Source organism: Listeria sp. ILCC796, assembly GCF_900186175.1.
GTDB classification, from domain to species: domain Bacteria; phylum Bacillota; class Bacilli; order Lactobacillales; family Listeriaceae; genus Listeria; species Listeria goaensis.
This window is the reverse complement of record NZ_FYBV01000003.1, coordinates 1-57,671: the sequence shown is the minus strand read 5'-3', so window position 1 is coordinate 57,671 and position 57,671 is coordinate 1. Positions and strand designations below refer to the sequence as shown.

Below are 57,671 nucleotides of genomic sequence, written 5' to 3'. Positions count from 1 at the left end.
GGGTTGACATCGAATGATTTTTATCATCAATATAAATTTTAACATGTTTTGGTTTCGGCGAGTCGCCGTCGCCGCCTGAACCTGCATCACCATACGGAATTTGAATCGTTTTTGTCACGCTTTTTACTGCTTTTTCTTTCGGTCCTTTGGAAATCACAACATTCACCGTTGATCCGGCGTTTATCGTCGTACCTGCGGCAGGTGACTGCGAAATCACTTGTCCTTTTTCAACCGTATCGCTGTTTTGTTCTGTTGTTTGGATCGTAATTCCGACCGAGGAAGCATAGTCATCGAGTGCTGTTTGATTATAGCCGCGTAAATCTTTTAATGTAATTGGTGCTTTACCGCGACTCACCGTTAGCTCAACATCTGTATCTTTCGCCACAACATCCGTTCCAGCAGCAGGACTTTGCGAGATTATCATCCCTGCTTCTACGGTATCGCTATATTCTTCTTTTTTCGAAACGGATTTAAAGCCCTGTTCTTTTAAAACTGTTTCCGTATCCTCATAGCTCCTACCAGAATAATCTTCCATCGTGACTTTTTTAGAGCCGATACTAACATAAAGTGTTATTTTAGCACCTTTTTCTTTCATTTCCCCAGCTTCAGGGTCGGTATTGATAACATCTCCATCTTTAACAGAATCGCTATTCTTTTCAATGGTTCTTCCAATCGTAAACCCTTCTTTTTGTAGCAAAGAAATGGCTTGTGATTCGGTTTTACCACTAACATCTGGCACTTCAAATTCTGTTGGATTTTTTCCGAGCAACCAAAGCGTTAAAATGATTCCTGCAAATAGCAAAATGACGCCAAAAACAATCCAGAAAATTTTCTTTTTCTTGCTCATTTTTTTCTTCGGCTTTTTCCCATCCGCGTCGCCTTCTTTGATTGCCTCTTCTTCTGCAAGCGGCGTTTGTGTGACGGTATCATCTAAGTTGCGCATCGCGTTTTTCGTCGCAATAATGGGAATCGTTTTTGTATCCCCGTCGTCCGTGTTCGGAATAAATTTAGGCTCGTTCAGGCGGTCTTCATTTAAACAAGTTTCTAAATCTTCTTCCATTTCTTCAGCAGACTGGTAGCGGGCAGCAGGATCTTTTGCCGTTGCTTTAATAATAATATTTTCCAAGCTTTGCGGGATAGCAGGATTCGTCTCTCGAACAGACGGAATGCTTCCCTGTAAATGTTTAATCGCAATGGATACAGCGGATTCCCCGTCATAAGGAACTTGTCCGCTTAGAAGCTCATAAAGCACAATTCCGAGCGAATAAATATCTGATTTTTGAGTCGCCATGCCGCCGCGCGCTTGCTCGGGAGATAAATAGTGCACAGAGCCGACAAGCGAATTGGTTTGCGTAATTGAGGTTTCCGAAAGCGCCATCGCAATTCCGAAATCCGTAATTTTCACAACTCCATCATGGTCGATTAAAATATTTTGCGGTTTAATATCACGGTGAATGATATGATATTTATGCGCTGCCGAAATGGCTGAAACAATTTGCTTCATAATTTCAACGGCTTCATCAAATGGAATCGGGTGTTTTTCTTGAATGTATTGTTTTAAATCCATGCCTTCCACGTATTCCATAACAATGTAGTGCAAATCATTTTCTTCACCGACATCATAGATGCCAACAATATTGGGGTGCACTAAACTTGTTGCTGACTGCGCCTCACGCTGGAAGCGACGAATCAAATTGCTTTCATCAGCTAAATCAATTCGCAAGATTTTCACTGCCACATCGCGGTCTAAAATCATATCGTGTGCTAAAAATACATTAGCCATTCCGCCGCCGCCAATTGGGCTTAAAATTTTATATCGTCCGCTTAGTCGTTTTCCAATCATCATGATGAGTCACCCCCTTTTCTTACGTTATCCCGTTTAAGTAGTAACACGGTAATATTATCTTCTCCGCCGTTTGCGTTTGCTTTCGTAATAAGCGAATCAGCTTTTTCAGCAAGTGTTCTTTTGCTGGTTAAAACTTGTCGCATTTCTGCCTCCGAAATCATGTTGCTTAGCCCATCTGAACAGAGTAGCAAAATATCTTCTGTTTGAAATGGTGTAATAAACGTATCCGTGTCAACAAAACCTTCCACGCCTAATGCGCGAAGTAAAATATTTTTGCGTGGATGATTTTCCGCGTCTTCTTTCGAAATTTCACCTTTGCGAAGAAGCTCGTTCACAAGTGAATGGTCTTCCGTAATTTGCACAAATTTCTCGCCTTGAAGCAAGTAACCGCGGCTGTCACCAACATTGGCAATGATGGCTTGACTTCGCGTGAAAATCGCAGCGACTAGCGTCGTGCCCATTCCTTTTAGCTCAGGTTCCTTTTCTGCTTCTGCGGTAATGACGCGATTGATTTTTTGAATCACAATGCGAAACCAGTCTTCCACATCATTCGCGTGTAAAAATTCTTCTGTTTCCTGCCAAGCTTCACTAAGAAGTTTAACGGCCATTTCTGAGGCAACATCACCGGCGCGATGACCGCCCATTCCATCTGCAACTATGACAATTGGATTCCCAGTTTTATTTTCAAAAACACCACCGTTATCTTCATTATGGTGTCTGATTCTTCCTCTGTCCGTTCTAAATTCAACTTGCATAGTTTCTCTCTCCAATCTTAAGGGCGCCGTTTGAAACTCGCAACATAAAATCCGTCGCTTCCAAAATCCGTCGGTAAAATTTGTAAGTCATTGCCCGTCTTTAAATGTTCTAACGATTTCGGGACAGTAACCGATTTCGCCTCAAACTCTGGATGCTTCTCCAGAAATTTCTGCACAACTTCGGCATTTTCTTCCCTGTCAATCGTACAAGTACTATACACTAATATACCATTTTCTTTAACAAGTTGGCTAACTTCATCTAAAATTGCGAGCTGAATTTCGCTAAGTCGCACAATATCATCAGGCTTTTTACTGTATTTAATATCTGGTTTTCGTTTTAGCACGCCAAACCCAGAACAAGGTGCGTCCACTAAAACGCGGTCAAAACTTTTTGTTTCGAATTCGCTTGTTGCACTTCTCGCATCTAAAGCGAGCGTTCGCACGTTTAATAAATTCAACCGACTAGCCGCACTCGCTACGAGTTTCGTTTTATGAGCGTGGATATCAAGCGCCATCACACTGCCAGTCCCGTTCATCTTCTCCGCAATATGCGTGGTTTTTCCCCCAGGAGCCGAACACGCATCTAAAACGTCCAAGTCGTCCGTAAGCTCGAGCGCATAGGCCACAATCATCGAACTTTCGTCTTGAATGGTACATTTTCCGGTTTTAAAAGCGTTCGTATTTGCGATGCTTCCTTTTTCAATCTCCAGGGCCTCTGGTATAATCTCCGACACTTTTGCAGAAATTCCTTGGTCCGCAAACTCTTTTACGAGTGACTTCGGATTGGTTTCAGTTACATTCACACGTACCGTTTGATTTGGCGGAACTAAAAAGGCCTCTCCAAGTTCAAGTGCGCGCTCGTACCCAAATTGTTTGATAAAACGTGCTGCAAGCCATTCTGGCAGGCTAACTTGAACGCTAAGTCGCGTCACGTCGTCTGAAATCGCATCAATGGCTGGTACGCCTCGGCGAATGATGTTGCGCAAAACGCCGTTCACAAATTTCGTTACGCCATCATGACCGCGCTTCCGCGCAATTTCACCAGCTTCGTGTAAAATCGCATGTTCGGGAATTTTATCCAAAAATTGCATTTGATAAACTGACAACCGCAGCAAATTTTGCACCCAATCTTCTGGCGTCTTTTTCAAAAACGGCTCAAGGAAAAAATCAAGCGTAATTTTCCGTTGAATTGTCCCGTAAACTAGTTCTGTCAAAAGCCCTCTATCCGCTACATTTAAATCTTGTTTTTTTAAAGCATCATTAATAAGTAAATGGCTATAAGAACCTTGATTTTCTACTTTTTCAATTAGTTCAAGCGCAATTTCACGAACTTCTTTTTTCATTTAATCACCAAACCTAACTTCCTTTGAAATATTTCGGAGCGTTCCTTGAATAAACGCATTCGCGTCCATTTTCGGCTTCCCAAAAGGTTGAACAATTTCTGGCACGACAAGATTGCCATCACCGCACACAATGCCAAATGTTGATTTTGTGAGCAGCACAAAACTTCCCGGCGAAAGATCAGTTTGCTCGCTAGATAGATGCGCCCGCCAAATTTTAAACGGCTTCCCTTCAAACGTCGTGTACGCAACTGGAAACGGCGAAAGCCCGCGAATATGGTTCCACACAACCCGCGCTTCTTTAGAAAAATCGAGTTTTTCCTGTTCGCGTGACACATTGCGTGCAAACGTAACCTTTTCCGGATTTTGCGGCACCGCGTTTATCTTCCCTGCCAAAAAGTCTGGTAACGTATCCATTAAAAGTGCCGCGCCAAGCACTGCTAATTTTTCAAACATCGTGCCCGTATCATCTTCGTCCGTAATTGGCATACTGCGCTGCGCAATCATATCGCCGGCGTCTAGTTTTTCCACCATGTACATAATCGTCACGCCCGTTTCCGCCTTCCCGTCCATGACCGCATAATGAATCGGCGCGCCGCCGCGGTACTCTGGAAGCAGTGAAGCATGCACATTAATCGCGCCCTTTTTAGGTAGCGCAAGCAAATTGTTCGGCAAAATCTGTCCATAAGCCGCTGTCACGAGCAAATCCACATCAAGCGCGAGTAAGGCGTCTAATTCTTCTGATGCACGCAATTTTTCAGGCTGGTAAACAGGAATGCCGAGTTCGTTTGCCGCAACCTTAACCGGTGGTGCCGTTAAAACGCGTTTTCGTCCGAGCACTCGGTCTGGCTGAGTTACGACGGCAACCACGTCATATTTTTCAGCTAAATTTTTCAAAACGGGCACCGCAAAATCTGGCGTCCCCATAAAAATAATTTTTTCCATTTTTTCACTCCTTACATCAGAACGTACGGCTCCACATCAATTGAAATCGCAAGTCCTTTCGCTTGTTCTTTTTGGTAGTGTTCAAGTAGCATCTTAAGCTCCTCTTTCAAAGCTGGTTCTTGTTTATATTTAATCATGCACTGGTAGCGATACTTATTTTTAATACGACTGATGGTACTTGGAACTGGCCCTAAAATAATCGAATCCCGCCCAAGCTTAGAGCGCAAGTAGCTCGCCATGTCTTGAATCGTTTTTATCACTTTCCGCTCGTCTTCGTGACTCACGTTAATAAGCGTCAGGAAGTAGAACGGCGGGTATTCTCCGCGGCGGCGCATCAACATTTCGTGACCGTAAAAGCCGTGGTAGTCATGCGTTTTCGCGTACTGAATGCTGTAATGTTCAGGGCTATAACTTTGCACAACCACTTCTCCGGGTAAAACATGCCGCCCAGCGCGTCCACTCACTTGCGTGAGCAACTGAAATGTTCTTTCGGCTGATCTAAAATCGGGTAAGAACAACATCGTGTCAGCATTTAAAACGCCGACAAGGGTAATGTTCGGAAAATCAAGCCCTTTGGCAATCATTTGCGTGCCAAGCAGAATATCAGCTTCGCCGTTTTGAAAGCGCGAGAGAAGCTTTTCGTGTGCCCCTTTTTTGCGCGTCGTATCCACGTCCATTCGAATGACGCGCGCCTCGGGAATTAATTTCGCAAGGCTTTCCTCCACTTTTTGCGTGCCCGTCCCGAAGTAACGAATGTGCTCGCTCTCGCATGATGGGCATTTCATTGGGACGCGCTCTTCGTGGCCGCAGTAGTGGCATTTCATTTTATGTGTCGCTTGATGGTAGGTAAGTGAAATATCACAATTGGGGCACTCCACCACATATCCACAGTCGCGACACATGACGAATGAGGCATATCCCCTTTTATTCAAAAGCAGGACGGTTTGCTCTTTTCGTTCGATTCGTTCTTTGATTTTTTCGAGCAGTGTGCGTGAAAATTCCGTGCGGTTTTCGCTACGTAGTTCTTCGCGCATGTCTACTACGTGCACTTCTGGCATTTCTTGTTTGTTGATTCGCGTTGGCAGCTCTAGCAAGCTGTAGACGTTTTTCGTTGCGCGCGCATAGGATTCGAGCGACGGCGTGGCGCTACCGAGTACAACTGGGCAGCCGTGACGTTTAGCCCGCCAAATGGCAACATCGCGCGCGTGGTAACGCGGATTATCTTCTTGCTTGTACGTCGCCTCGTGCTCCTCATCGATAATAATGAGTCCCAAATTTTCAAAGGGTGCAAACACGGCCGAACGCGCGCCAACAACGACTTTCGCTTCTTTCCGCTCAATTTTTCGCCATTCATCATATTTTTCACCGTGCGAAAGGGCGCTGTGCAAAACCGCCACCGCGTCGCCAAATCGACTTTTAAACCGCTCGACCATTTGCGGCGTCAAGGAAATTTCTGGAACGAGCACAATGGCTTCTTTTCCTTTTTGTAAAACTTCCGCAATGGATTGCAAATAAATTTCCGTCTTCCCGCTTCCTGTTACGCCGTGCAGCAAAAAAGTTTCTGGGCGTGCTTCATTTGCCGAAAGCAGAATCCGGTCGCAAGCCGTCTGTTGTTCCTCAGAAAGCGAGAGCGGCGTTGTCCGTTCAAACTCGCGACTCTCATAAGGGTCCCGGCTCACAATTTTGTCTGCAAGACTAAGCGCGCCCTGTTCAACTAGCTTATTAATGGCCTGTTGGCTCACACCAAGCTCTTCCTTCAGCTGCTTGACGGGCACAAATTCCGCATCGCTAGTTTCAAAAAACGCGAGCAATTTGGCCTGCGCTTTCGCATTTTTCGGCAAATCAGAACGCGCATCATGCAACTGACTTAGCGACAATTCACATTTAGCAACACGCATTTTTTTATTCGTCACTTTGTTTTTCACAGCATGCGCGAGTTCAATTTGGCCACTGCGCAAATATTTCTGTACGCTTTTTAAAATGCCACGCGCCTCTAGTTCTTTAAACGGCAACGTTTCATATCCTTCAAAAAGCCGTTCTAATTCGTCGTCTTCCGTATCAAGTCGTACCACGTATTTCTCATATTTAGCCCGAAGAGCAGCCGGCAACATCGCCTGATACACCGAAACGCGGAACGCGAGCGTTTCTTTCGCGAGCCAGTCGCCCAGTTCAAGCAGCTCCTCATTTAAAACTGGCAGCACGTCCATCACCGAGTCAATCGTTTTAAGTTTCGCAACATCTGCCGCCTCGCCTAGCTCAACAACAAAGCCTTGCACCTTCCGATTTCCAAATGGCACAGAAACCCGCGTCCCGACCATCACAAGGTCAACCAAATTTTCCGGCAAAACGTAATCAAACGGCCTGTCGACTTGCATCGCCGGAACATCTACAATCACTTTCGCAATTTGAATCATTCGTTCGGCTCCAATCGGTCCGCAATTCGCTTCACAATTTCTTTCGCCACTTCACTTTTGTCTAAAAGGGGGTAACTTTCTTCGCCGCCATTTGCCCCGTAAATCGTCACAATATTCGTATCGGTGCCAAACCCCGCACCCGCGTCTGTTATATCATTCGCCACAATAAAGTCAGCGTTTTTAGATTTTAATTTCTTAAGCGCATTTTCGCGCACATTTTCAGTCTCCGCCGCAAACCCAATAACCACTTGCGCGTCTGATTTCGTTTCACCAACGTCAGCCAAAATATCCTTCGTCCGCTTCATCTCAACCGTGAAGTCGCCCGGTTGCTTTTTAATTTTCTGCTCGCTCACCCGCTGCGGCGTATAGTCCGCAACTGCAGCCGTCATCACAAATGCATCTTGTTTCGCCTGGTTTTCCTTCACCGCCGCATACATCTCCTCAGCCGATTCCACGTATAAAACGTTCACGCCAGGTGGGACTAAACGCTCACGTGCACTCGTTACAAGTGTTACATTCGCTCCGGCGCGTTTTGCCGCCTCTGCGACAGCAAAGCCCATCTTCCCTGTTGAATGGTTCGTAAAGTAGCGGACGGGATCTAGTTTTTCGCGTGTCGCACCGGCTGTTACGAGCACGTTTTTCCCTAAAAGTATCGTTTCATCTTCTAAAAAAAACTCACGAATGCGCAGAACGATTTTTTCAGGCTCCTCAAGCCGCCCGCGGCCAACATAGCCACAAGCAAGGTACCCTTCTTCTGGCTCGATAAAGCGCACGCCGTCTGCATAAAGCTGGTTAATGTTTCGCACGACCGCCTTGTGCTGAATCATATGCACATTCATCGCTGGTGCCACCCAAACCGGAGCTTCTGTCGCAAGAAGCGTTGTCGTCACCATATCATCTGCTTGCCCGTTCGCCATTTTTGCAATAATATTCGCGGTTGCAGGCGCGACAATGACAAGGTCAGCCCAGTCCGCAAGATCAATATGCGCCACCACTTTCGAATTTTTTTCATCAAAAGTGTTTGTATAAACATCATTTCTGGATAAAACTTGAAAAGAAAGCGGAGGGACAAATTCCATCGCATGCTCCGTCATCATCACTTTCACATTCGCGCCTGCCTGCGTCAATTTACTTGTAAGGGCAACCGCCTTATAAACCGCAATGCCGCCTGATACCGCTAGTAAAATATTTTTTCCATTCACTTTGATTCACCTCAAGTCCACATAATCCTTTTTATTATAACATGTTTTGGCAAGGAAGATTACGCTTGCGTTTTTGAAAATAAAAGAGCGCCCCGCAATTACTTTTGGGCACTCTTTTGTCACGGGTGAATAGCTCATCTGGATACGATTATTTTTCATGTATAAAAAAATACACTTATCTAGTACACAAAAAAAAGCCCAAGTTTCTAGTCTCTTTTAATAGTTTCTCGTACAAAAAAAGCGAATGACTTCTCATTCGCTTTTCGTTTTATTCAGCGTCTTTCGCAATTACTAGTTTGCCAGCGTGAACTTCTTCCAGTGCTTTTCCAACATATTTATGAGATTCGTAAGTGGGTAACGAGCCTGGGTCGTTTTCTGCTTGCATCGCTCTAGCACGAGCAGCCGCAACAGTTACTAAAGAGTATTTTGAATCAATTTTTAAAAGTAAATTATCAATCGATGGGTATAACATCATAATTAAATCTCCTCCAACATATTTTGATAGCGGTGAATCACACGCTCCGTTTTTAAATGTTCTGTTTCGACAATGCCTTTAATTTTGCGGACAGCGTCAAGGACGACGTCATTTACGACCGCATAATCATAGGAAGCCATCATTTCAATTTCTTCTTTAGCGGTTTTCATTCGCGCTTCGACGACTTCGAGTGTTTCTGTGCCGCGACCGATTAGGCGGTTTTTGAGTTCGCCGAGATCTGGCGGTGTTAGGAAAATGAAAACACCTTCTGGCATTCTTTTTTTCACTTGCATCGCGCCTTGAATCTCAATTTCTAAAAAAATATCGATGCCGTTAGCAAGCTTTTCCTCGACATAATCGAGCGGCGTCCCGTAGTAGTTGCCGACATATTCGGCGTATTCGAGCATTTTGCCGTCAGCGATAGCTTGCTCAAACTCCTCGCGGCTTCTGAAATAGTAGTCAACCGCCTCTTGTTCGCCTTCGCGCGGCTTTCTCGTTGTCATCGAAATCGAGTATTCGAATTTCGTTTCCGGGTCCCGAAAGACCGCTTCCCTTACCGTTCCTTTGCCAACCCCACTCGGTCCTGAAAGAACAATTAAAAGGCCTCTTTCCGTCATTCCCTTACCTCATTTCTAAAGTCATTCCACATTTTGGACTTGTTCACGAATTTTTTCAAGCGTCGTTTTCATTTCCACGACATTCTCAGTAATCGTTATCGACATCGCTTTCGACCCAATCGTATTCACTTCCCGGTTCATCTCTTGAATTAGGAAATCCAGCTTTCGTCCCACTGCGCCTTCTTGCGTAAGTATACTATAAAACTGTTTCAAATGGCTATCCAGCCGTTCGGTTTCTTCGTTAATGTCGGCTTTTTCTAGGAATAAACCGAGTTCCGTGAGCATCATGCGCTCGTCAAATTCGGCTTCCGCGAGTTTTGCTAGCCGTTCCTGAAGACGCGCTTTATATGCGGCTTCCATCTCTGGAATCGCCTGACGCACCGCAAGCATGCACGACTCGAATGCCTCTAAGTGCGATTTAAAATAGAGCGCTATTTCAGCGCCTTCTAAACTGCGCATCTCATCAAGCCTTTTTGTTGCCCCGTGAACTGTTTCTAAAACAAGGGCTTCAAGCGCCGAGTCAGCCTCGCTACTTTCACGAACTTCAAGAAAAACAGGATCCGCTAAAAAGTCACGCATCGTCAAGCTTTCCGAGAACTCATAACGCGCTTCCGCTTGTTTCAAGAACCGGTAATACTCGTCGGCCAGTTCAAAGTCCACCGCCAAGTGATGCTTCGCAATTTGTGCCCCTTCAAACGAAATAAAGCACTCCACTCGCCCGCGCTTTAAAACCCCCGAAAGCGTCTTTTTAAGCTTTGTTTCGAGATAAGCGAATTGCCTAGGCATGCGAAAAACTGCCTCAAAATATCGATGATTGACTGCCTTTAATTCAACCGTCACCTTACAATCATCATTTTCTTTCGTTTTTCGTCCGAAACCTGTCATGCTTTTCACCATAAGATTCGCCACCTCTTATACTAGTTTCATCTAATTATTATAGCAAAGCTCGTGCTACTTGCATAGTTAAACTTAAAATTGTGATACAATAGTACGTAACAAACAAGTAAAGGAAGAATAAAAATGGCATTTGATGCAATGTTTTTAAAAGCTATGACCGAAGAAATTAAAGAAGGCGCGGAAAGTGGACGCATTATGAAGATTCATCAGCCGTTTCCGCACGAACTTTTGCTTTATATCCGAAAAAACCGCGAAAATAAACGCCTGCTCATTTCAGCGCACCCAAGTTATGCGCGTGTGCAGTGGACGACAGATGTGCCCGAAAATCCACCGAATCCGCCGATGTTTTGTATGCTTTTGCGCAAACATTTGGAAGGCGCCATCATCGAGGAAGTTAGGCAGGAGCCGAATGAGCGGATTCTCGTGCTTGGGTTCCGCGGAAAAGACGATATTGGAGAAAATCGGTTTTTAGATTTGTATATTGAAATTATGGGGCGTCACAGCAATTTAACGCTTGTGGATCGTCAAAAAGGAACGATTATTGATTGCATAAAACATATTAGTCCTGCGCAAAATAGTTACCGGACACTACTTCCGGGCGCCGAGTATATTTTACCGCCTAAGGCAAACAAAATCGACCCGTTCACGATTTCTGCGGCTGATTTGGAGACATTCATTTCGCCAGAGGAAGATTCGGCCAAAGCTCTCGTGAAACATTTCGCGGGTTTCAGCCCACTTCTCGCTCTGGAAATTGTCCACCGGGCGGGTGACGCTAGTCCAAATTCGCTACAGTCTGCCTTCTTTTCTGTTTTGCAGGAAATTCCAACCTTTTTAGGCCAAAAAGCTGTGCCGCATACTTTCGTGCGTAACGAGAAGGAAGATTATTATTTTATGCCGCTAGCGCTTGAGGCTCATGCGAAGCGTTTTGATTCTTTGAGTGAATTGCTCGATGCGTTTTATAGCGGAAAAGCGCGGCGTGACCGCGTCCATCAAATGGGGCATGATTTGGAGCGTCTTTTGGCGAATGAACGGGCGCGCAACGTTTTAAAGATTGAAAAACTGGAAAATACGCTTGTTGAAACGGAAAAGGCTGATGAGTTCCGTATTCAAGGCGAACTGCTTACGGCGAGTTTATACAAAATGGAAAAAGGTATGGCAAACGTGACGGTGCAAAATTTTTATGATGAGGCCTTGCCAGATGTGACAATCCCGCTTGATACACGCCTAACGCCTTCACAAAACGCCCAGCGCTATTTTACGCGCTACCAGAAACTGCGTAATGCTGTGGCGTACGTCGAGGAACAAATCGCACTGACGCAGGAAGAAATCGCCTACTTGGATAATGTTCTTGCACAACTGGAAACGGCCGGCCCGAGCGACGTAGAAGAAATCCGGCAGGAACTCGCCGAACAAGGTTACCTTCGTTACAAGAAACCAAAAAACAGCCGTCAAAAAAACGCTGCGCCCAAACTCGAAAAATACACCTCAACAAGTGGCCTACCGATTTTAGTCGGAAAAAACAACAAACAAAACGAATATTTGACGAATAAACTCGCAAAAAACAACGAACTGTGGTTCCACGTCAAGGATTTGCCTGGTTCGCATGTTGTGATCCAAGACCCGAATCCCGATGAAACAGCCATCGAAGAGGCCGCCATGATTGCCGCTTATTTCTCAAAAGCACGTCTATCAAGCACCGTCCCTGTTGACGCAACGCTCGTCAAGCACGTGAAAAAACCAAACGGCGCCAAACCCGGCTATGTCATTTACGATAATCAAACGACCTATTTCGTAACGCCTGACGAAGAAAAAGCCCAAGCATTAAAAAATAAATGAGCCATTGCCCCGGTATGATGTGTATCGGGGTTTTCTGTCGATGTTCGGTAACGTAAAATTGCTGGGGGAACGACAGAAAGTTGGGAATCATTGGGAGAGTAGGAGAACGAGGAGATAATGGAACAATCAATTCGTTTTTCCATCCCATTTTCCACCCAAAAATCTAGGGTCGACAGAAAACCACTTTTGAGCTATGATGAGAGTAGAGCTCGAGAGGGTACCAGTTTTAATCTATGTATTGTGAAATGTAAATGAAAAAACACTTCAACAACAGCAACTTGATCGGACGTTTTAATCTATGTATTGTGAAATGTAAATTCAATCGTTCCTGTTTCTAACCAGTAATACTCACGTTTTAATCTATGTATTGTGAAATGTAAATGAGAGCGCGGAGGTTTATGATTTCCCTCCAAACTAGTTTTAATCTAAGTATTATGAAATGTAGATTCTGTCGTGACCTTACTTTCAAACTCATTCGCCGCTGTTTCAATTTATGTACCATAAATCCTAATCCCATTAAAATCCCCCGCCAAAATAAAAACTCTGGTGGGGGATTTTTTATGTTTGGTTTAAACAAACGACCGGAGCTCCTTGTTTTTTGCGAATTTGTAGCTGGCAATGCTGAAAAATAGGAGGGTGTAGCCGAGTAAAATGATGATGTTTAAACTTAAATCGGCAAGTGTTCCGTTTTGTTGGAGTTTTGAGACGGCGTCCATCACCCAGTATTGCGGCATGAAAGCGGCGATTTTTTGCATGATTTCTGGCATGATAGCAATCGGAATTAGCGCGCCAGAAAGTAGCGTTGAAATCGTGAAAATCGTCGTTTGCATCGCTGAAATACTCCTTCTGCTTCCTGCGACAAAGCCGAATGCGAGTGACAGCACGACCGCCATCAGTGAGAACACTGCAAGGATTGCAAATAAATCAACGTATGCAACACCCGGATTAATCCGGAAGGCAAAACGCATCGCAAAGAGACAAATCAGCACCTCAACAAGCACAATCACATAGGCGAAAAGCGCATTGCCAAGCAAATACTTTTTGCTGGAGAGCGGCGTGGACATTAAGCGGTAAAACGTCCCTTCCTCCTTTTCTTTTAAAATGAGCTCCCCGAGACTGCCAGCTGCATAAAGCAGCATCATGCATAGAAAGCCAAGAATTTGGGCCGACATCATCTTTTCAATGTCCGATTGATCCTTTAGGTCGGTGTTTTCAATCGGTAATTTTGAAGCGTCATACGTTTTGACCGTCTGCTCAAAATTTGCTTGCCCGCCTAGTTTCTCCAACTTCAAAAGTTTATTAATCTCATTTGAAAGTAGCATTTTGGTCGTGTTTATCGTATTTTCGCCTTGAATCGACTCAATTTTAAAGTCGCTCGCCGTTTGGTTCGCTAAACTATCATTAGCACCTTTTTGAATTAAAATGAGCGCATCCAGCTGGCCGCCAATTAGTTCGGCTTTGCCTTTTTCATAGGAAACCTCTTTCATGCCGGCGTTATCTTCTTTTAAAAATGTCACCAATTGATTCGTATACACACCCGAGTCCTGATTCACTACACCCAGTTTTAAAACTGTCGTGTCATTCATCTGTGTGCCGTAGGAAAAAAAGTAAATTAAAATACTCAAAATTGGAAGACCTATAATCATAATCATACGGACTTTTGATTTCTTTAACACGTCCCAATTATGTTTGAAAATCCAACCCATTTGTGCCATCTTAATACACTTCCTTTCGCTTTTGCGTTATAGCAATGAGGCCAATAAAGAGAATGGCAAAGCCGACATTAATTACAATCGGCATGATAGCCGCGGAAAGTTGTCCGTTGTAAAGAATATCGCGAATACTAATGTTCGCCCAACCAATTGGGGAGAGCTTTTGAATTGTCGGACTTATCATCGGGAAGTAAGCCCCGCCTAGGAAAGCAAAAATTTGGACAATAATGCTCGAAACGGCAGCCCCTGCTGCATTACCGTTAGATAGAACGTCAATCGCCATGCCAAATGATACGGAGAACAAGGCGAGGCTGAAATAAACGGCCGCGATGATGAGGACCGCACTCCCCCAGTTCACGTCAAAGAACAATTGGGAAACCGTCATAAGCAAAACTAAAGAAATCGCTTGAACGACCAGTTCACCAATGAAATTCCCCGTAATCGCCACTTCTTTTCTAAGCGGCGCAATGAGCAAGCGAATATCCGTATGTTTCAATTTCTCAATTCGAAACGCGTTCACACCAGACATCATACCAAACATCATCGTCATGCCGATGAGCGCAATCGCATAGTACTGGAAAGACGACACATTATCGCTCGTTTTCAGTTTTTGGACCGAAATCGCGTCTTTAGGTACGTCGTTTAAAGCCATGACGCCATTCATTTGTGTAGGATTCACTTTTGCCGTCGTCACAGCGAGTTGATATTGCGACGCGAAAGCATTGATATAGCCGTCCAGTCGCGCTTTTTCAACCGTCCCGGGGCTGTTTGTCACAACGCGCAAATCATTTTCCTTCACCTGAATGAACGCTGTCGCATCACCGTTTTTCACCTTCGCCTCACCAGCTTTAACCCCATCGACTTGTTTAAAAGTAACGCTCTTCGTACTTGCTTCATTCGCAAAAGTTGCAAAGGCTGTATTCATGTTGGCGTCTGCCTGAAGGGCGTAGACGATGTTCATCTTGCCTAAATCGCTGTCGTCAGTAAACGCGTTTTGAAGGACGCTGCCGAGTACGAAAATAAGCGCGATTGGAAAAATGAGCATGAAAATGAAGAAGCTTTTATCGCGCAGTGAAAGTTTCACTTGCTTTTTGATGATGTGAAATAACATTTTGACAGCCCCCTTCTAATCACGCAATTTTCGCCCAGTTAAGTTTAAAAATACAGTTTCCAAGTTGAGCGTTTCTTGATTAATTTCCAAAATATCGATTTTATGTTGCAGTAAAATGGCCAAAATCGAGTTTAGCGTGTTCACTTCGCTACTTGATGTGATGTGAAGCGAATTTGTTCCGTTCCACGTCACCGCCTGAACGCCCGAAACCCCTTCGATGTCTTTTGTCGTAACACTTGCGTCTTGATCCACGATAATTTCCATTTCTTTGACGTCCGTCACCAAACTAATGAGCTGTTCTTCCGTGCCTTCTGCAATGACTTTCCCGTGGTCAATAATCGCAATATAGTCGCAGATTTCCTCGACTTCTTCCATATAATGACTCGTATAAATAATGGTTGCCCCATTTTCATTCAGCTTTTTAATCGAGCGTAAAATATAATTACGAGACTGCGGGTCAATACCAACTGTCGGTTCGTCCATAATGATAAGTTCCGGACGATGCGCAATAGCACAGGCAATGTTCAAACGACGTTTCATACCGCCTGAGAATGCTTCTGGACGTCCTTTCGCTTTATCCGTTAAGCCAACAAAACTAAGCGCCTCATTTGCCGCTTTGTCAAGTTCCGCGCCGCGCAAACCGTATAGCCCAGCAAAAAATTTAACGTTTTCAAGCGCCGAAAGTTCATTATAAAGCGAAATTTCTTGCGGCACGAGGCCAATCTTACTTTTAATCCTCAAGCCGTCTTGCCCTTGCTGCTCTCCGAAAATCGTAATATTACCGCTCGTTTTTTTAATTAAGCCACATAAAATGCTAATCGCCGTACTTTTCCCAGCGCCGTTAGGACCGAGCAAACCAAAAATTTGCCCCTTCTCAATCGAAAGCGTGAGCCGGTCAACCGCAATCGTTTTATCAAATTTTTTCGTTACTTCATTTATTTCAACGATTTTCATAATGTACCTCCTCGTTTTCTCTATTATAAAAAAGAAGCGAGGACTTTGCCTAGTGCAATTCCTCACTTCTTCGCATGAGATTTTCACGAAATTGGGATTAAAGTAATGATAGAGAAGCCGTCCTCACCTTGAAAAATCACGTTACCGCCTAGTTTCGCCGTTCTTTCTTCCATACCTAGTAAACCTAAATGTTTAGAAATAACTTCTGCGCCGACCCCGTTATCACGTATTTCAAAACGAGCAACTTTATTCAATACAACAAGATTCGCTTCAATGCGCGTCGCGTCGCTGTACTTTAACGAATTTGTTAATGCCTCCGTCAAGTTTTGTAAAAATACATACCACATCGGTTGGGTAATTTTAGCCAATGAACCTTTCGCATAAAAAAGCGTTTGACATTTATACTTACTTTCAAATTGGGACAGCTCATTTTTAAGCCGCGTAACCCCTAAACTTTCCTGCGCAGGCTTTGTTTCCTTCAAAGTCTTCCGAATTTCCTCGATGCCCGCTTGGCTAATTTGAATCGCATTGTTCAAAAGGAGCGCCGCCTGGTCAACATCTTTGTAAAGAATCGCCTTGCAAGCCTCAAGCTGAATGAGTCCGCCAGAAAGCGAATGCCCCAGCTCATCATGAATACGGTGCGAAAGCGCGTTTCGCTCCTCTAATTTGGCAAGGCTCGTCTCTTTCATCATTCGCGTTTCAAGTTGATCCATTTTCCCCCGCACATTTTCCAGTTGAATCCTAAGCGCTTCATTCGTCTCCTCTTTCCGTAGCAACATGTAGGACTGCTTATTTAAAATCATATAAAAAATGAATGCAAAAGCCGCAATCCATAAATAAAGCGCACTCATCTGGAAATCACGCAAAAAAAAGAGCGGCAACATCGCGATAACCGCGTATAATGCGTAGACCGAAAAACTCCATTTTTCCCCCTGTAAAAAAAGCGAAAAAACAGCAAACGGGAATAAATAGAGCAAATACGGCATGATGAGAAAGCCAAAAACCAAAATACTGCCGCAAAGTAACACAATGAGAAAAATTCGCGCACGCCGCAGAGTAAAACTTAGTAAAGTCAGCGATAAATACAATAATATCGCCAGCAAATAACAAGCGTTTAAAAAAGCCGACAACTCTTGTATAAACACAAATAACAGCAAGAAAAGCGAAAAAACCACATCAATTTGGATTTTATAGGCATTCATTCCGCATCCCCATTTCCGCTACCCGTGAAATACAAAATCGCAATCTGCGTCCGGTGTGAAAGCCCCAGTTTCCCAAGCAAAGCCGAAATATTGTTCGCAACCGTCCCCTCTGAAATAAAAAGAAGTTTCGCAATTTCCCGATTCGACAGCCCTTTCGCTACCGCTTTCACAATATCCTTCTCACGTTCAGACAGCCCCATCGCATCAAGATCCGCATACGCCGTCTGCTTCGCCTGATTCACCGCGCGCAACTTATCCCAAATTTCCGCCTGAATAATACTCTGCTCCTGCATCACACTACAGATAGCATTCACAATTTTTTTCGGATCATTATTTTTAAGCAAATAGCCCTTCGCCCCGTTTTGAATCGCCTCCAAAATAAACGCGTCATCATCAAAAGTCGTTAAAATAATCACCTTCGTGTCCGTCTCATGCGCAATTTTTTTCGTCGCAAGAACACCGTCCATAACAGGCATCCGAATATCAACAAGCGCCACATCAACCGCATGCTCCAAGCAAAATCGGTACGCCTCTTCCCCGTTCTGGACCGTGCCCACAACCTCCAAATTTTCCTCCGTATTCAAAATAATCTCTAAACCGCCCGTAATAAACGAATTATCGTCCGCTAAAAGGACACGAATCATATGCAAAACCCCTTATTTTTCAGATAAAAACTTCGTTAAAACAGAAATCGCAAACGGAATCGCATCTTCTTGTGGATTTAATTTAGCGTGGTGCAAACCGTACGGTGAGTCCACCCCGAGCCAAAACATACAACCCGGAATTTCCTCCAAGAAATACCCGAAGTCTTCGCCCGTCATTGCAGCCGGCGCCTCAATAAACGCCCCTTCAAACTCGCGATTTAAAAAGGCAATAAACTGTTCCGTTTCCTCCGCATGATTGTAAACTTGGCAGTAATCCGATCCCGGTGTAAACGTAATTTCGCACTGAAAAGCTTCTTCCATGCCGCGTGCAAGTTGTCTTAAACGCGTCCAAATCACGTCCATCGTTTCCTTCTTCGCCGTCCGAATCGTCCCGTCTAGGTGCGCCACCTCCGCAATAATGTTTTGCGCATCGCCGCCTGAAATTTTCCCAACCGTTATAACAGCTGCGTCCATCGGGTCGATATTCCGACTGACAATCGTCTGCATTTGCGTCACAAAATGACTCGCACAAACGACCATATCATTCGCAAGATGCGGGTACGCCGCATGCCCAGCGCGCCCTTTAAACGAAATAAAAAGTTCCGATGTGTTCGCAAAAAGAAGACCAACTTTTGTCGCAATTTGCCCCACTTTATACTCTGGCGCAATATGTAAGGCGTAAATTTCGTCGGGCCAAAATGCTTTAAATTCTTCGCTTTCTAAAATGGGCAAAGCCCCGCCAGGACCTTCCTCCGCAGGTTGAAAAATAAAAACAAGATTTTGTTCAGGCTGACTCGTCGCAAAGTGCGTCAAACACCCTAGCGCAATGCTCATATGAACATCGTGGCCGCATGCATGCATCGCTCCAGCGTGCGTAGACGCAAACGGCAGACCCGTTTTTTCAGCTAGCGGCAACGCATCCATGTCCGTCCGGTACCCAATTGTTTTCGCACCAACTCGCCCCGTGACGCGAACAAAAATCCCCGTGCGCCAAGTTTGTACCTCAAGGAACTCTTGATTCAGTCCCGCAATATAATCGAGCAAGTATTTCTGCGTTTTATGCTCCTCAAAACCAATTTCCGGAATCTGGTGTAAATCCCGTCTAATCTCAATAAAACGATTCACGAAAAACCCTCCTTTTCTAAAAGAAAGAGACGTGCCAAATGAACACGCCCCTCTTTTCATTTGATTTAAAGTTGTCGCAAGCCTTGCATAATTTCGGTTTTCGATGCCGTTTTCGCATCAAGTTCTTTTAAGACACGTGCTGGAATGCCGGCTACAACTGTTCCCGGTGCAACGTCCTTCGTCACAATCGCGCCAGCCGCAACGACTGCGCCTTTACCAATTCGTACGCCTTCAAGGACAACGACATTTGCCCCGATGACAACATCGTCCTCCACGATAACTGGTGTCGCAGAAGGTGGTTCAACAACACCCGCAAGTACTGATCCCGCCCCGATGTGACAGTTTTTGCCCACTGTTGCGCGTCCACCAAGCACGACGTTCATATCAATCATCGTACCGTCTCCAATGACAGAGCCAATATTAATGCTAGCCCCCATCATGATAACCGCATTATCTCCAATTGTCACTTGGTCACGAATGACTGCGCCTGGTTCAATACGCGCATTAATATTTTTTAAATCAAGCATTGGAATAGCTGAATTGCGGCGATCGTTTTCCACTACATAGTCCGCAATATGCGCCTCGTTTTTAGCAAGAAGAGGCTCAATGTCAGCCCATTCACCAAAAATTGTTCCCGCATTACCCGTAATAAACGTTTTAACTTCATCGGGGAAAGCAATTTTGTCTAAATCACCTTTCAAATAAACTTTGACCGGTGTTGATTTTTTACTGTTTTGAATAAAAGAAATAATTTGATGTGCATCCATTTGTTCCATATTTAAACGCCCCTTTTTTATTTTTTAGTTTGCCATAGCTAGCGGCTTGTTTCAAGAAATTGATTTGTCACTTCTAGGAAAGCAGCAACTTGCGGTAATTCAAGCGACTGTTCATACGTCAGCAAATTGGTATCCCGCCCGAGTTCTGTCCCGTCCTTTTCAGTTAGCGGAATACGATTTACGACCGCATCGATTTCTTGACTCATTGTCACCTCAGGTAAAATCGCAAAACCAATTCCGTTTATCGCCATTTGCCTCGATGTTTCAATTTGATCCATCAACATGACTTGTTTCGGCAACTTCGAAAAGTTTCGCTGCCAGTAATCCTGAATCACTTGATAATAGTTAGAATCGCTCCGGAATTGAATAAATGGCCGATTCGTTTCAAAAACATCTTCAATTCGTTCAATCTCCTGATCCACTAAAATAAGCCGGTCCGTAAATAAATGCCGCTTCACACTTTTCCACGGCGTACTGCCACGCACAATCCCTAAATGTACTGAACCAGAAGCAAGCAATTCATGGACATCGCTACTCCAACCCGTTTGCAGTGAAATCGTCACATCGGGATATTTCTCTGTGAACATTTTTAATACCCGCGGCAGCCACATCTGCGCCACAACACTTGCACAAGCAATTCGAAGCGTACCGCGCACGACACCTTCCATCGCCTCTAGCCGCTCCTGAATTTCATGCTCTCTAGCAATGACACTCGCCGCATGTTTGACAATCGCTTCCCCTTCTGGCGTTAAAAGCAAGCCTTTTTGTGTGCGAATAAAAATCTTCGTATTCCATCTGCTTTCAATCGTCTGTAAACGTTGCGATAAAGCCGGTTGACTCAAAAAAAGTTTTTCCGCACTACGACGCATATTCAGTTCATCAGCTAGACAAACAAGCAATTCATATTCTGTAACAATCATTTTTCGTCCTCCAACGGTGCATGAATAAAGCGATTCACCTGTTTTAAAATAATTCTTCGCGTAATAATCCCTTGAAACTCATTTTCCTCATTGACCACACATAAAAATGGATTATCTACAAGCAAGCTTACGACACGTTCCGGATTAATTGCCCCTTTAATAACAGGAAATTCCGTTTGCATCGCATCTTCAACTTTTAACGTTTCAAGCTTTTCATATTCAATTCGCTCAAGGCCTAAAATCGAATCTGTAATACGTGCAGCACTAATCAGTCCGTGCAGTTTAAATTCGAAATCAAGCACTGGAATAGCTGAATAGCCACATTTCGTAAGCACTAAAAGCGCATGTTCCAAATTATTCCCTACCTGTACATGGGCAACCTTCTCAGCAGAAATCATACTTTCTTCGAGCTTATCTTTGAAAAAATAACCTAATCTATTTGAAATCACGTGGAACCCTCTTCTCAATTAAATTCACGTTTTATCTCTCTAAAGTAAGTGTCTCATCACTCTTATTCTAGCATAGAAAAACAAGAATTTCCTCTATTGTTGCGCAAAAAAAATAACTAGAACAGATTCCCCGTTCTAGCTACACCTTACAAATTAATTTTCTTGTAACGCTTCAAAAATCTCAATTGCTGTCATATCAATATCATCAAATTGATATTTACTGTTTAATTCATAAATTTCGACTTCAAACGAATTAGACGCTCGAAAGTATTTCACTTCACAGATTACCTTACCGTCTTTTTCAAAACGACGTGCTTGCGTTTCAGAAGCTTCATCCTCCTGCATCGCGTTTAAACGTTGAATAATTCCTAATAACTGAGACATCGCTTATTCTCCTCTCAAAAATCCACCTATACGAAACAAACTCGCAAGACCACTAAATTAATACTATCAAATTTTAGCGCATATAGCACCTATTAAGCAAGTCATCTGTAAAAATTCAGAAAAAGCAATTTTCTTTGAATAAAATTTGCCACAACGAGCTTTTTAGTTTTTGTGCGCGCTACAGCGTTTTAATCAAAATAAAAACCTAGTGCGAAAAGCAACCAGGTTTATAAATCGTTGTTTTGATTTTCCGTAATATCCAGCTTCGTTTTAACAGCGCGCATGATTGTCTTGTGGCGATTAAAGCCCTTCACACAAATCGTTTCGCCATTTAAAGTCGCGTAAACTTCCCCCCACGAACCAGTCGGGTTAAAACCGTAAGCATGTATTTTCAAAAGGCCATCTTTTGTTGGAAAAAAGAACGCCTCGTATTTACCAGCTTTTGTCATGTGTGCTTCCCCTCTCAAACCACTTCCAATTGAAAATGATTATCATTATTAAAACTATTTTACGGTAAAAAAGCAAAATATGCAATAACAAAATGTAAATATTATCAGATTTTTTCAACTTTTGATTTGTGTTATCAAATTGTTTCGTTATAATTAAATTATTATACTCAATTGAAATTTTCTGATTACATGCAAAAAGGGGGTTTTCATTTGAACCAGACGAAACAAATTGCCGAAGCCATTTTTATCGTTAACCGTCATAGTAAAGTCGCCACCAACCCGGCTTACTTGTACAAGCTAAAACAAGCCGCCATCACCAAATTGCTCTCAGATGGCCATGCCGAAAAAGTCGGCTTGCAATATTCAAAAAATCCAAAAAACTGCCGCCAACACTCGCTCGTGCTGGTCAAATGTGGCGATTTCCTTTTCCATATCCCGCCCACAAAAAACGATTTAAAAGAGCTGCATCACCTCGGCGAGCAGGTTCGTTTACAATATAAGACCAAAACATCGTTGTCATTAAAGCGCGCCAAATATTGCCTCGAAGCCTATACAAATATAAAGCCAGACACAGCAACTCAACCTACTATTTTTGAAAACAGTAGCCCCTATTTCCGCTAAAATATGATATGATGAAGCAGAAAAAGAAAGAAAGAAAGGGTGAAGCTTATGCCTAAAAATATACGCCCCGAACTGGCTGCCATTCAAATTAGCGGAATTCGCCGTTTTAACAATGAAATTGCGAATATTGAAGGCATTATGAAATTAACACTTGGCGAACCAGATTTCGATACTCCAGAACATGTCAAACAAGCCGCAATAAACGCTATTCAAGATAACTTTACAAACTACACAAACAATGCCGGCATGCCTGAACTTGTTTCCGCCGCCGCTGATTATTTTAACAAAAAATACGCGCTAGGTTTCACAAAAGAAGAAATCATCGTCACAATTGGCGCAACCGAAGCCATTGCTGTGGCACTCGAAACGATTTTAGAACCAGGCGATGAAGTCATTTTGCCTGATCCCATCTACCCTGGCTATGAACCGCTCATCAAATTGATGGACGCCGTTCCGGTCAAAGTCGACACGACGGAGTCAGCGTTCAAATTAACCCCGTCGCAATTAAAACGAGTCCTTTCTGACAAAACAAAAGCACTTATCTTGCCCTACCCGTCGAATCCAACTGGCGTAACACTAACGGAAAGCGAGCTGAGAGAGCTTGCAAACGTCCTAGAAGGCACGGGAATTTACGTCGTCGCCGATGAAATTTACAGCGAGCTAACTTACGATAAACCGCATACGTCCATGCGTCCGATGCTACCAGAGCAAACGATTGTCATCAACGGACTATCGAAATCGCACGCGATGATTGGCTTTCGCATCGGCTTCCTCATGGCACCCAAACCACTGCTTACAGAAATGCTGAAAATCCACCAGTACACCGTAACTTGCGCTTCTTCGATTAGTCAAAAAGCTGCGCTTCAAGCGGTGACAAAAGGTGAAAACGATGCTTTGCTGATGCGCTCAGAATACAAAGTCCGCGCCAAGTTCGTGCAGGATCGCCTTGTGAAAATGGGCTTTCAGGTCATCCCCCCAGACGGCGCATTTTATTTTTTCGTCAAGCTACCCGATTTCGTCACTGAAAACGCGTATGATTTCGCTTTGAAACTAGCTAAAGAAGCCAAAGTAGCAGTCGTGCCCGGCAATGCCTTTTCCGAAAAAGGCGACCGCTACTTCCGTTTATCTTATGCCGCTTCACTTAATAAACTCGCGCTTGCAACGGAAAATATGGCTAAATTTATGGAAAAAAATTATTCTATTTAAAATCGAGATTGTTACATAAAAACAAGCATAAATTCAGTAAAAACCATGTCTCCAGATGATATTATTACTGAATTTATGCTTATATTTTGTTACCTAATAAAACGATTATTTAAAGGCGATGACAATCTTATTAATAAAAACGCAAACTAATAAAAATTTTGCATCAATAAGCAATATTTATTGAATTGTATTTTAAAAGTGGTTATAATTTGCTTGTATTCTTAATATTTGGAAAGAATACACATTTTTTGAGGGGGGGAAGGCATATTACTTAGGTAAAATAGTCACAAAAATATACTATATAGACCCTTTCTTTAGTTATCCCCTTGGAAACAAGGAATCAAAAGGAGGAAGAAAGATGAAGAAAAAAGTACAATTTGTGACCGCATTAGCTACAGCAGGAGTGTTCGTTTTAGCACCCGTATCTACTAATTTTGAGAACGCTGTCCCAACAATTCAGACAGGGGACCAAAAAGCTAGTGCTGCAACTATTGATTTACTTAAAGATGCCCATTTACAACCAACTTATCAAAACGGGAAACTACAATTAACACTTACAGGACAACAGCTGGCGAATATTGGCTTAATTTCCGAGTACTACACATACTTTACTTTGCCTACCGAACTTACGTCATTACTAGATTCACCTGAAGTTCGCGCAAATACTACACTTTCATACTCTATACCAATTCTTTCTATAGGACCAGTCGGATTGCCACCTCATCAAGGAACGGTCACTGGCGATCAATTAATCATTGATAAAGAACATCAGTCTATTGGGGCAAAAATCAATCATGGTCTAGCCTCAGTTGGAATTGCGGCAACAAATAACTTCACGCTAACTATCGATTTAGCAAGTTTAGGTATTTCTCAATTGCCTTCATCTCCAGATAGTCAATTGGAATTTGCTGCACTAAGTAGCGACACCCTTTTAAACTTGAACCTACTTGGAAATCCAAATGCGGCACAAGCCTCATTAGAAACTACACTTCCTGATCAAGTAAAACCGACTATTAGTGCCACAGATAAAACGATATCCGTCGGAGATAATTTTGATCCAAAAGCAGGTGTAACAGCTTCCGATGACCGAGATGGAGATATTACCAATAAAATCGAAGTCGTTTCAAACAATGTTGATACAACTAAAGCAGGTACGTATGACGTCACATATAGCGTAACAGATTCTTCGGGTAACACTGAAACCAAAACGATTATCGTTACCGTGCAGGACGATTGGGAAAATTTCCAAATTGGGAAAATAACATCAGTCAATCCTATTAATACAGCATCTACTAGCATTTCTGGTTATACCACTTATGATGACACTTCTCAAATTCCTAGTGGGACAAAAATTTATGCTAATGCCGTCTTCGATACTCAAAATGGCTATACAAACACAATTATTACTGAAATTGAATATAAAAATGGTTACTTCAAGATTCCCGTACCAGACAATGTTAAATGGCAAGAAGGAGACACTGTTCCCGTTTATCTTACAGCGGTGAATGCTAACCGCACTAAGAAAAGCGAACCATTTCTTGCTCCTGTTTTAGCAGAGCCATTTTAAAAACGTATACTGAATAAAAAGACATCCCGTAATGAACCTGAAATAGGTTTTACGGGATGTTTTTTAATTATAATATTTAATTAGCGCCTGCGTTCCCGCTTCGCTAAGACCACGTTCAGCGAGTGTTTGATACATTTGTTCAGCTAAAGTTAAACCAGGTAAGTCAATCCCCATTTTTTTTGCTTCATCAATTGCGATTCGCATATCTTTGATAAAATGTTTAATGAAAAAGCCCGGTGAGAAATCATCTTTTAGAACGCGTGGGATTAAATTGCTGAGCGACCAACTGCCTGCCGCCCCACCGGCGATGGATTTCAAGACGCGTTCAGGATCAAGTCCTGCCTTTTCTGCATAAAAAATCGCCTCTGTGACGCCTAACATATTCGAGGCAATCGCAATTTGATTCACCATTTTCGTATGCTGGCCAGAACCAGCACCGCCTTGTAAAATGACGCTTTCGCCAAGCGCCTCAAAAATCGGTTTGGCGCGCTGGAACGCCGACTCGTCCCCGCCGACCATAATACTAAGCGTACCGTTTTTCGCGCCAATATCCCCACCTGAAACAGGGGCATCTAAAACTGCAATGCCTGCCTCTATACCTTCCGCAGCAATTTGTGCAGCTAGTTCTGGTGAGGAGGTCGTCATATCAATCGCGAGTGTGTCAGGTTGCATCGTTTCTAAAAAGCCGCCCTCGGATAGGTACAATTCTTCGACGTCGCTCGGATAGCCAACCATAGTAATTAAAACGTCCACCGTAGCCGCTAATTCAGCTGGGTTGTCATGCCAAGTCGCCCCTTCATTTAGAAGCTCCTCTGCTTTGGATTTTGTTCGCGTATAAATATGTAAGTCAAAACCCGCTTTCAGCAAATTTCGAACCATGCTTTTTCCCATCACACCAATACCAATAAAACCAATTTTTTTCATCAAAACTCCTCCTCTATAAAAATGAAATAAGAAATAGCACTAGGAACATAAGCAAAATCAAGCCGACAATCATTAAATTTAATTTTTTATGCATCATCACAACCGCAATAAATTCGCGCATTAAAGCGCTTGGCATGTAATAGAAGGCCGTCTTTGAACCAATTCCTTGGCTCTTTAAACCCGCTTTCTTCGCATAAAGACCTGCTCGAAACAAGTGAAAATTGTTCGTCGTGAAAATGCTGTTATACTTCGGCAAAATCGCGTCCATTTTCGCCTTCGAAAAGCGCATATTTTGCAGCGTATTCACTGATTTGTCCTCCATCATGATGTAGTCCTCGGGAATCCCTTTTTCAAGCAAATAAAGCCGCATCGCGTTCGCCTCAGACGTCAGTTCGTCCTCACCTTGCCCACCAGATACGATCATCGTCGCTTGTTTCCCCTTTTTTTCAAGCTGTTTTTTGTAAAAAGAAATCGCTTTGTCTAGCCTGCTCGCAAGTAATGGTGGGACCTTATCACCAATTAAGCCGCTTCCGAGCACAATGATAAAATCTTGGTTGTAGCGCGGGAAATTGTATTGATAGACGAAACAAGAAATTAAAAACGTCACAAAGAAAAACGTGAAATACGTTAAAATTGTAATAATCGCTGCGTAAAGGACCGCAAGTTGCGGAATCGAAATTACTGACCCTTGTGCGATGCCCCAAATAAACAAAGCTAACAACCCTAGACCAGCGAACATCGGCAACAAGTTAGCAAGCCGCTTCCCTTCTTTTTTCATCATCGTACGCCCATTCATTATAAGCCCGAAAATAAGACCGAAGAAAAAGAACGGAATAAGCAAAAAGAGAATAATCGCAACCCCCGTCACTATAACCCGAACGAGATCAACTCGGTCTGAAACCGTCAAAACGACATAAAGAATTGACAACAACAAGAAAAACAAACCAATTGTCAAAAATATCCCGTTACTAATTCTACGCCTATCCCACACGTAAAGCACAGCAAAAACCATTAAAAAAACGGCCGCAAAGAAAGCAAAAAACATCGTTTCATCCCCTTTTTATTGTTCCCATTCATTATAACTTTTCATGCTTTATTTCGCTACACTCAGCTTCTTTTTTGTGAAGCCCAGCTAGCTTTTCCAAAAAACCTTCGTTATACTGAGGATAAACGCTATAAAAAGGAGGAACAACATGAATCTTGAGTCGGTTATGAACGAGCTCGCGGCGCTAGGGAGTGAGCAGACGAAGAAGACTTTGCTACGTCATGATGTGAACGAGCCATTGTTCGGTGTGAAAATTGGAGATATGAAAAAACAACTTGTGAAAAAAGTAAAAGCTGCGAATTTGGCACACGCCCTTTTCGAAACCGGAAATTATGATGCACAGTATTTAGCGGGCTTAACGTGTGACCCAAAGCAACTTACAAAAGAAGATTTGCTTCACTGGGCAGAAATTGCCAATTCGAAAAGCATTCGTGAAGCAATTGTCGCAAGCCTTGCAGCAGAAACTCCGTACGCTACTGCCCTCGCCAATTATTGGCTTCACGAGGCACCAAAAGAACTTGAAAGCACTGGCTGGAGCTGCTACGCAAATTACCTTTCCATCGCGAAAGACGAAGAAATCAATAAAACCGAAGTGCTTCATTTGTTAGAAAAAGTCGAAAAAACAATCCACGACGCAAGAAACAACGTCAAATACACCATGAACAATTTTGTTATCTGCACCGGAACCTATTACCCACCCCTTCTTTCGCAAGCAGAATCTGTTGCCAAGAACATCGGCACAGTCTATGTGGATATGGGCAACACCGCGTGTAAAGTCCCCGTGGCATCTACGTACATTCAAAAAGTCATCGAAATGGACCGCATTGGCAAAAAACGCAAACGCGCCATTTGCTGAGCATAAAAAAAAGAGTGCTTTTAGGCACTCAAGTAAGGTTAATTCCAACTAAAAACAAAAAGACCCTAGCCAAGATAAGATGGCTAGGTCAAAAGGTTGAACAGCTCGTTTTGTAATTAAAGGAATACTTATGATGAGGCATACAGTGTTTTCCTCATCACAAGTAATATCTTACCAGACTTCACCGCCATTTTCTGTAGACATTTTTTGAACAATCGCGCAAAAATAATCCCCTTTTTTGTTCATTTTGAAGAAAGCTAGTGCGGATTATTACAAAAACAGCGGGTTTTACCCATTTTATCCCCGCAAACAAATTGCATATGCAATCACTATACAAACACACATAAAAGCAAAAATCATTTCCGCAGATGCACTGCGCTTCTAATGATTTTTGCTTTTTTAGAATGTGTAGTTTTGTAGTTAAAAAAACTAGTTTCCCAATGCTAAATTGCAGCCATATTTCATAATATGTAGACTAGAATACCACAAAAATGCAGAAACTGTAGTTTTTATGCACGGATTAAAACTTTATGTATGGAACACCCTAAAAATACGCCTCCTGTATTTCCATCTCACAATGCATAGATTAAAACACTGCCGAATTGGGCCAGATACGTTCTGATGTGGATTTACATTTCATAATACATAGATTAAAACAAATAGAAGCTTTAAAAGAAATTGTAGAAGAAGCGCATTTACATTTCATAATACATAGATTAAAACGTGTCTTTCTCGGCGTATCCCCAACCGTCAACTTTTGTATTTACATTTCATAATACATAGATTAAAACAATTCAAAGTTTTAAATCAAAATACGATCCAAATTACATTTACATTTCATAATACATAGATTAAAACATGTTCGCGCGCGTCGTTCGCTTGGTCTAAATCCCTCATTTACATTTCATAATACATAGATTAAAACACAACAGGGACAAGCTTATGCCGACAAACAAATCAATTTACATTTCATAATACATAGATTAAAACTGAAACATGGCAAGTTATAAAATATTAAAAAGATTTAATTTACATTTCATAATACATAGATTAAAACAGGTACCCTCGCGAGCCCTACTCCCATCTTACCTCAAAAAGGCTTTTCTGTCGACCTCTGATTTTCGGGAGTTATTTTTCAAGTTTTCCTTAGTTTCACAAACAAAAAAACTTGTTATCCATTCTGCCAGAACGGATAACAAGTTTTTGTCGACCCCCAGGTGTTTTTACGCTATCTAGCATCGACAGATTAGAAAAAATTAGATGTCTTACTATCTTCAAGACCTAAAAACTCTTTTTCTAGCCACTTTTGATTGCGACTATTAAAAATAATGACAGAGTCCCTCTCTTTTCGAATATGTTGATTAAGTTCAAGCTTTAGTTGCATGAGAAGCGCTGGTGTAACCTCCCCTTCAAAAACGGACTTTTGAATGTGTGTTAAATATTTTTTACAAGTTTTAAAAATCTTACGCGCAACTTTCGCACTGCCCTCGCCATTTGGAATATCATAGATTAAGATAATATACATAAAATCACCACCACATCTTAAAACCTTGATAAGGCTCATCTTCCATTAAAGTTTTAACAATTTTATAACATTCCAAACGAATTAAGCGACGGTAGGAAACATTTCGCTTTAAATCCCGATGACGAAGTGTTTCTTTTAACCTTTCATCATACGCTTGTAGCACTTTCTTTTGACCACTCGGTTTTATATAATAGAAATTGGCTTTTTCCTCAAAGTCGCCCTCCGTAATCGTATTTTTATTCAACAAAGAAAAAATTAATCGATCACCTATTATATGTTCCAGAGTAAAACCGTAGTAATTAAAAATATGTACGGGAATCTTTTTCTCTGCTAAATAATTTAAACACTTCGTATTCGTCGTAACCTCACCAAACAAATAAATATCCCGTGTCAGCTCAATCTTCTAATTCGCATTATGCCACCTTAGAAAAACTGAGTTTCTTTCTCCCTTTCTTTTCGTGTCACGCCAATTTCTTTATCATACAAGCACTCCATAATATTAAGCCGTTTATATTCTGACAGTTTAAAGGTATCGCTCTCCGATTTATCATACCAATACGCCGGAACATCCACTTGCAAATCCTTTATTTCTTCCCATAATTTCTGCCTTTCAAGTTTGCCAAAAGCATTTTGATATTTTTCCATAAGCATATTATTTTCCTCAAAAATCTTTCTCGGAATAACCGACACCGATTGAATATTGCGGAATAACTCTCTTGCCTTTTGCTTATCTAGTTCATACGCGCACATATCCTTCAAGTATTTAATATTATTTTCAAGCTCTTCATTATACATCGTCCCAGCTAACTTCTCATACGAATAAACCTCATCAATCAGCCGCATCTTCTCGCACTCCAACAATTTCCCATCAAGCCCAGAAATCGCTTCTTTAGAAAACTTAAAAATGTCCTTATCAACAACATAACCAACACCACTACACCATTTCTCACCACCATCATACACAAAAATATTGTTTTCAGCCGGATTTTCGCGTTTTCTATAACAACGTCCCATTCTTTGAAACAAACCATTTATGTCAGAAAGCTCCGTAAACAACAAATCGAAGTCAATATCTAACGAGGCTTCCACGACTTGTGTCGCGACCCAAACACCCGTAAAATCCGCTTCTAGCTCTCCGTCACTTAAAATAGCTTCCTCTTTTTGACGGCGATCTCCGCGAATAAATTGGCTATGGAACAAATGGGTATTAATGCCAGCATTTCGTATGGCAGTAAATATTTCTTTCGCTTTTTGCACCGTATTGCAAATGACTAAAACTCGTTTTCCAAAAGAGTGCTCTAAAATATCTTGAATATCTATTTCGCGGTGCAACACACGTATTGAATGGCGAAATACGTCAGTAATAAACGGTTTTTCTGGCATAGTAAACTCAAGATTCTCCTGTTTCATGTAATGCGTAACAATTCCAGGCAAAGTCGCTGTTAAAATCGCAAATTTGCCGCCAAAATCTTGAATATACTTAAGCCCAATGACAACATAAGCAAGCAAATCAGGTGAATACATCTGAACTTCATCTAAAATCACCTTACTATAAGATAAAGTTGCAAGTTTATGCTCAAAACCCGGATAGCGATAAACAATATCAAATATCTGATCTAATGTGCAAATAGTAAGCGGTAACGACAATTGTTTCGTCCGCGTCATATATTCATCAATATCATGTTCTTCTTCATCTAACAAATAGCGCGAAAAAATATCCGAATGCAATAAACCAACTTTTTCAGTCGTATTCTCGGTCGAAATTTCCGTTTTCACCCGTTCATAAATACTATTTATCGCCGTTTTTAGCGGTAAAGTGAAAAAGCCTTTCGCATCGCCTATCCATAAAAGCCCTGCTTCCGTCTTACCCATTCCAGTCTGCGCCACCACAACGACATTCTCATTTTGATGCGCATACATAAATTTTTGCAGCGGATTCCACTCTAAAATCCCTTTTTCATCTTTCCAAGCCGCTAAATCCCGCTCCAAAAACCTATTTTCCCACTCAACTGGCACGTCAGCACTAGCCGCATAATCAATCCGATTCAGCAAACCTTTTAAGAGGACGTATTTTTTAAAGTTATCATAATCATTTTCAAAGGTTAGTTCCCCCACAGCGAAAAATTCTGTTTCAAGTTCATCTGCGGGTTCAATTGGTTGCTCCCATTTCGTATAATCAAAATTTGCCGCAGCTTCTTTCAGCATTTTAAACCCTGCTTCAATATCTTTTGTTTTCCCGTGAAATTTTCGTTCATGATGATAAGCAATCGCTTGAAAGACAACTTTAATATCATTTTTGCTATACCCAAGCTCTTCCAGACGCTCTAAGTCAATAAAAGCTAAACTTAAATAACCGTGAGGAATCTCATTTTCTAATTTCTTTTTACCTGAAAATAATTTAGCTTGAAATAAGTCATTCATCTTACCAAAATCATGTAATAAACAAACATATCGCAACAAATACCAATCAATTTTGATTTCTGGATAAATAGCTTTTAAAATATCATAATTGCGCAGTAATTCGTCTGTATGTTCTTGAATCGTCTCTTTTGGATTTGATTTCGCATAAAACGTCCTCATATTTTCCCTCCAAATTTTAAAAGCGGAGAATCTCAAAATCCCCCGCTCCTCTTTTTTATACAAAAAACACTAAATATCCGTCCGAATCCACCCAGAAATCACGTTTTCGCATACCACGAAATTCTGACATATAAAACACATCTTTTTTATTCCATCTACGGAAAATTTTAGGTTTTTTGGCAGTTCCAAAATTTTCTAACACATAGTTCTTTGGTAAACGATAACGCGTTCCGACCTGTTCTAAACCGTATAATTCTGTCCGCTTCACATCAGTTTCACTCTCAACTGGCACATAAGCCCCGTAATTTTCCGGCAAACCAGCTTGTTTGGAAAGTGTTTTCACATCAACATCAACTTCCTTCGCTTCTATAATCGTCGCAATATCCTCACGACGCCCAAGCGACGGATACTCTTTCGGCCGGCTAAACGCATCTAAAATCACTTCAAAATCTTCTTCTTTTTTGGGTAAAATATGAAGTAAAAGTTCGACGTCAACTAATAGCTCCGCTGTCGCAATCCCCCGACCAACGCCTAGCCCATTAACATCAATTTGATGCCGCCCTTTCTCAAAACTCATACCAGATTTAAATTCATAACGCGTATATAAATCGTTCACTTTTGAAAAATATTTTCCTTGCACACTAATATCCATCTCATGATACGACTCAAAACCAGCCAGCGCATGAACCATGCCAATCACCGTTGAAAACGGCGGAAGCGGATATGTTTCCTTCAATTGGAAACTAGTCGGCTTTTTGTAATTCACAAAATCCTGCCAAAGCTTCACCCTAATTGCTTTCATAATACGCACTTACTTTCGATTTTAAAGCATCAAAAAAGACGGGAACAGCTGTCGCATGCCAAGTTTCACGAATCTCCGTTTCATTATCAAAAATCCCTTTCAAAACACCTGAAAGCGTATCTTGGCGCATCGCCTCAGGCAAGACATCATCGGAAACCGCAACCTTATTTTCCTTCACAAAAACTTCATTTTGGAAAATTGGATTTTTAATATCGTACACGCCACCAATAATAAATAACGGTTTTAAATCCTCTCGGCGACCACGAATATCACGATATAAAAATTGAATCGTATCAAGCAACTTGTTCACCCGGCGCGCCTTTTCCGCATTATCAATTTGAATATCCCCATCAATCCCAATTTGATCCAAATCCATTGTGATTGTGTAGCGATAAAAAGAACGATGAATTTCCGACTGCGCAATATTCATATGCTCCCCAATTTTATCCGCTTGACCTTTATTTGTTAAAAAGTCTAAATCGCCTTTATATGTTTCCATTGATATTGCATTCGAAAGACGAACTTTCGCATTACGCTTTTGGCCACTCGTCCCTTTTTCCGTTTTCATATAACCAAAAAAATCAATTTCTGGATATTTATTAATTTGTGCATTTGCGTCAAATTGAATCACTTTTTTATCGCCACTACCTTCTGCTTGAACTGGTGCAGTCTCCTCACCAAGCTGTTCAATCATATTGTAACGAAGCGCTTGACGTGAGATGTATGTATATAAATCACCATTATCACGTGAAATTTTCTTCAGTGCCGATACATTCCCAATTGATTCCCCGTAATTTGCACTTTCTGCTTGAAAAATAATCGTTGCTGTTAATCCTTTAGTTTTCATTTTGCTTCCTCCTTATTGTTCACATTCGTCTCACCAATTAACCCTGTCAAATAGGCATAACCAATCGTTCTAAAATTATCATCATTATCAAAAATACGTAAGAAAATCTTTGGAACTTGTTTATCTACAGCAGAATAATTTTTAAGTAAAATATCCATAAACAAGCCACGATTCACTGTTTTAACTGCGTTAAGCATCTGATGCGCAATACCTTGTATTTTTTGATCTCTTTTGCGAGATTTTAAATCTTCCTTGAAATAATAGGCATTAGCGCGTACTTTCTCCAAATCTTCAAGCGTAATTGTTTGCGACATATTCCCCGCTCCTCCCGTAAAATAACTATTCATTTTAAGCACAATCATAATATGATGACTATAATAAAATAATTGACCATAATTCGCGATTTTATAATAAACAAGCTTATGAATTAGCAAAAATAGGTTTTGATTATCGAGTAAGTTTTTAATGACTTCCTGAAAGAGATACAACCTATCGTTACCATCTTTGAAATTCATACCAATTAAACTTTTCAGTTCGTCCTCAAAACGATTCATCAATTCAAGGACTGGTTTAGATAACAAATTAAAGCGATAGTTTTCATTTTCATAACGAACAACTTGAATATCAGCTAGCTCATAACGATGCTTTTCAACTTGCTTCTCTTGTACCAGCGAAACAAGGACGCGATAAACGGATTTATTTCTATCATCTAGCCCTGTACTTAAGTCATTTTTCATGGCTTGATTCACATGAACCATCTCTTTAATATTCGCATTGCTGTTAATAAAAATTCCCTCGCGTTGAATAAACGTAAAACCAGCAGGCATACACGCATAAACAAGTCTACAAACTGGACACATCGCCAAATCATTATCTTGATTCCAAATATGCGATGCTTTCCTCGCAACATCAAACCCTGTATTTGTTAAAAAAGAGTAGTCTAGCTTTAAATCTTTTATTTTCGCGTCACAATTGGCACAGTGATACTTATATTTCGTTTTATCCGCCTCTAAATAAGCCTTTGCTGGTTCTACAAAATGATTTTCAAAGTCAATGTAGAAATCTTTCTCTTTCGTATTGCGATTCAAAAAAGAAACGCCCTCCCAATTATTTTTAATTAACGTATAAACGACATTCTTCCCTGCCAAATATTTCCGACCTTTTTCTGATGAGGCGTAATCAATGAGCTTTGTCAGAACCTCGAAGTTTTCTTTTACTTGTGGCAGAATATCTGCCTTAACCTCACTAAAAACGTCTTTCTTTTTCAAATTAATCGGTTTTAAAGTTTTTATTTCTATTTCTGGATCAAAGTCTGTGTCAATTAGTGAAAAAGCAGCTTTATAGCTAGCGCTTGAAAAGTAGTATTTTACTACATTTTTGATATAAAGATTTAAATTTTCTAAATCTTTTTCTGAAAAATTATCAAATTGATTTTCTTCAAACTCAGTTATTTTTTCTTTATATGACACAATCCTATGCCAAGGTAAAACTTTTTCATATGTATCAATCAAATAATCAAAATACTTTTTGGAGAAGTCTTCTAACAATTCCCGATTGACTGACACTCGCTGATTATCAATGTAAGTTACATTTCCCTCACCTACAATGTTAATAAATCCAGAAAGAGCTGAATTAAAAGCCCAATCTGATGTTTCAAATTCCAACATATGTTTTCACCTCCTGTAGCCTAAACCTCGACGAAACCGAAACCTATACCCGTGTTTGAGCCTACTCCATTTCGCAACATTTCGTTCAGCAAATAAGCTTTCCCAAAAACGCCCATCGTCCCGATTGAACAAACTACTTTCATTCCATAAATATCCACTACAGTTTTCTTCATTTGTCGTGTATCAAATTGCAAATCTTGAATATCTTTTTCAATATAACTCCCGTATTTCTTATGCAATTTTGTACAAAGATTACTTTTTAATGTTGCCTCAAAAGCATCATCAGCAAAATAATAGAATGTATCTTTGTACGTTTCTCGATTATGTGACTTAATAATAAGCGGTGACAAGAATTTAAAATACGCTTGCTCCTGATGGATATCAGGCACAGAAACAATTTGAATATCCTTTATTACTAGCTGATTATTTTTAGTGAAATTCAATTTCTTATTACGAAGTCCGCAAAATGCATTATAGAAATTGACACATAGTTCTGTATTGCCCGTTGAAAAATTGAATACGCCTTCATTTGAACCCAACTCAATCATATCCGTTTTAAAAACTGGGTTATGCAAGAACACCGAAAATGTGTAATCTTTTTGTCTATTTGAATGAAAAAGTTCATCAAAAAGTTGTGGATTTTCTTTTTCTAGTCCCATTTTCATAATGCTCAAAAACTTTCTCCGATAATCTCTCGGAATTTCATTTTCTGTAAATTGAAAATTGACTTTTAATCTCATTTATATCCCTCCTCCCTCACTTCATAATAACATATCACATAGAAAAGTTCATTCACTTATTTTCACCATAAAAAGAAACTAGAAGCATCATCGCTCCTAGTTTCTCCATTCAGCTTATTCAGCTGTATATTTTTCAACAAGCTCAACAACTTCTTCAGCTGTTGCTTTGTTTAGTGCTTCGTCAGCAAGTTTAACCATTTCTGTTTGGTCAAGACGTTTGATAAGGGAACGAGATTTCAAGATGCTTGAAGCACTCATTGAGAACTCATCAAGGCCTAAGCCAAGTAGTAATGGAATCGCTGTTTGATCCCCGGCCATTTCCCCGCACATACCAGTCCATTTGCCTTCTTTGTGAGAAGCATCAATGACGTTTTTAATTAAACGTAAAATGGATGGGTTATACGGTTGGTATAAGTAGGAAACGCGTTCGTTCATACGGTCTGCCGCCATTGTATACTGGATTAAATCATTCGTACCAATGGAGAAGAAATCAACTTCTTTAGCAAATTGGTCCGCAATCACTGCAGCTGCTGGGATTTCAATCATAATACCTAATTCGATGTTTTCATTTACGTCAGTTCCAGCCGCAACTAATTTTTGTTTCTCATCAAGTAAAATTGCTTTCGCTTGACGGAACTCGCCAACTGTTGCAATCATTGGGAACATGATTTTCAGTTTACCGTGTACACTTGCACGAAGTAACGCGCGAAGTTGCGTACGGAACAAGTCTTCATTTGCAAAGCAAAGACGAATTGCACGGAAACCTAAGAATGGGTTCATCTCTTCAGGTAATTCTAAATACGGAAGTGTTTTGTCTCCGCCGATGTCGAGTGTACGAACAACAACAGATTTCCCTTCCATACCTTCAAGAACCGCTTTATACGCTTCGTATTGTTCTTCCTCAGTTGGGAAGTTGTCACGCCCCATATAAAGAAATTCAGTACGGTATAAGCCTATCGCTTCGCCGCCGTTCGCTACAACACCTTCTAAATCGTTAGGTGTTCCGATATTAGCAGCTAGTTCAACGTGTTTACCATCTTTAGAAACAGTTTCCTCATTTTTAAGTTTTTCCCACTCTGCTTTTTGAGCCGCAAAGTCAGATTGAACTTTTTTATAATGAGCCACTTGTTCTTCAGTTGGATTGACAATCACATTTCCTTCTAAACCATCAATGATGATTAATTCACCTTCTGCTGTATCAGCGGTTACCTCTTTCGTTCCAACAACAGCTGGAATTTCAAGAGAACGCGCCATAATCGCAGAGTGAGAAGTACGACCACCAATGTCAGTGACAAAGCCTTTAACAAAGTTACGGTCTAATTGAGCCGTATCAGAAGGTGTTAAATCACTTGCCACAACAACCACTTCTTCATCGATTAAAGCTGGGTTCGGAATCGTCACGCCAAGTAAGTGTGACAGGACGCGTTTTCTAACGTCACGAATATCTGCCGCACGTTCACGCATATATTCATTATCCATGGATTCAAACATCGAAATGAACATGTCCGTAGTTTCCTGAAGAGCAGCCTCAGCATTTGTCTTTGTTGATTTAATACTTTCTTCAATTGGCCCAACAAGTTCTGGGTCATTAAGAACAAGTAGATGTGCATCAAAAATTTGTGCTTTATCTTCACCTAAGCTTTTCGCCGCTTGCTCACGAATTTTAGTCAGTTCAGATTTAGAAACATCTACCGCGCTTTGAAAACGTTTTACTTCGCTTTCTGCGTCAGCCACTTCAGATTTTCCAAAAGAAAGATCCGGTTCAACGAGCAGATAAGCTTTCGCAATGGCAATCCCATCAGATGCTGCGATCCCTTTCAACTCTTTTACCATTATTCAGCCAAGCCTTCTTTCTTAAGTACCTCAGTTAAACCTTCAATAGCTTCTTTTTCGTCGCTACCTTCAGCATGAATCGTAATGTCAGCACCTTTACCGATACCTAAAGACATAACACCCATGATAGATTTAAGGTTTACTTTTTTGCCTGTATATTCAATTTGAATATCAGAGCTGTATTTGCTTGCAGCTTGCACCAACAAAGTCGCTGGACGTGCGTGAATTCCTGTTTCATCGATTACTACAAAACTTGCTTGTTCCATAATTACATTCTCCTTTGTAAAGAAATTTATTGTGACCTTTTTCACCAAAATGATTTCTCAGCAAAAAAGGCTATCCCTCAATTAAAAAGAGTACCATGTTTTTGCATCGGTTACAACCATTTCTTGATATTTTTGGCGTAAAAAAATCGCTACCCTTTTATTTTAGCTGAATTCCTTTCGAAACGCAATTTTCCAGTAGTTCCACCGGGCAATTACAGTTTAATAAAACACATTTTATAGCTAATATCGATATTTTTTTAACAATCATTTTCTTGAGAATCCCCAGTGAAACCGTATTATTTGCAATTATTGTGAATTTAGTGCAAACTAGGAGTTAATTTAATAAGTGAAAGAACTTGTTTCCACCTCAAATGTATGGGAGTGATAATAAATGGCTAAAGCAAATGTTGGCGATATTATTGAATTTAAAGATGGACTCACAGGAATTGTAGAGAAAATTAATGAAAACTCGGTTATTGTTGATTTAACCTATATGGAAAATTTTAACGATCTCGGCATCGAAGAAAAAACCGTTGTCAATCATAAAAATTACAAAATTATTCACTCGTCTAAAGAAGATTAAAAAATGGCGCATTAAAACCGCATTATCGGTTGGCGCTTTTTTAATGCCAAAAATAAAATGGGAGCTGAACAAATTGTGAAAAAAGAAAAAATTGCCATCATAGGTGCTGGACCAGGTGGGTTAGCTGCTGGCATGCGCCTTTCTTCAGCTGGCTACGAAGTCGATATTTATGAAAAAAACGCTTTTATTGGTGGGCGTACCAGTCGGCTTACGCTAGGCGATTATAAATTTGACATTGGCCCTTCTTCCATTACAATGCCACACACCTTAACTGCTCTTTTCATGGAATCAAACCGCAATTTAGAAGATTACGTCACACTTGTCCCCGTAGAACCTATGTACAAGCTTTTCTTCAATAATGGGCAAACATTTTCACCCTATCACGACCAACTTCAAACCATCAGAGAACTGAACGAACACTTCCCTAATAATGAGAAAAACTATTTACGCTACATGAATGAAAATGCGAAGAAGTCACTCTACCTCGCGCCGCTAATGATGTCGAGCCTTTCTTCACTTTGGGACTATTTCAAACCTACCATGCTGCGCGCACTTCCAAGCCTTTCCTTAGGTCGCAATTTGGCAGATGAAACTTCGCGTTTTTTCACCGATGAAAATTTGCGACTAGCCTTCTCCTTCCAAGTTCGCAACATGGGCATGAGCCCGTCTACAACACCAGGCATGTATAGCATCATTCCATTTTCCGAATTTTATTACGGCCTGTATCACCCAATTGGTGGGCATAGCCAGCTTTTCAAAGCCATTTCAGACGTCATTCTCGAAAATGGTGGGCGCATTCATTTAAATGCGGAAGTCGAACATTTTTCATTCCACAACAAACAAATTGTTGGCTTTACACTTAAAAGCGGTGAGCACATTCAGGCGGATAAATATATCATTAATACCGACTATGCCTATACGATGACCGAACTCATGCATGACACGCCGCCACCTAAAAACTTGACGAAAAAGAAATTTTCTACAAGCGCATTTATGATCTACTTGGGACTTAATAAAACTCTCCCTTTGGAACATCAGTCCGTTATTTTCCCTGAAAACTACAAGCAATATGAAGATGAATTAATTCATTTGAAAACTTTACCAGAGGATTTTACCGTCTACGTCGTGAACCCTTCCGTTTCCGATACAACAATGGCACCAATTGGTCATACGGCACTCCGGATTATGGTTCTCGTTCCAAATAATGAAAGCCAAATCAATTGGGACAAAGAACGCCAAGCTTTCGAACAAAAAGTGCTCTCAGTTGTTAAAGAACGGCTTCATATTCCCGATTTAGAAGAACATATTGTCGAAAAAAAGGTGCTTACGCCGAAAGAATGGGAGAACGATTTTCATCTTTACCAAGGGGCCATTCACGGCTTAGTTCGGAGCATCAAACAAACTGGTACGGGGCACCCTGTGCATCGCTTGCAGAAAAAATTTCCTAATTTATTTGTCGTTGGCACAAGCGCCCATCCGGGAACAACCTTACCCTATATTATTGAAAGCGCCAATTTTGTTGCCGAACAAATCAAAAAAACGAAAACATGATGTTATCACGTTTTCGTTTTTTTTGATGTGAAATCTGGTTTTGTTTCCAAGCTTAAGTAATAACAAATTGTAAAAATCACATTTGCAATTAATCCTACTACTATCGTTGCCCAAAGATCTGCATATAGTGATAAAAAAATGAAGAAAGCTAAAATAATCCAATAGACCACAACAATTTCAGATTTTAAATCGGGATATTTCAAATTCTCCCAACGATTTGTCAAACTTAAAATAAAGTAAATCATCAAATGGAGAATTAATCCTAGCAAAAACCAATCCGTGATATCCGAAAATTGTAAAATCGTTAAACCATTTCCGAGAAAAGGCAATTGTTTAACTTGTGTGGAAATCGGCTCAACAAGCACTTCAAAAACCATCACCATCGTCGCCGCAATAACCGCGTACATCCCGCCGCGAAGCCAATCAATATTTACTTTCAGCGTAATTTCGCGTGCGATAACGTGCGTCCCCGCGATTAACCCTATCCAAATAAAGCCAAATGTAACTGGAATTCCTTTTATCATAAAACCATAATTAAACGTATACATATCATCCGCAAAACTCAATTGCATCCATTCAATGCAAGTTGTAACCGCAAAAATTAAAATGGTAATAGCTGTCCCAAGTCCTTTCCCGTACTGAACGATGAAAAACACCATCGCAAAAATCCCAGTAAATATAAGAAAGATGGAATGCACACCCGTTATTTTTGATGGTAGGACACCGATTGAAATTAATAAAATGCTTCCTAGAAACCAGAAAATATATAGCCACAATAGAAATTTATAGTTTTTTTCTAACACATCAACACTCCTCTATTGCTAAAAAACAAAATCTTTGTTTCATTATAACAAAATTCGCCGACAAAAGCCGTTTAAAATATGTTTTGTTGCGAAATTAACCATTTTCGATTAAAGTATGGTATAAAGAAGAATTTTTAAGAGGTGTTTTTGTATTGAGGAGCAACAGAATAGATTTCAAGCTAATTACCGGACTTCTACTAGCAGCCATCCTGATTTTCATCACGTATCAATTTTCAAAAAGTTTCTGGTATATGTACGGAGCAAGCATGTTATTTTTACTCAGTTTTTGTATTTTCAATGTTGATTTAAGAAAGAAATTTTCCATATTCAAAGGTATTTTACCAGCTATTTTTTCAGCTATCATTTTATATATTATTTTTTATATAGGCGCATTTATTTTTAAATTCTTACCCTTTGGTTTAAATTCAGCCGTACATAGCGCGTTTAATAAATACGCAACAGATAACTGGTTAGTGTGGATCTTACTTGTCATCGCCATTGTCCCTGGTGAAGAAATTTTTTGGCGCGGTTTCGTTTTAAAAAGATTGCTGGATTCATATGCGAATTGGTTCGCCTTACTCGTTTCATCGATTTTATCAGCCTTGTTCGTTGTCGCAAGTGGTAATATTGCCATGGTCATTGCCATTTTCGTGGCTTCCCTCTTCTGGGGTGCCTTGTACATTTGGCGACCCAGCTTACTTATGTTATATATGTCACATCTCCTATTTGCATTTTTATTACTTTCTGCGTTGCCAATCTATTAAGCATCCTTTTGGGGTGCTTTTTATTTTTGACTAAACGCTAAATTTTTGTTTGTTAGTTACAAAAAATACGAGCAAAATGCTTGAAAGTCAGAAATGGTCAGTGTATACTAAGAACATAAAGTCAAATATAGTCAAAGTCAGTTGACCTGAAATTGATTCTTATTGTTAAAAGGAGGAAATCAATTTATGTTATGTCAAAACTGTAATCAAAATGATGCACGAATTCAACTTTATATGAATGTAAATGGAAAGCGCGTGGAGATGCCACTATGCGAATCTTGTTACGCGTCACTTAAAAATAATCAAGCAAACTTCATGCAAAACGGAGCTTCTCCGCTTGATGATTTTTTCCGTCAAATTAGCGGGAATATGAATCAAAACGGGGCGACAGCCCAAAGAGGAAGCCAAGTTCAAACGGAAACTAGGCAGGGCGGATCAGGCTTGCTTGATGAATTTGGAACGAATCTTTCACAAATGGCGAAAGATGGCAAATTAGATCCGGTGATTGGTCGCGATGACGAAATCAAACGGACAATTGAAATTTTAAATCGCCGCAATAAAAATAATCCCGTTTTAATTGGGGAACCTGGGGTCGGTAAAACGGCTGTTGTTGAAGGACTGGCAAGAGCGATAGCGGCAGGTGCTGTCCCTAACAAACTTTTAGACAAAGAAGTGATTTTACTTGATGTGGCTTCGCTCGTTTCTGGTACGGGGATTCGCGGGCAGTTTGAAGAGCGCATGAAGCAGCTTATCGCGGAACTTTCTGCACGCACGAACACCATTTTATTTATTGACGAGGTGCACACGATTGTTGGCGCGGGCTCTGCGGAAGGCTCGATGGACGCTGGAAACATTTTAAAACCAGCCCTTGCTCGCGGTGAGCTTCAAATGATTGGCGCGACAACGCTAAACGAATATCGCAAAATCGAAAAAGATGCGGCGCTTGAACGTAGATTCCAACCTGTGATAGTAGATGAGCCGAGCACAAGCGCAACGCTCACGATTTTGGAAGGCTTGAAGGAAAACTACGAGAACTTCCATGAGGTCGTTTATTCGAAGGAAAGCTTAGAAGCGGCAGTAACGCTTAGCGCGCGCTATATTCAGGACCGGCATTTGCCGGATAAAGCCATCGACTTAATGGATGAAGTCGGTTCAAAATACAATTTAACAATTGAAAAATTGGACGAAAAAACGGCAACAGAGCGACTTAATCGACTTGAAGCCAAAAAAGATGCGGCACTGCAAAAAGAAGATTATGAAGAAGCAGCTCAAATTCGCGATGAAATTTCGCGGTTGTCGGAAAATAAAATGCGAGTGGGTATTTCGGAACGTCCTGTAATTCAGGCGTCGGATATTCAGGCGCTCATCGAAGAAAAAACAGGTATTCCAGTTGGCCGTCTCGAACAAGACGAGCAATCGAAGTTGAAAGACTTGGAAGCTCATTTAAACAAAAAAGTAATCGGTCAAAAAGATGCGGTGAAAAAAATTACGAAAGCAATCCGGCGTGGTCGGGTTGGGTTGAAGCAAAAAAATCGCCCAATTGGCTCCTTCCTCTTTGTCGGCCCAACTGGGGTCGGTAAAACAGAACTTGGTCGCACACTCGCGAATGAACTTTTCGGTTCAGAAGATGCGATGATTCGCCTTGATATGTCTGAGTTCATGGAAAAACACAGCGTTTCAAAACTTATCGGCTCGCCTCCAGGCTATGTTGGTCACGAGGAAGCTGGTCAGCTTACTGAGAAAATTCGCCGCAATCCGTATAGCATTTTACTTCTTGATGAAATGGAAAAAGCGCACCCTGATGTTCAGCATATGTTCCTCCAAATTTTGGAAGATGGCCGTTTGACGGACTCTCAAGGAAGAACAGTTAGCTTTAAAGACACAGTCATCATCATGACGAGTAATGCGGGAAGCGGCACAAAAGAAGCCGCAGTTGGTTTTAACCATACCAATGATAAACTCGAAAAAGGTAGCGACCTCCTAGATCGTCTTGGCTATTACTTCAAACCTGAATTCCTAAACCGTCTCGATAGCGTTATCGAATTTAATAGCCTTGAAAAAGAGGACTTAATGCAAATTGTCAACCTTATGCTACAAGATTTAAATGACATGCTGCAAACACAAAACATGGAAATTAGCGTACCTGACGATGTGAAAGCAAAATTAATCGACCTCGGCTATGATGCAAAATTTGGCGCTCGTCCGCTAAGAAGAACCATTCAAGAACACTTGGAAGATGCTATTGCCGATGTGCTCATCGAACAACCTGATGTGACTGAACTTATTGCCCAACTTGATGAAAATGGAGCCATCACAATTGGCACAAAAGTAACGGCTTAATTTAAAAAGGAAATCCTTTTTTGGAGGATTTCCTTTTTTTATGACCAAAAATCAGTTTTATGGTTCATTTCAAATTCTAACAACCAAATTTTCTTCGCATAATCCGCACCATTATAGCCACCAAGTTGCCCGCCTTCTTGCACGACACGGTGGCACGGAATGATAATCGGCAGCGGATTTTTTCGGTTTGCTTGTCCAACTGCTCGCACTGAAGAGGCATTTTGAATATGACTCGCCACCTGTTTGTATGACCAAAAGTCACCATACGGAATTTCAGTGAGCACCTCGTAAACAGCCTGTTCAAACGCCGTGCCACTCAATTTAAAGTTAACTTGAAATCGTTGTAACTTTCCTGAAAAATAGTCCGTAAGCTCTGTTACGAGCTCATTCATAACGCGATTTTCTTCTGCCGTTCCACTTTCATTTTGGACTTTATCGTCGTAAGAAATCTTGATAACATGGCTATTTTCAACGGTTAAGTACAGTAATCCAATTGGCGACTCAAAAATTCTCTTTTCCATAAATTAGCCCTCCTTTGTAATAGCAAAACAATAATTTGTTAGTATTTTGTCAGTTTATTGTTACAGCGGTATGGGAAAATAACTATAGACTTTTTATGTAGAAAGGACCGTGTGGTGAAATTTATGGATACGATAAAACAAAGTAAACCACGGGATCACTATTTCGACAACGCAAAATTTATTTTAATTTTTCTTGTTGTTTTTGGTCACCTCTTACAAACTTTTGTTGCTGAATATGCGAGTGTACGTGTATTATACATCTTTATTTACACTTTTCATATGCCAGCATTTATTTTAATATCGGGGTATTTTGCAAAAGGCTTTAAAAAGCCTGGATATTTCATGAAAACGATGAAAAAGTTAATTTTACCCTATGTCTTCTTTCAACTTATTTATTCGATTTTCTATTATTACTTACTCGGTCAAGACAGTATTTCACTTACCTTACTTGACCCTGAATGGTCACTTTGGTTCCTACTTAGTTTATTTTTTTGGAATATATTCTTATATGGCTTCACAAAATTAAAACCGAGCGTAAGCATCTCACTCGCCATTTTAATTGGTCTTATCGCTGGTTATTCTGACATGATTGATGGCTATTTAAGCTTATCTCGCACATTTGTATTCTTTCCGTTCTTTTTAATCGGCTTCTTCATGCAAAAAGAACATTTTAAGAAATTACAAACGCGTTCAGCGCGCATTGCCGGCAGTTTTATTATGCTTGCCATTATTACGTTCATTATTTTTAACCCAGATTTAAATGAAAACTGGTTTTTAGGCTCCAAACCTTACGCCAGTTTCGTTGACGTCAAAACGTTTGGGCTCCTCATCAGATGCGTGATTTATGGCATTAGTTTCCTTTCCATTGCTGCATTCCTTACTTTTGTTCCGAAAAAGCGATTATTCTTTACAAAATGGGGTAAAAATACTTTATACGTGTACCTTCTGCACGGTTTCTTTATTAAAATGTTTCGGGAAGGAAGCTTGTCAGACTTTAATTACACGTCAAAAACATTTGTCCTCTTGTTGGCCATCTCATTCGGCTTAACTGTTATTCTATCGAGCAACATTGTCACCACGTTCGTTCAACCAATTATTGAACTTCGAATGAGTCGACTCAAAACCGCTTTTTTTAGATTAAAAGAAAAAATATTGCCTAGTGAGGGGTATTAACAATTGGAACGTCTAAGGAGGAATAGACATGGCAAATCGCAAACCTGAAGTTATTCTTGGTCTTATTGGATCAATTATCGGATTAGGGGTCGGCATTTGGATTATCAATTATGGGGAAGAAATTACAGCTTATATTCAAACATTTACGTATTTATCTGGCAGACTTGGGGATAGCGTCACACAACTTGGCTGGATTACTTTAATTGCTTCCGCTATCGCACTTATTGGAACATTATTTATCGGTAAAGCTCCTAGAAGTTGGGGCGTTATTATTTTCCTAATTGGGTTAGCTTTATTTTTCGTCATCGGAACATCTTGGGTAGTATCTGGTATTTTACTCATGTTAACGGGACTCATGGGTATGTTCAGACGCCCTGTGCCAAAATCTTGGAACGCCAAATAACAACTAATATTCAGGCGGATGATAAACGACGAATTGCCGTTTGTCATCCGCCTGTTTTAACATTTCTTAAAGGGGAACCAACATGACCTATTTATTTCCAGTTAAAATCGCACTTATACTCTTTCCATTTTTAAGCATTCTATTAACCATACCGTTTGCCATTTATTCTTATCGCAAATTCGGCAGCATCACTTTCATGCGTGTCTTTGTCTTATTTACGCTCATTTTCTATTTAATGGCGGCTTTTTTTATGACCATCTTGCCACTGCCCGACATGGCTGATGTAGCAAATTCAAACGCGCCTGCACCACAGCTCATTCCTTTTCACTTCATTGCTGATTTCATCAACCAAACGGTGCTCGTCATCACCGACCCGTCCACCTATTTGCCGGCGCTCACTCAGGATGTGTTTATTCAGCCATTATTTAACATTTTCCTACTTCTACCACTTGGTGTATATTTACGCTATTATTTTCGGCTTTCAATTGGTAAAACGACACTCATTTCGTTTCTGCTCTCCTTCTTTTTTGAGCTCACTCAATTGACCGGACTCTTTTTCCTTTACCCCCACGCTTACCGCTTGTTTGACGTGGACGATCTTATCTTAAATACAGTCGGCGGACTCATCGGCTATGCGCTCGCCCCGCTGTTTACGTTCTTTTTACCTTCGCGGGAAAAAATGGACCAAACGAGTAGTGCGCGTAGCACGCGCGTCAGTTTCGTTAGACGGTTTTTGGCTACCTTTATTGACTGGTTCCTTTTGAATGTCATGACAGGACTCTTAACCTGGCTACACCTGTTACCTTTTTCTGAAATCAGCTCATCTGGCTCCGACTACTACAAAAAAATCATTTGGCAAATCCTTCTTATTTTCCTTTATTTCATTGTCCTACCAAGTTTAACAAACGGCTTGACCATTGGAAAATGGATTGTGCATATTCGCATTGTACGCATTGGCGAAAGTCGCGTTAAATTGAAGCATCTTCTCGTTAGATACGGCCTGCTCTATTATTTAGTCGGTGGTCTTATTATCATTCCACTTAACGAGCAAATTCCGAAAATCACCACACCGCAACTCACGCTCGTTTTATTCGCCATTTCCGCCGCAACCGCCCTTCTATTTGCCATTCATATTAGCGCTAACTTTTTTGCGCGAGACAAGCGATTGTTTTACGAAAAAATGAGTCGCACAACTGAAGTGAGCACGTATCGACCAAAACCAACCTAAAAAAGCCGTTTTGCAGTGAGCAAAACGGCTTTTTAAAATTAACCTGTAATAATTTTCTCTTTCGGCAAGCGAATCGCATTTTTCGGTTCGCTTTTTTTCCGCAAGCTAAGCATGGAATACATAATCCCAACGCGGCCAATGAACATGAGAATAATAATAATGATTTTCCCAGCGACACTTAAATTCGGCGTTAAACCTAGCGAAAGTCCGCACGTTCCAAATGCCGAAAAAACTTCAAAAATAATTTCAATAAGCGTGGCTCTTTCCGTCTGCGCCAGCACAATGACGGCCGTTAAACATAAAATCGTCGCAAAAATAATGACAGCAAGCGATTTTCTAACATCTTCCTGATGCAATTCGCGTCCAAAAATATAAATGTGATTGCGCCCACGAATGACCGAATAAAGGAACAAAATCGTCACCGCAAACGTTGTCGTTCGAATACCGCCACCAACAGAACTCGGCGATGCCCCGATGAACATTAAGAACGAAACAAATAGCAATGTTGGAGCCGTAAATGCGCCGCTATCAATCGTTTGTAGTCCAGCACTTCGAGAGGTTGCCGACAAGAACATTGAATTAAAGAAGCCCTCACTCAGGCTAGCATTTTTAAATAAATGCCCCGCTTCCATGCCCCAAATAAGTAGCCCACCACCAATTAAAAGCACCAAATACGTGAGCGTCGTAACCTTCACAAACAGCGAGAAGCGAAACGGATAGAGCGTATTTTTTTCGAATAAAAAGCGTCGCGTTTCAAGCAGAACAGGGAAACCAATTCCTCCTGCGACAATAAGCAAAATGGCGATAAACTGCACGAAATAATCATTCACAAACGGAATTAAAGAAGACCCCGTTATATCGACACCTGCGTTTGTCACGAGCGACACCGAATTGTAAATCCCTTGGAACAGCGCCTCCCCAATTGTTGGAAAAAACGGGATGAAATAGAGCCCTAAAATGACGGCACCGATAATTTCAATCCCAAAGATGAGAAATAAAATTTCACGCAACATCCGAACCATACCACTCATCGTATATTGGTTCGTATCCGTCATAATGAGTTGCCGCTGCTTAAGCCCGATTTTCCGCCGCAAAATCAAGTAGAAAAAAGTGCTGAGCATCATCACGCCGAGCCCGCCGAGTTGGAAGATTCCCATGAGCACCCAAATCCCTGCCGTGCTGTAAGAAGCGCCGACATCGACTGTCGCGAGCCCCGTCACACTAACCGAGCTGGCCGCAAGAAAAAGCGTGTCGAGAAAAGACACATGCACACCCGGTTTTTGAGTAAAAGGGAGACTGAGAAGAATCGTTGAAATCGTCACCGCGAAAAAATAGTACGTGATAATAATTTGAACGGGCGTCATGCGCGATAAGATAATTCTTATTTTATTTTTGATTGTTCGGTTTTCAAGATAGAGTTTTCTTTTGTTGTTTTTCTTTTTTTCTAGCAATGATATAACCACCTATACCAATTATTAGCATAACCGACCAAAATGTCAGCTTCCATGCAGTTGAATCTGGGAAATCCTCTGGTAAAATGCCAACTGAAGGGTGCGCGAGTGTATACACACCTAGTTTAACACCCACCCAACCTACGATTAGAAAAGCAGCCGTTTCAAGCGTTGGATAGCGTTCTAGTAATTTGACAACTTGTGTTGCCGCAAAACGAATGACGATTAAGCCAGCGAGTCCGCCGAGGAACATCACGATGAATTGCCCGCCGTTCATACCACCAATAGTGAAATCGCCTAAATCAGGCAATGTCATCGCAAGCGCGGCCGCAGCAAGCATCGAATCGAGCGCAAAAGCGATGTCGGTTAATTCAACGCGCATCACGATACCCCAAAATGACACAGGCTTATCCTTGTCTTCCTCTTTTGTTTTCTTTTTGCCATCTTTACCGCGTTTTAAGTCTATCATATGTTTAATTGCTAAGTATAATAAATAAATTGCGCCAATAGCTTGTATTTCCCATATTTTAACCAAGAAAGAAATTAAGAAAAGCGCAATAAAACGGAAAACAAAGGCACCGACTAAGCCGTAAAACAGGGCTTTCCGCTGTTTTTCGTGCGGTAATTTTTGAACGATAACCGCCATAACAACAGCATTATCTGCGGAAAGTATTCCTTCCAGTGCGACGAGTACGAAGAAGACCCATACGTACTCTGCTAATATTGAAACATCCATTCCTTCACCCCATTTTTTTCTATGTACAGATAAGAAGGCTGCACATGAAACGTACATACCTTCTCATTTTATACCCTTATTCAAAAATTGTTAAGCGTTTTATTGTTCTGATTGCGTTTTTTTCTTTTGTTTAATTGAAATGAGCCAACCCCAGATAATAATTAAAATCATCACGCCCCAGAAAATTAGTTTCCAAGTAGTCGATTCAGGGAACTCATGTGGTATAATGCCTAGGCTTGGATGCGCTAATGTATAAACGACTAATTTTACGCCTACCCAGCCCACTATTAGGAAGGCTGCCGTTTCAAGAGATGGATAATTTTTGAGTAGCTTCACAAATTGTGTTGCGGCAAAACGAATGATGATAAGGCCGACTAAACCGCCGAGGAACATCACGGCAAACTGCCCTGTGTCAATACCCCCAATTTGTCCCCAACCCGTTTTAGGAAGTGTGATTGCAAGCGCTACAGCAGCAAGCATGGAGTCAATCGCAAACGCAATATCTGCAACCTCGACTTTAAGCACCGTCATCCAGAAACCTGAACCTGACTTTTTCGCTTCTTTTTCATTATGATCGCTTCCTCTTAGATGCTTCACAATGTGGCTAATTGCAATGTACAAGAGATATGCGGCTCCAAGCGCCTGCACCTGCCAAACATTTGCGAGGAAGGAAATTAAGAAGAGCGCAGCAAAACGAAAGACGAATGCGCCCATTAGACCGTAAAAAAGCGCCCTTTTCTGTTGTTTTTCTGGTAAATGTTTGACCATAACTGCCATCACGACAGCATTGTCTGCGGCTAAAATCCCTTCAAGTCCGATTAGGACGAGTAGTACCCAGCCGTATTCTAAAAGCATTGCAGTGTCCACTAAAATTCCTCCTTTGATTTTGTTCTTTTGACAAGTCCGAGTAAATAAAAAACGAGACCTCACCCGTTACGGGCAAAGGTCTCGCTGACATGTGACATGTTAATAAAACCGATGGACGCTTGTCCATGTAATGACGATTTTATCCCGGTCCGAAAACCAGTGCTACTCCCCTTTGACTATTGTCAAAAAGATATATAATTGAACTCTACTAATTGACTATACCATGTTTGTAAAAATAAAGTCAATCTATTTTTTTAAAGTAATGATGTGAGTTCGATATCGGGATTTTTATCCTTAAACCAATTGATCGCAAATTCATTTTCGAAAAGGAACAGCGGCGCATCAAAACGGTCTTTCACGAGCATACTACGCGCAGTTGAAAGTTTCTCATCCACATCTTCCTCGCGAATCCAACGGGCGATTTTCTTCCCAATTGGCTCCATAATAATTTCCGAGTTATATTCATTACGCATCCGATGTTCGAACACTTCAAATTGAAGTTGACCAACGGCGCCAATAATATAATCTTCCATACGCCACGTTTTAAACAATTGAATGGCGCCTTCTTGAACAAGCTGTTCGACACCTTTATGGAAATGTTTTTGTTTCATAACATTTTTCGCGGAAACACGCATAAATAACTCCGGCGTAAATTGCGGTAACTTTGGAAACTCAATAGTTTTGCTGCCGCTTGAAATCGTATCGCCAATTTGATAATTTCCTGTATCATATAAACCGATAATATCGCCAGCTACAGCGCGCGACACATTTTCCCGGTCATCGGCCATAAATTGCGTGGAGTTTGCAAGTTTCATTTGCTTGCCAGTTCGCGTTAAGGTAACACCAATGCCACGCTCGAATTCGCCTGAACAGATTCGCACAAACGCAATGCGGTCGCGGTGAGCGGGATTCATATTCGCTTGAATTTTAAAGATAAAGCCTGTGAAACTCTTATCTTCGGCAGCAATTTCCCCTTCATTCGTCTCGTGAGCGCTTGGCGACGGAGCAAATTCAACAAACGTTTTTAAGAACGTTTCCACCCCAAAGTTCGTTAAAGCACTTCCGAAGAAAACTGGCGTCAGTTCACCTTTTGCAATTTTTTCGCGACTAAATTCATTTCCTGCCTCATCTAAAAGCATAATTTCTTCCAAAGCTTGGGTGTAGTAACTTGAGTTTTGAATCTCGTGCGCCTCTTTCAAATCGCCTTCATCGTTTAGTGGCAAGAAAGTTTCGTCTTCCCCCGCCCGGTAACGCTCAACAACGTGATGATAGCGATCATAAAGCCCCATGAGTTCTTTCCCCATACCAATCGGCCAGTTCATCGGGTAAGATTCAATGCCCAGCACTTCTTCTAATTCCGACAAAAGTTCAAGTGGCATTTTCCCTTCACGGTCCATCTTATTCATAAACGTAAAAATTGGAATACCGCGCATCCGACAAACTTTAAATAGTTTAATTGTTTGAGCTTCAATCCCTTTTGCGGAATCGACAACCATGACAGCCGCGTCAACCGCCATAAGCGTCCGGTACGTATCTTCACTAAAATCAGAGTGCCCGGGTGTATCCAAGATGTTAATACGGCAATCCTGATAATCAAACTGCATGACCGAACTCGTGACGGAAATCCCACGTTGCTTTTCAATTTCCATCCAGTCACTCGTCGCATACTTCCCTGTTTTTTTCCCTTTTACAGTACCCGCTGAACGAATCGCGCCACCGAAAAGAAGTAACTGCTCGGTAATCGTTGTTTTCCCCGCATCTGGATGGGAAATAATCGCAAATGTTTTACGCGTTTCGACTTCTTTTTGTAAACCCTGACTCATGATTCCATTTCCTCCTCGACTTCTTCACATTTTTATAGTATATCATAGGAGGCAAAAAAAAAATACGACTAAAATCAATTAGCCGTATTCCTCTTTAAATCCTTATTTCAAAAGGGCCGCTTTAATATTTTCTTCGATGTTTTCAGGTTTTGTTTTAGAAGAAAAGCGTTCGATAATATTGCCATCGCCATCGATGAGGAACTTTGCGAAATTCCATTCGATTTTCTTTCCGCCTGTTTCAGCAACGAGATACTTGTAAAGCGGATTGGCATCGCGACCTTTGACTTTAATTTTCTCAAACATTTGAAATGTCACGCCGTAATTTAACTGGCAAAATTCCATGATTTCCTCATTCGTACCCGGATCCTGCCGCAAAAATTGATTGCACGGAAAGCCTAAAATTTCCAAGCCGTCCTTTTGATACGTTTTGTATAGCGATTCCAGCCCCTCTAATTGCGGTGTCAAGCCACATTTGCTGGCTGTATTCACAATTAACAGTGTTTTTCCTTCATAAACAGATAGTGGAATTTTGTGACCGTCCATCGCGACTTCTGTAAAATCGTGTACGTTCATCGTTTTACACCCCCAAATTTACTTGACCATCTCACTTAAAAGATAGTGGTAAAGCAGCTTTTCCGTGTGATAGAGCGAATCGCGGTGCGTCCGCTCGTATGCGTGGCTAGAGTCAATCCCCGCCCCAATTAAGCCGTGCACGATGTCGTTCCCCGCGTGAATCGCCGCACTGGCATCCGACGCGTAATACGGATAAATATCCACTTTATATGAAATATCATGCTGTTTCGCAAGCTCCACCAAGTTTTTTCGAAAACCGTAGTGATACGGGCCGCTACCGTCTTTCGCACAAATCGACACCGTGTACTCATCAGTTGCCTGCCCGTCACCAATCGCCCCCATGTCGACCGCCAAATATTCTACAACCTCAGCCGGAATGTTCGAATTACCGCCATACCCGATTTCTTCATTATTTGAAATTAAAATATGGGTCATATACGGCAGTTTAACCCCCGTTTTTTGAATATGTTCAATGAGGCGCAGCAGCATGCCAACACTTGCTTTATCGTCCAAATGGCGCGACTTAATAAATTCATCGTTTACAATTTCGGTTCGCGAATCAAACGAAACAAAGTCACCCACTTCAATGCCTAGTTCGCGAACCTCTTCCTTAGACGTGACGCGCGCATCAATTCGTACTTCCATGTTGCGTTCATTTCGCTCCGCCGTGCCAGCATCTTTATAGACATGTACCGAAGTTTGATGCATCAAAATTGTTCCGCTAAATTTTTTCCCATCCGAGGTTTCAATCGTACAATATTCCCCTTCAATCGCATTGAAACGAAAACCGCCAATTAAAGAGAGCGACAAGCGGCCATCTGCCTTTATTTCTTTCACCATCGCACCAAGTGTATCTACATGTGCCGTCAACATTCGATGCTTTTCCGTATTTTCACCAGGCAGTGTCACAATTAAACCACCTTTATGATTTAAGCGGGTGCTCACATCTAATTCCGCTAAGTCTGCAGCAATTTTCGCAATAATTTCGCGTGTATTCCCAGTTGGACTTGCAATTTCAGTTAGTTCTTTAATTTTCAACATCGTTTCAGTCGTATTCGGTTCGTAAGTCAATTCCATTCCTCCTTTTATTCTCCTTCATTATAATCCTTTCCAAAGAAAAAGGCACAAATGATGAATTCTTTGACAAAAAGCCGTTTAATTATGCTATAATTCAGCTTGACACGAAAGGGAGGTAAATCTTGTGGAAGAAACAAAAGTGAAAGCCGTCACAGTCGCCGTTTTTGTGGCAACTTTTATGGCAGCCATTGAAGGAACGATTGTCAGCACAGCCATTCCAACAATCGTCAGCCAACTTGACGGCATCGAACTTATGAATTGGATTTTTTCAATTTATTTACTAACTTCCGCCGTTACTGTTCCCATTTACGGGAAATTATCGGACTTATATGGAAGAAAAATGATCTTTATTATCGCAACGCTCATTTTTTTAGTGGGCTCCACACTTTGCGGATTTGCCACAAATATGGAGCAACTTATTATTTTCCGTGCTATCCAAGGAATCGGCGCAGGCGGAATTTTACCGCTAACAATGACAATTATCGCCGACATTTATCCTTTTGAAAAGCGCGCCAGAATACTCGGATTCATGGGTTCCGCATGGGGAATCGCTGGCGTTTTCGGTCCACTTCTGGGTGGTTTTTTAGTGGATCAATTATCATGGCACTGGATTTTCTTTATCAATGTTCCTGTTGGAATTTTGACGATTTTCTTAGTCTGGCTTTATTTAAAAGAAAATGTTGCAAACGAAAACCTCCCCATCGATTTCCTTGGTATATCGCTATTTACGGTAGCACTGCTTGCACTTTTATTCGCCTTACAGCGCGCCGGAGAAACGCTAAACTGGGGCGAGCCACTCGTTTTAATTTTACTTGGGCTAGCAGTTGTGCTCTTTATCTGCTTTTACTACGCCGAGAAACGGGCGAAAGACCCTATCATGCCTTTTGTTCTGTTTAAAAATCCGGTCGTGCTTATCGGAAATTTAATTGGCTTCTTCATTAGCGCCTTTTTGATTGGTATAAACGTTTACATTCCCATGTGGGCGCAAGGTATGCTTGGCCACGGCGCGACAATTGCGGGGCTCATGATTGCCCCACTTTCGATTACTTGGATCATCGGTTCATTTGTAGGCGGAAAACTGCTAATGAAAATCGGCAATCGCCATACAGTTGGCCTTGGCATTTTCATCACGGTTTTGAGCGGACTAATCCTAGCGATTTTCCCAGCGAGCACGTTAGATATCTACTTTTATTTAAATAGCGCCTTAATGGGCTTAGGTTTTGGTATTATCTTCACTACGACCATGGTCACCGTCCAAGACGCAGTGCCTCGCTATCAGACGGGTATCGCCACAGCTTCTAACACTTTATTCCGAACAGTGGGTCAAACGATTGGTGTTGCGATTTTTGGTACAATTTTCAACTCGATTCTTGCCTCACAGTTTGCGGCAAATGCGACGGCAGGTGTGGACAGAAAACATTTAAATCTGTTGATTAGTCCAAAAACAGCTGGTCAAGTGGACGAGAGTCTAATCAATCCCCTTCGCTCGATTTTGTATGAAGGTCTTCATATCGTCTTTTGGACTATGTTTTTACTGGCTGTTATCAGCTTTTTCCTCCATTTTATTTTGCCAAAAAAACATATTTCTGGGGAAAATTAAAGTTATACATTCAGATTGAAAGAGCAGCTCAAGTTAAGCTGCTCTTTTTGTTGTTCAAATAGAAAAAAACAGCAAAGAACTCTTTGAAAAGTTCTTTGCTGTTTAATTTGCTTAGAAACATTCAGTAATTTATCGAACCGTTACTGGTGTTTCAACAAGAATATTGTTCGCTCCGCCATAACCTATCATCGAAACTTGCATACCTGGTGTTTTCAGTAAGGCTTTCGCATAATACGTAAACGAACCATCTGCATTTACTGGAATTTTAGATTTAACGACACCTTCAACTTTAAGCGCAATATATTTCACACCATTTGTTGATGTTCCTGTGACATTACTTGAAGTTCCAATCGTAAAGACATCTGTTGTTAACGTTGCTGGAGCAGTTGGTGGGATCGTCACTCTATTAGAAGCCACCACATCTCCACCTGCAGTATAACCTTTCATTACGATAGTATCCTGGTCACTTGTGACATAACGGCGAATATAGTAATCATATGTGCCTGAACCGTCTACTGGGATTCTAGATAGTTCTGTGTCATTCACGGTTGCGGAAATATATTTCACATTTCCAGAATACGTGCCGACTACTGAACTATCACCAAGGTTGTAAGTCTGTGCAGTAATCGCTGATGGACCAGTTTGACCGATGTTTACTGGAGTAGTTTTCGCAATTTCATTTCTTGAATTATAGGCATTCATTACAATTCGATCTGTATCACTTGTGACATAACGGCGAATATAATAATCATATGTGCCTGAACCGTCTACTGGGATTTTAGAAAGTTCTGTGTCATTCACTGTCGCAGAAATGTATTTCACATCTCCAGAGTACGTACCAACTACTGAACTCTCTCCAAGATTGTAAGTCTGTGCAGTAATCGCTGATGGACCACTTGGATTGATTCTTACTGTAGTAGTTTTCGCAATTTCATTTCTTGAATTGTAGGCGTTCATTACAATAGTATCTGTATCGCTTGTGATATAACGGCGAATATAGTATTCATATGTGCCTGAGCCGTCTACTGGGATTTTAGAAAGTTCTGTACCATTCACTGTCGCAGAAATGTATTTCACATCTCCAGAATATGTTCCAATTACTGAACTATCACCAATACTATAATTATTCGCTGTGATAGCACTTGTCGTTTCAGAATCACTCACTCGGACAGGTGCTTCCGCTACTTGGACACTTGCGCTATTATACGCAATAATGGATACTACATCTTCTTCAGATGTGATATTTGGTCGTGCATAGTATGAGTAAGTGCCACCTGAAACTGGGATTTTACTTAATACTGTGCCATTGACTTTCAGCGCAATGTATTTCACGCTTCCTGTATACGTTCCTGTAACATATTTATCTTGGTACAAGACAAAATTATTTGCTGTAATAGTACTATCGCCTGGTGGGTTAAGAATTACATTGACTTGTTTTTCATCCACTACAACGCCTGCGACATTGTACCCTTTCACAGAAACCATATCACCCATCGCAATCTTGCCTCTAGAGTAATAGCTCCACGTGTTCGCATCTTTTACAGGGGTTTTCACGTATTCTGTGCCATTCACAACAAGGGAAACATATTTCACACTTCCTGTGAACGTTCCTTGTACGTAAGAATCTGTTGAAACGGCGAAATAGT

The 57,671-nt window shown here is 41.2% G+C and carries 53 protein-coding genes, 1 CRISPR repeat array and 1 riboswitch (1 of these 55 running past the window's edge); of the genes, 13 read left to right on the top strand and 40 right to left on the bottom strand.

All coding sequences use genetic code 11. From position 1 onward, the window contains the following. The 9 genes from pknB to CFS04_RS04855 form a co-directional block, all read right to left on the bottom strand. Positions 1 to 1,846 carry the 5' portion of a Stk1 family PASTA domain-containing Ser/Thr kinase gene (pknB, locus tag CFS04_RS04895; protein WP_088809508.1) on the bottom strand. It extends 137 nt beyond the left edge of the window, so only the first 1,846 of its 1,983 coding nucleotides appear in the window; it begins with the start codon at positions 1,844 to 1,846; its stop codon lies off the left edge, out of view. Further along, positions 1,843 to 2,601 carry a Stp1/IreP family PP2C-type Ser/Thr phosphatase gene (locus CFS04_RS04890; protein WP_088809507.1) on the bottom strand — a complete coding sequence of 253 codons (759 nt, stop codon included), beginning with the start codon at positions 2,599 to 2,601 and terminating at the stop codon, positions 1,843 to 1,845. Before CFS04_RS04890 ends, pknB begins: the two co-directional genes overlap by 4 nt. A gap of 17 nt (positions 2,602 to 2,618) precedes the next feature. After that, positions 2,619 to 3,944 (bottom strand): 16S rRNA (cytosine(967)-C(5))-methyltransferase RsmB, encoded by a 1,326-nt coding sequence (rsmB, locus tag CFS04_RS04885; protein ID WP_088809506.1) that lies wholly within the window; start codon positions 3,942 to 3,944, stop codon positions 2,619 to 2,621. Further along, positions 3,945 to 4,886 carry a methionyl-tRNA formyltransferase gene (gene fmt, locus CFS04_RS04880; RefSeq protein ID WP_088809505.1) on the bottom strand — a complete coding sequence of 314 codons (942 nt, stop codon included), beginning with the start codon at positions 4,884 to 4,886 and terminating at the stop codon, positions 3,945 to 3,947. 11 nt (positions 4,887 to 4,897) lie between these two features. After that, on the bottom strand, positions 4,898 to 7,300 hold the full coding sequence (gene priA, locus CFS04_RS04875; protein WP_088809504.1) for a primosomal protein N': 2,403 nt from the start codon (positions 7,298 to 7,300) through the stop codon (positions 4,898 to 4,900). Continuing rightward, positions 7,297 to 8,502: a bifunctional phosphopantothenoylcysteine decarboxylase/phosphopantothenate--cysteine ligase CoaBC gene (gene coaBC, locus CFS04_RS04870; RefSeq protein ID WP_088809503.1), complete on the bottom strand. Its 1,206-nt coding sequence runs from the start codon at positions 8,500 to 8,502 to the stop codon at positions 7,297 to 7,299. The genes priA and coaBC overlap by 4 nt, the downstream gene beginning before the upstream one ends. Positions 8,503 to 8,770: 268 nt before the next feature. Beyond that, a complete protein-coding gene (gene rpoZ, locus CFS04_RS04865) occupies positions 8,771 to 8,974 on the bottom strand; it encodes a DNA-directed RNA polymerase subunit omega (protein ID WP_088809649.1) in 204 nt (67 codons plus the stop codon). Between the two features lie 5 nt (positions 8,975 to 8,979). Beyond that, positions 8,980 to 9,594, bottom strand: coding sequence for a guanylate kinase (gene gmk / locus CFS04_RS04860; RefSeq protein ID WP_088809502.1), 615 nt, complete (start codon positions 9,592 to 9,594; stop codon positions 8,980 to 8,982). A gap of 21 nt (positions 9,595 to 9,615) precedes the next feature. Next, a complete protein-coding gene (locus CFS04_RS04855; protein WP_088809501.1) occupies positions 9,616 to 10,491 on the bottom strand; it encodes a YicC/YloC family endoribonuclease in 876 nt (291 codons plus the stop codon). A 123-nt stretch (positions 10,492 to 10,614) separates the two neighbouring features. On the opposite strand from CFS04_RS04855, the gene CFS04_RS04850 reads away from it, so the two are divergent. Next, the gene (locus CFS04_RS04850) at positions 10,615 to 12,327 is read left to right on the top strand and encodes an NFACT RNA binding domain-containing protein (protein WP_088809500.1); all 1,713 of its coding nucleotides are present in this window, start codon (positions 10,615 to 10,617) and stop codon (positions 12,325 to 12,327) included. Positions 12,328 to 12,896: 569 nt separating this feature from the next. Here CFS04_RS04850 and CFS04_RS04840 read toward each other — a convergent pair. From CFS04_RS04840 to CFS04_RS04790, 11 genes are all read right to left on the bottom strand, one after another. Beyond that, the gene (locus CFS04_RS04840; protein WP_255377771.1) at positions 12,897 to 14,042 is read right to left on the bottom strand and encodes an ABC transporter permease; all 1,146 of its coding nucleotides are present in this window, start codon (positions 14,040 to 14,042) and stop codon (positions 12,897 to 12,899) included. 1 nt (position 14,043) lies between these two features. Then, a complete protein-coding gene (locus tag CFS04_RS04835) occupies positions 14,044 to 15,150 on the bottom strand; it encodes an ABC transporter permease (RefSeq protein ID WP_088809498.1) in 1,107 nt (368 codons plus the stop codon). 15 nt (positions 15,151 to 15,165) lie between these two features. Continuing rightward, positions 15,166 to 16,104, bottom strand: a complete 939-nt coding sequence (locus CFS04_RS04830) for an ABC transporter ATP-binding protein (RefSeq protein ID WP_088809497.1) — start codon at positions 16,102 to 16,104, stop codon at positions 15,166 to 15,168. A gap of 83 nt (positions 16,105 to 16,187) precedes the next feature. After that, positions 16,188 to 17,306, bottom strand: coding sequence for a sensor histidine kinase (locus CFS04_RS04825; RefSeq protein WP_088809496.1), 1,119 nt, complete (start codon positions 17,304 to 17,306; stop codon positions 16,188 to 16,190). After that, positions 17,303 to 17,950 (bottom strand): response regulator transcription factor, encoded by a 648-nt coding sequence (locus CFS04_RS04820; RefSeq protein ID WP_088809495.1) that lies wholly within the window; start codon positions 17,948 to 17,950, stop codon positions 17,303 to 17,305. The genes CFS04_RS04825 and CFS04_RS04820 overlap by 4 nt, the downstream gene beginning before the upstream one ends. Before the next feature lie 12 nt (positions 17,951 to 17,962). Then, positions 17,963 to 19,135: an N-acetyldiaminopimelate deacetylase gene (locus CFS04_RS04815; protein ID WP_179946379.1), complete on the bottom strand. Its 1,173-nt coding sequence runs from the start codon at positions 19,133 to 19,135 to the stop codon at positions 17,963 to 17,965. 5 nt (positions 19,136 to 19,140) lie between these two features. Further along, positions 19,141 to 19,851, bottom strand: coding sequence for a 2,3,4,5-tetrahydropyridine-2,6-dicarboxylate N-acetyltransferase (gene dapD / locus CFS04_RS04810; RefSeq protein WP_088809493.1), 711 nt, complete (start codon positions 19,849 to 19,851; stop codon positions 19,141 to 19,143). Positions 19,852 to 19,889: 38 nt separating this feature from the next. Beyond that, entirely contained in the window at positions 19,890 to 20,771 is an 882-nt protein-coding gene (locus tag CFS04_RS04805) for a LysR family transcriptional regulator (RefSeq protein ID WP_088809492.1), read from the bottom strand. After that, a complete protein-coding gene (gene cbpB, locus CFS04_RS04800; protein ID WP_088809491.1) occupies positions 20,768 to 21,220 on the bottom strand; it encodes a cyclic-di-AMP-binding protein CbpB in 453 nt (150 codons plus the stop codon). Before cbpB ends, CFS04_RS04805 begins: the two co-directional genes overlap by 4 nt. A 153-nt stretch (positions 21,221 to 21,373) precedes the next feature. Further along, positions 21,374 to 21,604, bottom strand: coding sequence for a YkuJ family protein (locus tag CFS04_RS04795; protein WP_088809490.1), 231 nt, complete (start codon positions 21,602 to 21,604; stop codon positions 21,374 to 21,376). Positions 21,605 to 21,831: 227 nt separating this feature from the next. After that, positions 21,832 to 22,053 carry a hypothetical protein gene (locus tag CFS04_RS04790; RefSeq protein WP_088809489.1) on the bottom strand — a complete coding sequence of 74 codons (222 nt, stop codon included), beginning with the start codon at positions 22,051 to 22,053 and terminating at the stop codon, positions 21,832 to 21,834. A 210-nt stretch (positions 22,054 to 22,263) separates the two neighbouring features. Between CFS04_RS04790 and CFS04_RS04785 the strand changes: the two genes are divergently transcribed. From CFS04_RS04785 to CFS04_RS13090, 3 genes are all read left to right on the top strand, one after another. Next, positions 22,264 to 22,674 (top strand): YkyB family protein, encoded by a 411-nt coding sequence (locus tag CFS04_RS04785; protein WP_088809488.1) that lies wholly within the window; start codon positions 22,264 to 22,266, stop codon positions 22,672 to 22,674. A gap of 48 nt (positions 22,675 to 22,722) precedes the next feature. Then, positions 22,723 to 23,880, top strand: coding sequence for an aminotransferase class I/II-fold pyridoxal phosphate-dependent enzyme (locus CFS04_RS04780; protein ID WP_088809487.1), 1,158 nt, complete (start codon positions 22,723 to 22,725; stop codon positions 23,878 to 23,880). Between the two features lie 358 nt (positions 23,881 to 24,238). Then, positions 24,239 to 25,447: an immunoglobulin-like domain-containing protein gene (locus CFS04_RS13090; protein ID WP_255377770.1), complete on the top strand. Its 1,209-nt coding sequence runs from the start codon at positions 24,239 to 24,241 to the stop codon at positions 25,445 to 25,447. 63 nt (positions 25,448 to 25,510) lie between these two features. Here CFS04_RS13090 and CFS04_RS04770 read toward each other — a convergent pair whose 3' ends face one another. Beyond that, a complete protein-coding gene (locus tag CFS04_RS04770) occupies positions 25,511 to 26,371 on the bottom strand; it encodes an NAD(P)-dependent oxidoreductase (RefSeq protein WP_088809486.1) in 861 nt (286 codons plus the stop codon). Positions 26,372 to 26,384: 13 nt separating this feature from the next. Further along, entirely contained in the window at positions 26,385 to 27,416 is a 1,032-nt protein-coding gene (locus CFS04_RS04765) for a YdcF family protein (protein WP_088809485.1), read from the bottom strand. 148 nt (positions 27,417 to 27,564) lie between these two features. On the opposite strand from CFS04_RS04765, the gene CFS04_RS04760 reads away from it, so the two are divergent. After that, positions 27,565 to 28,272 carry a DNA alkylation repair protein gene (locus CFS04_RS04760; protein ID WP_088809484.1) on the top strand — a complete coding sequence of 236 codons (708 nt, stop codon included), beginning with the start codon at positions 27,565 to 27,567 and terminating at the stop codon, positions 28,270 to 28,272. A gap of 563 nt (positions 28,273 to 28,835) precedes the next feature. Then, positions 28,836 to 29,330: direct repeats of the CRISPR family, unit length 30 nt; unit sequence ATTTACATTTCATAATACATAGATTAAAAC. Between the two features lie 188 nt (positions 29,331 to 29,518). On the opposite strand, the gene cas2 is transcribed toward CFS04_RS04760, so the two are convergent. From cas2 to CFS04_RS04715, 9 genes are all read right to left on the bottom strand, one after another. After that, complete coding sequence (cas2, locus tag CFS04_RS04755) at positions 29,519 to 29,797, bottom strand: CRISPR-associated endonuclease Cas2 (RefSeq protein ID WP_088809483.1); 279 nt, start codon at positions 29,795 to 29,797, stop codon at positions 29,519 to 29,521. Positions 29,798 to 29,801: 4 nt separating this feature from the next. Then, the gene (locus CFS04_RS04750) at positions 29,802 to 30,191 is read right to left on the bottom strand and encodes a CRISPR-associated endonuclease Cas1 (RefSeq protein WP_304441940.1); all 390 of its coding nucleotides are present in this window, start codon (positions 30,189 to 30,191) and stop codon (positions 29,802 to 29,804) included. Between the two features lie 29 nt (positions 30,192 to 30,220). Then, a complete protein-coding gene (locus CFS04_RS04745) occupies positions 30,221 to 32,377 on the bottom strand; it encodes a CRISPR-associated helicase/endonuclease Cas3 (RefSeq protein WP_088809481.1) in 2,157 nt (718 codons plus the stop codon). Positions 32,378 to 32,432: 55 nt separating this feature from the next. Beyond that, positions 32,433 to 33,188, bottom strand: a complete 756-nt coding sequence (gene cas5, locus CFS04_RS04740; protein WP_205408885.1) for a CRISPR-associated protein Cas5 — start codon at positions 33,186 to 33,188, stop codon at positions 32,433 to 32,435. Continuing rightward, positions 33,166 to 34,026 (bottom strand): type I-B CRISPR-associated protein Cas7/Cst2/DevR, encoded by an 861-nt coding sequence (gene cas7i / locus CFS04_RS04735; protein ID WP_088809479.1) that lies wholly within the window; start codon positions 34,024 to 34,026, stop codon positions 33,166 to 33,168. Before cas7i ends, cas5 begins: the two co-directional genes overlap by 23 nt. Further along, complete coding sequence (gene cas8a1, locus CFS04_RS04730) at positions 34,023 to 35,693, bottom strand: type I-B CRISPR-associated protein Cas8b1/Cst1 (RefSeq protein WP_088809478.1); 1,671 nt, start codon at positions 35,691 to 35,693, stop codon at positions 34,023 to 34,025. The genes cas7i and cas8a1 overlap by 4 nt, the downstream gene beginning before the upstream one ends. A gap of 20 nt (positions 35,694 to 35,713) precedes the next feature. Next, positions 35,714 to 36,433, bottom strand: a complete 720-nt coding sequence (gene cas6 / locus CFS04_RS04725) for a CRISPR-associated endoribonuclease Cas6 (protein ID WP_088809477.1) — start codon at positions 36,431 to 36,433, stop codon at positions 35,714 to 35,716. A gap of 114 nt (positions 36,434 to 36,547) precedes the next feature. Beyond that, positions 36,548 to 38,266: a phosphoenolpyruvate--protein phosphotransferase gene (ptsP, locus tag CFS04_RS04720; RefSeq protein ID WP_088809476.1), complete on the bottom strand. Its 1,719-nt coding sequence runs from the start codon at positions 38,264 to 38,266 to the stop codon at positions 36,548 to 36,550. Continuing rightward, positions 38,266 to 38,532, bottom strand: coding sequence for a phosphocarrier protein HPr (locus CFS04_RS04715; RefSeq protein ID WP_007472257.1), 267 nt, complete (start codon positions 38,530 to 38,532; stop codon positions 38,266 to 38,268). The genes ptsP and CFS04_RS04715 overlap by 1 nt, the downstream gene beginning before the upstream one ends. Before the next feature lie 391 nt (positions 38,533 to 38,923). On the opposite strand from CFS04_RS04715, the gene CFS04_RS04710 reads away from it, so the two are divergent. Together CFS04_RS04710 and CFS04_RS04705 are read left to right on the top strand one after the other, a co-directional pair. Next, positions 38,924 to 39,115: a DUF2187 family protein gene (locus CFS04_RS04710; RefSeq protein ID WP_088809475.1), complete on the top strand. Its 192-nt coding sequence runs from the start codon at positions 38,924 to 38,926 to the stop codon at positions 39,113 to 39,115. A gap of 57 nt (positions 39,116 to 39,172) precedes the next feature. Then, positions 39,173 to 40,666, top strand: coding sequence for an NAD(P)/FAD-dependent oxidoreductase (locus CFS04_RS04705; protein ID WP_162859593.1), 1,494 nt, complete (start codon positions 39,173 to 39,175; stop codon positions 40,664 to 40,666). Positions 40,667 to 40,671: 5 nt separating this feature from the next. On the opposite strand, the gene CFS04_RS04700 is transcribed toward CFS04_RS04705, so the two are convergent. Then, entirely contained in the window at positions 40,672 to 41,469 is a 798-nt protein-coding gene (locus tag CFS04_RS04700; protein WP_088809473.1) for a DUF422 domain-containing protein, read from the bottom strand. Positions 41,470 to 41,621: 152 nt separating this feature from the next. Between CFS04_RS04700 and CFS04_RS04695 the strand changes: the two genes are divergently transcribed. Next, positions 41,622 to 42,233: a CPBP family intramembrane glutamic endopeptidase gene (locus CFS04_RS04695; protein ID WP_088809472.1), complete on the top strand. Its 612-nt coding sequence runs from the start codon at positions 41,622 to 41,624 to the stop codon at positions 42,231 to 42,233. Between the two features lie 186 nt (positions 42,234 to 42,419). Then, positions 42,420 to 44,573, top strand: coding sequence for an ATP-dependent Clp protease ATP-binding subunit (locus CFS04_RS04690; protein WP_088809471.1), 2,154 nt, complete (start codon positions 42,420 to 42,422; stop codon positions 44,571 to 44,573). Positions 44,574 to 44,611: 38 nt separating this feature from the next. On the opposite strand, the gene CFS04_RS04685 is transcribed toward CFS04_RS04690, so the two are convergent. Then, the gene (locus CFS04_RS04685) at positions 44,612 to 45,094 is read right to left on the bottom strand and encodes a methylated-DNA--[protein]-cysteine S-methyltransferase (protein WP_088809470.1); all 483 of its coding nucleotides are present in this window, start codon (positions 45,092 to 45,094) and stop codon (positions 44,612 to 44,614) included. Between the two features lie 123 nt (positions 45,095 to 45,217). On the opposite strand from CFS04_RS04685, the gene CFS04_RS04680 reads away from it, so the two are divergent. The 3 genes from CFS04_RS04680 to CFS04_RS04670 all read left to right on the top strand — a co-directional run bounded on the left by CFS04_RS04680 (position 45,218) and on the right by CFS04_RS04670 (position 47,898). Further along, positions 45,218 to 46,267, top strand: coding sequence for an acyltransferase family protein (locus tag CFS04_RS04680; RefSeq protein ID WP_088809469.1), 1,050 nt, complete (start codon positions 45,218 to 45,220; stop codon positions 46,265 to 46,267). A 28-nt stretch (positions 46,268 to 46,295) separates the two neighbouring features. Beyond that, entirely contained in the window at positions 46,296 to 46,670 is a 375-nt protein-coding gene (locus tag CFS04_RS04675; RefSeq protein WP_088809468.1) for a DUF4064 domain-containing protein, read from the top strand. A gap of 82 nt (positions 46,671 to 46,752) precedes the next feature. Further along, positions 46,753 to 47,898, top strand: a complete 1,146-nt coding sequence (locus tag CFS04_RS04670; protein WP_088809467.1) for a VanZ family protein — start codon at positions 46,753 to 46,755, stop codon at positions 47,896 to 47,898. A 38-nt stretch (positions 47,899 to 47,936) separates the two neighbouring features. On the opposite strand, the gene CFS04_RS04665 is transcribed toward CFS04_RS04670, so the two are convergent. The 6 genes from CFS04_RS04665 to CFS04_RS04640 form a co-directional block, all read right to left on the bottom strand. Then, positions 47,937 to 49,262, bottom strand: coding sequence for a TrkH family potassium uptake protein (locus CFS04_RS04665; protein WP_088809646.1), 1,326 nt, complete (start codon positions 49,260 to 49,262; stop codon positions 47,937 to 47,939). 43 nt (positions 49,263 to 49,305) lie between these two features. Further along, positions 49,306 to 50,085 (bottom strand): TerC family protein, encoded by a 780-nt coding sequence (locus CFS04_RS04660; protein WP_088809466.1) that lies wholly within the window; start codon positions 50,083 to 50,085, stop codon positions 49,306 to 49,308. A 99-nt stretch (positions 50,086 to 50,184) separates the two neighbouring features. After that, the gene (locus CFS04_RS04655) at positions 50,185 to 50,952 is read right to left on the bottom strand and encodes a TerC family protein (protein WP_088809465.1); all 768 of its coding nucleotides are present in this window, start codon (positions 50,950 to 50,952) and stop codon (positions 50,185 to 50,187) included. 30 nt (positions 50,953 to 50,982) lie between these two features. Then, positions 50,983 to 51,135, bottom strand: a riboswitch (yybP-ykoY riboswitch). Between the two features lie 71 nt (positions 51,136 to 51,206). Beyond that, entirely contained in the window at positions 51,207 to 52,775 is a 1,569-nt protein-coding gene (locus tag CFS04_RS04650) for a peptide chain release factor 3 (protein WP_088809464.1), read from the bottom strand. Positions 52,776 to 52,877: 102 nt separating this feature from the next. Next, positions 52,878 to 53,348, bottom strand: a complete 471-nt coding sequence (locus CFS04_RS04645; RefSeq protein ID WP_088809463.1) for a glutathione peroxidase — start codon at positions 53,346 to 53,348, stop codon at positions 52,878 to 52,880. 18 nt (positions 53,349 to 53,366) lie between these two features. Then, positions 53,367 to 54,419: a M42 family metallopeptidase gene (locus tag CFS04_RS04640; RefSeq protein ID WP_088809462.1), complete on the bottom strand. Its 1,053-nt coding sequence runs from the start codon at positions 54,417 to 54,419 to the stop codon at positions 53,367 to 53,369. Positions 54,420 to 54,549: 130 nt separating this feature from the next. Between CFS04_RS04640 and CFS04_RS04635 the strand changes: the two genes are divergently transcribed. Further along, positions 54,550 to 56,025, top strand: coding sequence for an LM6179_1298 family efflux MFS transporter (locus CFS04_RS04635; RefSeq protein WP_088809461.1), 1,476 nt, complete (start codon positions 54,550 to 54,552; stop codon positions 56,023 to 56,025). Positions 56,026 to 56,154: 129 nt separating this feature from the next. Here CFS04_RS04635 and CFS04_RS04630 read toward each other — a convergent pair. Then, the coding region (locus CFS04_RS04630) for an immunoglobulin-like domain-containing protein (protein WP_369821513.1) at positions 56,155 to 57,671 on the bottom strand (1,517 nt) is incomplete at its 5' end.

What these genes read in the sequence shown, in the direction of transcription:
- CFS04_RS04890 (WP_088809507.1), bottom strand. Translation starts at nt 2,601, where the DNA reads ATGCAAGTTGAATTTAGAACGGACAGAGGAAGAATCAGACACCATAAT.
- rsmB (WP_088809506.1), bottom strand. Translation starts at nt 3,944, where the DNA reads ATGAAAAAAGAAGTTCGTGAAATTGCGCTTGAACTAATTGAAAAAGTA.
- fmt (WP_088809505.1), bottom strand. Translation starts at nt 4,886, where the DNA reads ATGGAAAAAATTATTTTTATGGGGACGCCAGATTTTGCGGTGCCCGTT.
- priA (WP_088809504.1), bottom strand. Translation starts at nt 7,300, where the DNA reads ATGATTCAAATTGCGAAAGTGATTGTAGATGTTCCGGCGATGCAAGTC.
- rpoZ (WP_088809649.1), bottom strand. Translation starts at nt 8,974, where the DNA reads ATGTTATACCCATCGATTGATAATTTACTTTTAAAAATTGATTCAAAA.
- gmk (WP_088809502.1), bottom strand. Translation starts at nt 9,594, where the DNA reads ATGACGGAAAGAGGCCTTTTAATTGTTCTTTCAGGACCGAGTGGGGTT.
- CFS04_RS04855 (WP_088809501.1), bottom strand. Translation starts at nt 10,491, where the DNA reads ATGGTGAAAAGCATGACAGGTTTCGGACGAAAAACGAAAGAAAATGAT.
- CFS04_RS04850 (WP_088809500.1), top strand. Translation starts at nt 10,615, where the DNA reads ATGGCATTTGATGCAATGTTTTTAAAAGCTATGACCGAAGAAATTAAA.
- CFS04_RS04840 (WP_255377771.1), bottom strand. Translation starts at nt 14,042, where the DNA reads ATGGCACAAATGGGTTGGATTTTCAAACATAATTGGGACGTGTTAAAG.
- CFS04_RS04835 (WP_088809498.1), bottom strand. Translation starts at nt 15,150, where the DNA reads ATGTTATTTCACATCATCAAAAAGCAAGTGAAACTTTCACTGCGCGAT.
- CFS04_RS04830 (WP_088809497.1), bottom strand. Translation starts at nt 16,104, where the DNA reads ATGAAAATCGTTGAAATAAATGAAGTAACGAAAAAATTTGATAAAACG.
- CFS04_RS04825 (WP_088809496.1), bottom strand. Translation starts at nt 17,306, where the DNA reads ATGAATGCCTATAAAATCCAAATTGATGTGGTTTTTTCGCTTTTCTTG.
- CFS04_RS04820 (WP_088809495.1), bottom strand. Translation starts at nt 17,950, where the DNA reads ATGATTCGTGTCCTTTTAGCGGACGATAATTCGTTTATTACGGGCGGT.
- CFS04_RS04815 (WP_179946379.1), bottom strand. Translation starts at nt 19,135, where the DNA reads ATGAAAAGAGGGGCGTGTTCATTTGGCACGTCTCTTTCTTTTAGAAAA.
- dapD (WP_088809493.1), bottom strand. Translation starts at nt 19,851, where the DNA reads ATGGAACAAATGGATGCACATCAAATTATTTCTTTTATTCAAAACAGT.
- CFS04_RS04805 (WP_088809492.1), bottom strand. Translation starts at nt 20,771, where the DNA reads ATGATTGTTACAGAATATGAATTGCTTGTTTGTCTAGCTGATGAACTG.
- CFS04_RS04795 (WP_088809490.1), bottom strand. Translation starts at nt 21,604, where the DNA reads ATGTCTCAGTTATTAGGAATTATTCAACGTTTAAACGCGATGCAGGAG.
- CFS04_RS04790 (WP_088809489.1), bottom strand. Translation starts at nt 22,053, where the DNA reads ATGACAAAAGCTGGTAAATACGAGGCGTTCTTTTTTCCAACAAAAGAT.
- CFS04_RS04780 (WP_088809487.1), top strand. Translation starts at nt 22,723, where the DNA reads ATGCCTAAAAATATACGCCCCGAACTGGCTGCCATTCAAATTAGCGGA.
- CFS04_RS13090 (WP_255377770.1), top strand. Translation starts at nt 24,239, where the DNA reads ATGAAGAAAAAAGTACAATTTGTGACCGCATTAGCTACAGCAGGAGTG.
- CFS04_RS04770 (WP_088809486.1), bottom strand. Translation starts at nt 26,371, where the DNA reads ATGAAAAAAATTGGTTTTATTGGTATTGGTGTGATGGGAAAAAGCATG.
- CFS04_RS04765 (WP_088809485.1), bottom strand. Translation starts at nt 27,416, where the DNA reads ATGTTTTTTGCTTTCTTTGCGGCCGTTTTTTTAATGGTTTTTGCTGTG.
- CFS04_RS04760 (WP_088809484.1), top strand. Translation starts at nt 27,565, where the DNA reads ATGAATCTTGAGTCGGTTATGAACGAGCTCGCGGCGCTAGGGAGTGAG.
- cas2 (WP_088809483.1), bottom strand. Translation starts at nt 29,797, where the DNA reads ATGTATATTATCTTAATCTATGATATTCCAAATGGCGAGGGCAGTGCG.
- CFS04_RS04745 (WP_088809481.1), bottom strand. Translation starts at nt 32,377, where the DNA reads ATGAGGACGTTTTATGCGAAATCAAATCCAAAAGAGACGATTCAAGAA.
- cas7i (WP_088809479.1), bottom strand. Translation starts at nt 34,026, where the DNA reads ATGAAAACTAAAGGATTAACAGCAACGATTATTTTTCAAGCAGAAAGT.
- cas8a1 (WP_088809478.1), bottom strand. Translation starts at nt 35,693, where the DNA reads ATGTTGGAATTTGAAACATCAGATTGGGCTTTTAATTCAGCTCTTTCT.
- cas6 (WP_088809477.1), bottom strand. Translation starts at nt 36,433, where the DNA reads ATGAGATTAAAAGTCAATTTTCAATTTACAGAAAATGAAATTCCGAGA.
- ptsP (WP_088809476.1), bottom strand. Translation starts at nt 38,266, where the DNA reads ATGGTAAAAGAGTTGAAAGGGATCGCAGCATCTGATGGGATTGCCATT.
- CFS04_RS04715 (WP_007472257.1), bottom strand. Translation starts at nt 38,532, where the DNA reads ATGGAACAAGCAAGTTTTGTAGTAATCGATGAAACAGGAATTCACGCA.
- CFS04_RS04710 (WP_088809475.1), top strand. Translation starts at nt 38,924, where the DNA reads ATGGCTAAAGCAAATGTTGGCGATATTATTGAATTTAAAGATGGACTC.
- CFS04_RS04705 (WP_162859593.1), top strand. Translation starts at nt 39,173, where the DNA reads ATGGGAGCTGAACAAATTGTGAAAAAAGAAAAAATTGCCATCATAGGT.
- CFS04_RS04690 (WP_088809471.1), top strand. Translation starts at nt 42,420, where the DNA reads ATGTTATGTCAAAACTGTAATCAAAATGATGCACGAATTCAACTTTAT.
- CFS04_RS04685 (WP_088809470.1), bottom strand. Translation starts at nt 45,094, where the DNA reads ATGGAAAAGAGAATTTTTGAGTCGCCAATTGGATTACTGTACTTAACC.
- CFS04_RS04680 (WP_088809469.1), top strand. Translation starts at nt 45,218, where the DNA reads ATGGATACGATAAAACAAAGTAAACCACGGGATCACTATTTCGACAAC.
- CFS04_RS04675 (WP_088809468.1), top strand. Translation starts at nt 46,296, where the DNA reads ATGGCAAATCGCAAACCTGAAGTTATTCTTGGTCTTATTGGATCAATT.
- CFS04_RS04670 (WP_088809467.1), top strand. Translation starts at nt 46,753, where the DNA reads ATGACCTATTTATTTCCAGTTAAAATCGCACTTATACTCTTTCCATTT.
- CFS04_RS04665 (WP_088809646.1), bottom strand. Translation starts at nt 49,262, where the DNA reads ATGACGCCCGTTCAAATTATTATCACGTACTATTTTTTCGCGGTGACG.
- CFS04_RS04660 (WP_088809466.1), bottom strand. Translation starts at nt 50,085, where the DNA reads ATGGATGTTTCAATATTAGCAGAGTACGTATGGGTCTTCTTCGTACTC.
- CFS04_RS04650 (WP_088809464.1), bottom strand. Translation starts at nt 52,775, where the DNA reads ATGAGTCAGGGTTTACAAAAAGAAGTCGAAACGCGTAAAACATTTGCG.
- CFS04_RS04645 (WP_088809463.1), bottom strand. Translation starts at nt 53,348, where the DNA reads ATGAACGTACACGATTTTACAGAAGTCGCGATGGACGGTCACAAAATT.